This window comes from Spirosoma oryzicola (assembly GCF_021233055.1).
Taxonomy (GTDB): Bacteria; Bacteroidota; Bacteroidia; order Cytophagales; family Spirosomataceae; genus Spirosoma; species Spirosoma oryzicola.
Genome location: NZ_CP089538.1, coordinates 2,012,988 through 2,057,500 on the forward strand (window position 1 = coordinate 2,012,988; position 44,513 = coordinate 2,057,500).

Here is a 44,513-nt window from a genome sequence, read left to right on the forward strand (position 1 = left end):
AGCAGAACGGCGTTCAGCCAGTTCGAGCAAATCCAGGGATTCCAGTTGTTCGGTGCTCGTCCGTTGGCCGTTTTCGTCATCCAGCCGTGGGGCTTGGTCATCAGCGGGTCAAAAATGCGGTACCTGGTTTCGGTGGAGATGCGCTTTCGGATTTGCGGAGAAACAGCGTCCAGCTTATCACCCAGATAATAATCGACCCAGGCCAGATAGGTGGCGGTTTCGGCGGCAAACAGATCAACGAAGGGTTTCGATACGTCCATCAGCCCCGCGTACTCCTTCGACTTGGGCAAATGGGCGGGAACGCCCCAAAAGGACTCCTCGCAGATGGACCACACGCCGTCGATAATCGGATCAACAAACCGTCCTTTGTTTTCGTAGATTTCAGCGAGCAGGAGCGTACCCAGCACCTCACGTTTTTCAAAGCTTACGGCCTGAAACTGATCCCGGTCGCCAGTCCGTTCGATCAGCAGCGATTTGGTCGCCGGAATGTACGGCCATTGGTAGTTGAGGTACGATTCAGCTTTTTTGAGATACGCCTGCATCATTTTCTGATCGGCCCTGGCCCATCCAGCCCGGTCGTCGCGTTTGGGAAACGGTGTCCACTGCGCTTGTGGAACCAAGACTTTTTTTAGCTCACTGGACGAAAACTTTCCGCTTAGCAGGTCCTGCGTTTGGGCCGCTATGGAAAAGAAGAGTAAAGAAGCTGTTACCAGCATCAGGAATTTTTTCATGGATCGGGTTTAGTTGAGGTAGAGGGTACAAAGGTTCCTAACGAGCAATGACCAGCCTGAAAGAGGCAATCGTTTCGGTGCGGGTGGCTTTCGGGAAAAGAGAATAGTCATCCTTTTTTACTTATAAAAGCGCTGATTATCAATGGTTACGATCAGCGAAATAACCCGGTGCGGTAGGCTTTGCGAGTAAAAGTAGGGTTCGCACTGCTTCGACTTGTTGAAATCAAAGGTCAGGCCAATGCAACGGTGGAGGATACTGGTTATCATTACCATAAGTCAGTTTTTTAGGACAGTTGCCTTCTGTCAATCCATGGAACGGAGCCCGGTTCTATCGACCTTGCAGCCGTATAATCTGGCCGAAGCGCGTTGGGCGATGCAGCAGGAGCCCGTTACCGTTACGACCCAAACCTCAGCCCGGAGCGCGGGAAACCAGCATGACTTCTTTTCGGAAGGCGACTACTGGTGGCCCGACTCGGCTAATCCGCAGGGGCCATACATCCAGCGGGACGGCCTGACCAATCCAGACAATTTTGTTGCTCACCGGCAGGCTATGATCCGCTTTAGTCGGATCGTGGGTGCTCTCGCATCGGCCTACGTAATCACTCGTGACGAAACCTACGTCCGGCAGGCGTTTCGCCATCTTAACGCATGGTTTGTCAACCCGGCAACGCGAATGAATCCATCGTTGCTGTACGCGCAGGCGATCAAAGGACGGGCAACCGGGCGCGGTATCGGTATAATTGACACCATCCACCTGATGGAAGTCGCACAGGGCGTTCGGGTGATGGCAAAGGCAAAAAGCGCTGACAAGCGATCAGTGGCCGCTATTCGTCGCTGGTTTGCCGATTACCTGACCTGGCTGACAACGCATCCGTATGGCAAAGACGAGATGAACGCCAAAAACAATCACGGCACCTGTTGGGTGATGCAGGTAGCGGCCTTTGCCCGGCTGACCAATAACGACACGCTACTGGCCTTCTGCCGAAACCGGTACAAAACCGTTTTATTACCCGAGCAGATGGCCGCTGACGGAAGCTTCCCGCAGGAACTGCGCCGAACCAAGCCATACGGTTATTCGCTGTTTAACCTGGATGCGATGACAACCATCTGTCAGATTCTGTCCATTCCCTCCGACAACCTGTGGCACTACCAGACACCCGATGGGCGCACAATCCGGCGGGGTATTGATTACCTGTATCCGTTTGTGGCAAACAAACCATCCTGGCCGCTAAAGCCCGACGTCATGTACTGGGAAAACTGGCCCGTGGCTCCGCCTTTTCTCGTGTTTGGGTTCAATGCGTTCGGGCAAAACGATTGGCTGCAAACCTGGAAAAAACTCGACCATGCGCCACACGTAGACGAGGTACTGCGTAATCTGCCCATTCGTAATCCGCTTATCTGGCTGGAATAAAGCGCGTACCGAGTAGTCTTTTCTACCGAGAGTTATCGCAAACTCTCAACGTCGATTTCCTTGGCATTTCGGGTGAGCAGGTGAATGATTGTCCAGGCGATCAGGTATGTGAAGGCGCAAATGGTAAACAGCAGGTTGTAGCCCCCCGTCAGATTTCCGGCGGTTTTGTACTCATCGAGCAGACTACCAATCAGCATGGGGAAAAGAATACCGCCCAACGCGCCCGCTGTACCGGCAATACCGACAATCGAACTAACGGCCTGTTTCGGAAAGAGATCCGACGCGAGCGTAAATACGTTGGTTGCCCACGCCTGATGGACCGCCACCGCCACGCTCAGTAACCCTACGGCTACCCAAACATCGGTAACGAACTGAGCCAGCATAATTGAAATTTCGATGAGGGCAAACGCAAAGAGTACGGTCTTTCTGGCTTTTAGCGTCGGCCACCCGTTCTTGATCAATTGAGAGGATAGGTAGCCCCCGCCGATGCTACCTAAGGTCGTAGCTGTGTAAATAAGCATGAGTTCGACGCTCGGCTTTTTTAGATCCAGATTGAACGTGGACGAAAAATAGGAGGGAAGCCAGAACAGGAAAAACCAGTAAATCGGATCGATCAATCCTTTGCCAGTGATCACCGCCCAGGTTTGCGGAAAGGTAAACAGCTTGAACCATTTGATGGGCCGTTTCGTGGCATCATCGTTGTCCGTTGCTTCCTGATCACTGACGATATACTGGTATTCCTCCGACGTTAAGCGAGGTTGCCGGGTCGGAATGTCGTAAAAAATGAGCCAGGCGATTAGCCAGACGAAGCCCAGCGCCCCGGTGATCCAGAATACATTTTGCCAACCATACTGCGTCAAAATCCAGGGGACGACCAGTACGGCGACGACAACGCCAATGCTGGTGCCCGCGTTGAACAAGCCCGTTGCCAGCGCCCGTTCTTTTTTCGGAAACCATTCGGCCACAGTCTTGACGGCTGCCGGGTAGTTGCCCGCTTCGCCGATTCCTAGGCCAACCCGCGCCATGCTGAACCCAAACACCGACCGGGCGACAGCATGTAACATGCCGGCTATGCTCCACAGGACGATGGTAACGGAATACCCGACCTTCGTTCCTACTTTATCAATGATCCAGCCGAACAGCAATAAGCCAACGGCATAGGCCGCCGTGAACGCCATAACAATCCGGGAAAAATTGGTTTCGCTCCAATTAAATTCCTTTTCTAACGTGGGCTTCAACAAACCAATAATTTGCCGGTCTAAATAATTAATAGTAGTTGCGGTGAATAACAGGAATACAATAAACCATCGGTAGTTTTTTACTTTAAATGTTGACATAAACAACAAAAGTTAACGTAAATAATAGGTATTTTTTGTCATCCCGACGCAGGAGGGATGACAAAAAATACGGCCCCAAATAGATCACTTATTGATTGATTATCAATAAGTAAAATTCATTGTTCACGTAAAGTTAGGGCTGCGTAAGGGAGTGGGACCGCAATGGAAAACGCACGTATTATTTTTGAACAGAATCCTGAAGGATAGCCGCAAACTTTTGAAAATGGGCTTTTAATCCTGGCCAGTCTTTTTTCTGTATAAGCGCTTTATCGAACAGGTGTCCGCCAACGCCTAAGCCGTCTGATCCAGCCTTGTAATAGGCGGCCATATTGTCTAAATTGATACCACCGGTTGGCGCTAACTTCACCTGATCCAAAGGCGCTTTTACGTCTTTGATGTAATCGGGTCCCAGCGACGTTGCCGGATAAACTTTAACCATCGAAGCGCCCAACGACCAGGCCGTATAAATTTCGGATGGGGTAAAGGCACCGGGGAAAATGGGAATGCCCTGCTTCACACTGGACTTGATTACTTTCTTGCTAATGATCGGTGTGACAACGAATTGCGCCCCGGCTTCCAGCGCTTTATCCAGATCGTCTTTGGTGCAGACCGTACCCGCGCCGATGTTTAAACCCGCATTCTCGTTTTCGACCGCGTACCGGATGATTTCCTCCGCGTCGGCGGTGTTCATGGTTATTTCGATCGTTGTCAGCCCGGCCTCCCGGTAAATGGGAAGAATGTGCTTGATCGTGTCAAACGATAAGCCTCGTATGATACCAATGAGTGGCGCTCTGGAAAATAGCTCCCACGAAAAAGGAGTTTGATTCAACGTAATCATTTGTTTACGGGTAATAGCTGGCCCTGAATTACTTTAACTTGTCCAGCGATAGTGGCTTTATCATTTAAATCGGGGGGGACGGTAATGGTCCGCTCGGATAAATTCAGTTCTTCCATCGCCAGTTTATACAGCTCATACAGATTGGTGCCGCTGCATAAGATCAATGGCCAATCCTTTTTGTCAATCAGCGATTTTAATTCAGCGCCGATAAGCAGGCCGCTTAAATAAAGTGTGTTTTGTTTTTTGGTTAATAAGTCGAACAATTGATTGGTGCGTACGCGAAATAAACTTGTTAAGGTCGATGTCGCCATTGCCTCTTTGAGGCCAAGTTTAAAACCGTCTAATTCATCCGTGGAGAGCGTAATTAAATTGGCCGGTTCCACGGAATCCTTTAAAATACTGTAGTGCGACATGAGATTGAAGACTTCCCCTGTCATGAAGGTCTGGAAATCGGTAACCTGCTGATTCTGGATGTAGATGTGCTTGGAATGCGTACCGGGAACGATGAGAATCGCATCGTCAATCCGGGTACGCGCGGTTTCGAGCAGAGCCAGAACGCCAATTAGCTGCGTTTCTTCTCCCCGCATGACATCGTGGGTGGTTCGAACCCCGGAAATCAGCGTGATGTCGTGCGGAAAGCCGTCCTGCGCATCGATTCGCCGGACGCTGGCCTGACTACCATCGACCGGAAACGGTAACGTAGCGTACGGAACTTCATCCATACCGATGGACGAAGAGGCCATGCCGGAAATGACGATTGAGATCGTGTCTAGATTGATACCGACTTTTTCGGACAGGTTATCAATTTGTCGTTTCAAATGCTGTCGGAAGAAGTGTTCACGGGATATGCCACTCGTTTCGCCATGATTCTTCCAGGCATTAAACGTGCTGGCAACACCTTCTGACGATGTTACCTCGCCGACAAGGTCAAGGTTGGGTGTGTTTATCAGTCGCAACCGGAAAGACGACGTTCCCCAATCGCAACCTAACAGATAGTTTCTCATAAATGCTTTGTTTTAGTGCTTTTACGGCAACGCGAACGCCACGTAAGAACCGCCCGGTTTCAAGCCGTAGCGGGTGCCCCCAGCCGCAATGACGATGTACTGCTTACCATCGGCCATATACGTTATGGGTGTGGCAAAACCACCCGCTGGTAATTTGTACTCCCACACGATTTTTCCGGTTTTCTTGTCAAAAGCGCGCAGTTTCTCGTCGTAGGTAGCGGCAATAAATACCAGGCCACCAGCCGTTACAATGGGTCCGCCGTGATTTTCGGTGCCCGTTGGTGGAACTCCTTTTTTCGTTAATTCTGGATATTCGCCCAGGGGTACCTGCCAGAGGTAGTTACCGGTGTTCAGGTCAATGGCGTTCAGCGTTCCCCAGGGTGGTTTGATGGCGGGGTAGTTATCCTGATCCCGAAACTGAGTGTTGCCATTGTTCAGATAAGGCGGAATGTATGGAAACGAAGCGCCTTCGGGAACGGGTGTCGTTACAACGGAACTGTGCTGATCCGCAGGCCCGTTGCTTGGCTTCACATCCAGCTTCAGTAAGTAGCTTACGAGTGCTTCACGATCTTCCTTCGACAAATGACCGAACGATGGCATCCGCCCGCGACCGGTTACCAGGATGGCTTCGATCTGCTCTTTGGACAGCCGCTTGCCCACTTCCGTCAGGTCAGGATAGGCTTGCGCGGTTTGATTGGCCTCGCTTCCTTTCCCACCCGTGCCATGACAGACCGCACAGTTTGCCGCAAACAGGGTACCGCCCTTAGTCAACGCTGCACCATTTGTTTGCGCCCGCAGATCCCGCATTTTCAGCCACCAGAGCATGGTGTTGGCATTCTGGTAGAGAATACCGTCCGGATCGGCAGCATTGCCACCCCACTCGGCTCCTCCACCAAAACCGTAGTAAAGGCTACCTTCCAGGCTAGGCGGCATGTATTTGCTACCGTGCCGACTATTCTTGTAGCGGTCCAGCACGTACGCGTGGGCTTCGGGGGTTCGGGTGGTAATTTCGGCTTCGGTCAATTCCTGCCGGACAAACGGGGCCGGTTTGGTCGGCACGGGTTGGGTAGGCCAGGGGTGTTCGCCGGGAAGAGCGGGCGAAGTCGGAACGGCGACCTCCTTGACGGGGAAAAGCGGTTTGCCCGTATCCCGATCAAAAACAAATACATAACCGTCTTTCGTGGCTTGCGCTACAGCATCGATTATCCGGCCGTTGTGCTTAACGGTGATGAGGTTTGGCGGGCACGGTAGATCACGGTCCCACAGATCGTGGTGTACGGTCTGAAAATGCCAGACGCGCTTGCCGGTCTCGGCGTTGAGGGCAATCACGCAGTTGGCAAACAAATTCTGACCCGTCCGCGCTCCGCCGTAAAAGTCAACCGATGGTGAGCCCGTGCCCGCGTAAACGATGCCCCGTTTTTCGTCGATGACCATACCAGCCCAGCAGTTGGCACCACCCAGTTTTTTGTACGAATCTTTGGACCACGTTTCGTAGCCGTATTCGCCGGGCAGGGGAATGGTATGAAAAACCCACGCCAGCTTGCCGGTCCGGACGTTGAACGCGCGGATGTAACCCGGAGGGGCATCACCTCCTTCCGAAACGGCTGAACCCGTGATCAACAGATCTTTGTAGATGACACCGGGCGTCGTAACCCGAATCGAGAAGTTGGCCGCGTCGTAGCCGAGCGTTTCTTTATCACCCAATCCTTCGTGCAAATCAACTACCCCGTTGTTGCCAAAATCGTCGATTAGTTTGCCGGTGGTGGCATTGACGGCGTACAGAAAAGCCCCCACAGAGTATAAAATGCGCTTATTCTGAGCGTCGGTCTGGCTACTATCTTCCCAGTAGACAACGCCCCGTACCGGGTGGAAGCGCGGCTTTTTTTCGGGATCGGCAAATGGATCAAATTGCCAGAGTTGTTTGCCCGTAGCGGCTTCAACGGCAAAGAGTTTCATGCGCGGAGTCGTTCCGTACAGAACGCCTTTGATCACGATAGGCTGGCACTGAATGTCCATACCCCGCTGGTTTGGATTCTTATTGTCGCCGGTTTCGTAGGTCCACGCCAGACGCAGGTTCTTTACGTTTTGCGTATTGATCTGGTTTAAGGGCGAATACCGATTACCAGCGCTGTTACCGCCGTAGGTAGGCCAGTCGTTGCCGGTTTTACGCGGATCTTCGACCGGGTTTTCCTGGTACAAAGGCAGGGAGCCTCCCAGGATCGATAGGCCGAACAAAAGTTTAAACGCAAAATTCATGGGTTGGTTGAGTCGGTTAAAAAAGGAAATGGATCAACGAGGAATCGTTATAACGAGGAATCGTTATTTGGCTTTCTCGTAAAATTCGTACGTGATCGTCCACGTTACTTCCTGACCAGGAGCCGCTTCCAGACGGATGTAAGGCTCTGGACAGGAAGTGGTTGCGCAGGCCCAGTAGACCAACTTTTCTAGAGGCTGATCGCCCGTAATACGCACGCCCGCGCCGATTTTTTTATTTTCGATACGGATGTCGTAATCCTTAGCGGTAGACGACAAACCTTGCAAACCCGCGCTGAAAACGGTTTCTTTTTTCTCGAAATCGCGCGAATAGACGAGCCGGTTGCCCTGCGTCTGAATAAGATCGCCAAACCCTTTACCGTCCGCTTTGACCGTAAACGGAAGTTCTACTTCAATGCCGGGGCCAGTGGGTTGCTTGTCGATGACAAAAAAATTGTGATTGTACACGCTCGTCCTGATGGGTTGCTTCCCTGTGTTTTTCAGACGGTGTTCCAGAATGAGTTCAGGTTTCCCTTTCGTCAACCGGACCGTCTTGAGGTAGTGGTACCCATAGCCCGTAGCGGGATCGGTCAAATCGTGCGTAAAATCAACGTGATCGCTGTACCGGTCGACTTGCCGCTTGCCCGGATTGGCTATGTCGTAATAGCGAGCGAAGGTGTAGGGCTTATCGTCGGGTTTTCGCAATGCGCCAACGCCTATTTTGACGAAGGTATCACCCGCTTTGGCGTCGGTATAATTGAGCGGAGTAAATTCTTCGACGGGGCCGTTGATCGCGTCATGCAGCTTGGGATCGTAATTGTCAAACCACTGATCGACGAAATTATGGCCTTTGTAAGTAAGGTTTTTGAACGCTCCCGACCAGTCGAAACGGGTTCCCCGGTAATAGCCCTGCTGTTCATCGGGTAGATACAGCGTGGTCTGAATGAGTCCGTTCGACAATTCTGTTTGAGGCCATTCTGCCGGGGGCGTGGTGCTACACAGCCCAAGAGCGCCGACTGCTGCGATGAGTATTTTTTTCAAGGTCGTATGCGTTTGTTGGACGTGTTTGCAGAGTATTCCTAATGATGTCAACTGGTGGCGTCAGTTTCTCAAAACTGACGCCACTTCGGAAAAGCGTATTAATTCAGGTTCGGATTGATTGACGTATCCGAGTAAGGCAATGGGAACCAATAATTTGCCTTTGTGATCGCCTTGATTGGTTGCAGATCGTCGGCGCTCTTGTTGGCATTGGCCGCTTCGACGCGCTCGAGTCGGACAAGGTCAAACCAGCGGGTCCGCTCACAGGCAAACTCCCAGGCACGTTCCTGTACCACCTCGTCGGCAAATTGGGTGGCCGTCAGCCCATCAGCTGTTGACAGTGCTTTGGTACCCGTCGCCCGACCCCGTAGTCGAACTTGGTTAAGAGCATCATACGCAGCCTGGTCGGGACCACTTGTACTACGGGCTTTGGCTTCTGCGTAAATCGTTAGCACGTGCGGGTAACGCATCATAACCGACGGCAGCGAAATGCTGGACGTAACGACATTGCCTTTGATGTACCATTTCTGGTAGTACGGGTGCTTCGTCAGGCTCTGCTGCCAGGGGATTTTAGTCGAGCCAAGACCGAACTCGGTGCGGAAGGTAGCCGACTTGCGAGGACCTTCGGGAAAGTCGCGGAAGAAATTCAGTTCGGCAAACATATCGTCCCAGCCACCTTCTTCGCCGGGCATGGTTGTGTTCCCGTACGTAGCATTGGCCGTACCGCTACCGCCCGTGAAACCGCTGATCTGGAATACCGATTCGGGAATGCTGGCCACCGCAGGGTCGTTTGCAAAAACCTCCGCAAAAGTCGGCATCAGCTGAAAGCCGTAGGTTGCCCGGTTGTCGATCACTTCTTTGGCTTTAGCCGCTGCCAGATCGTATTTGTCGGTCTGTTTCAAAGGCCAGCCCGCCATTGTCAGGTACACGTCCGCGAGAAACGCCTTCGCCGAACCGACGTTTGGGCGACCCGGATCGCGTCGGGTGTTAGGCAGCAGGGTTTCCGCTTTCTTCAGATCCTCAACGATAAGCGCGTATACCTCCGCTGGCGTCGATTTTTTTACCGTCAGGAGATCGGCGGAGTATTCGCCCACCGTGATGAGCGGAATGTTGCCGTAAAACCGGGTGAGCCAGTAGTAGGAAAAGCCCCGGATGAAGTACGCTTCGCCTGCAATAATGTCGATCGTTGCTTTCGTACCGCTTGTTTTCTGGTAATTGTTGATCACGTTGTTTGCCCCCTGGATGGCTTTGTAACAGCCATTGTACACAGCGCCCGACCGCTGGTTCGTGGTCGATACGGTGAATTGATCGAACTCCCGCCAGTCGGCTTTGTTGCTGGCCGGGTGCGTCGTCACGTCGTCGCTGCCGAGGGTAGCCGCATTGGCCGAGGGGTGAATAAAACCGTAGCCCCACTGGTTGGCCAAACCCCGGTACGAGCCGGTCAGGGCCGATTCCAGACCGTCCTGCGTGGCGAGTACGTTGCCGCCGTACAGCAGACCGGTTGTATCTTCTTCTAAATAACTTTTACAGCCTGCGGTGAGCATAGCCGCCAGTGAAAATATAAGTAACTTTTTCATGAATGTCAAAACGGATTAGAAGCCCAGGTTTACGCCAAGTGTATAGGTTTTCGAGTTTGGATAAGAACCGTAGTCAATACCGATAGCCGTATCGGTGTTTGACCCCACGCGGGCGGATTCTGGATCTGGACCTTTGTATTTGGTAATGGTCAGCAGGTTCGTTGCGCTGAAGAATACCCGAAGGTTGGCTTTATTCTGGATGAAGCCCGTTGGTACTGTATACGAAAGACTTACGTTTTTCAGCCGAACAAAGCTGCCGTTTTCCAGGAACCGGCTCGACTGCGTAAAGGGCTGGTAGGTTCTGGTGAATGCCGGAATATCGGACGTTTCGTTACCGGGGCGGTAGTAATCCCGGATCTCGGACAGAATGAACTGCCGGGCGTCGCCCGAACCTGATAAGGCAGCCGCCCGCGTGTAGTTGAGCTTATCGACGCCAAACACGCCGTTGAAAAATACGTTCAGCGTTAAGCCTTTATACGTAAAGGTGTTGTTCCAGCCACCCGTTGCTTTCGGAAACGCCCGACCAATGATCTGAAAATCGTCGGTCGTAATGGCGTTGTCGCCGTTGAGGTCCTGGTAACGGGGATCGCCCGGTACGCGCCCGAACTGAGCGGCCAGATCAGCCTCGTTTGGTTTGAAGGTTCCCAGGTATTTCAAGCCCCAGTACGATCCCAGTGGCTCACCCGGCATCAGCATAAACTCGTTGGTGGATGACATACCGCCCCCAACACCCGTACCTTGACCAAGACGAGGCAGACCGCCCAAGCTAATCACTTTGTTTTGCAGTGTCGACAGGTTCAGGTTCGTTTCCCAGCGGAATCCGGCTTTGTCGATAGGCGTACCACCGATGGAGAATTCGAACCCGGTGTTTTCAACTTCGCCGACGTTCCGGGCCTGAGTACCACCACCCGCATAGCTTGGAATCGCTACGTTGAGCAGAAGATCCGTTGTGTTTTTATTGAAGTAATCGGCTTCGATCCGCAGACGGCCATTCAGGAATTCCATTTCCAGACCCACATCGACCTGCTTGGTGGTTTCCCACTTCAGGTCGGGGTTGCCGGGGTTGCCCAAAATTACCCCTGCCGTGGCCGCCGAGTTGTTGAACGCAACCGAGGTTGTACCGTAGGTCGACAGCGTTGCGTACGGGTTGATCGCCTGGCTACCTGTCATACCCCAGCTTCCGCGCAGTTTCAGGTTGCTGAACACGTTGAGGTTTTTGATGAAATCTTCTTCCGATAACCGCCAGCCCAGTGCCAAGGATGGAAACACGCTATACCGATTAGCTTCACCAAATTTCGATGAGCCGTCCCGACGAACCGCTGCGGTGACCAGGTATTTATCTTTAAAACCGTAGTTGATGCGGCCCAGTAGCGACAACAGCGTCCATTTCGAATAACCCGACGATACCGTAGCCGCTGTGTTGCCGCCGATGTTGTCGTAGCCTAGCTGAGGAAACCGCAGTCCAGAAGCACTCGCCGTGAAGTTTTGATCCGTAAACTGCTGCGTTTCCAACACCGCAACTGCATTGATCGAATGATCACCAACTTTAAGGTCATAGTTTAAGCTATTGGTGTTTTGCAGCGTTACCTGTTCGGACGAATAGCGGCTTGCCGTCGGCACGTTATTCGAGAGCCGCTTGCCGTTCAGGTTCAGGTTCTGCGCGTTCAGGTAGTTAACGGCATACTGTAAATCAAGCGACAACCCTTTAATGGGTAGTTTGTAGTTCAATCCACCGTTGATGTTCAACCCCGTCCGGTTCTGATCAACTGACTGATCGTACAGGTAATCTAATGGGTTCCTGTACACAGAACCGATGGGGTCCGTGAACGTAGGCTGACCGTCTGAACCGTAGGCGGGGGTTGTGGGTGCCCAGGCCAGTGCCTGCACGATGGCTCCACCGTCGAGGGTGTTGTGGTTCTGCGAGCGCGTACCCCACAGATTTAGCCGGAGCGATAGCTTATCGTTGATTTGTGTATTGATGTTCGTACGGAGAATGTACCGCTTGAAACCGCTGTTATTAACGATCCCGTTCTGATTTAGGTAGTTGCCCGAGATCAAGAAGGTCGTTTTTTCGCTACCACCCGACAGCGTGATCTGGTGCTGCTGGCCGCTTCCCTGCCGAAAAACCAGACTCTGCCAGTCAGTACCGCCGTTTTGTTTGAACTGAGCGATTTGGTCTGATGTAAACGGAAGATTCGAACCGGTAGCCGTGGCGCGGGCATTCACGATTTCGGCAAATTCACCGGCGGGTAGCACGTCGTACCGTTTAATGTTTTCCGAGATGCTGAACTGTCCTTCGTAATTGACTTTTAGCCCGCGCGCGCCCTTTTTAGTCGTGATGATTACCACGCCATTTGCCCCCCGGCTACCGTAAATCGAGGTCGAAGCCGCATCTTTCAGAATCTGAAGGGTTTCGATATCGTTCGGGTTAACGAAGTTGAAATTGGCACCCACATACCCATCGACAACGTACAGCGGGTCGTTATTGCCCAGTACGGAGTTTGCACCCCGGATACGGATACGCGCGTCGCCACCAGGAGCCCCGTTGGTCTGGGTTACCTGCACGCCCGCAGCCCGTCCCTGCAAAACCTGATCCAGACGGGTAACCGGTTGCTGGGCGAATTCTTTGGTCGAGATGGCCGTCAATGCGCCCGTTACGTCGGTTTTACGCTGCGTACCGTACCCGACAACTACGACTTCGTTCAGCGTTTTCTGATCCTCCGCCATCTGGACGTTGACGACCGAGCGGCCATTCACCGGTACGGTTTGGCTGACATACCCGATGTTGGAAAACACCAGCGACGTTGTACCTGCCGCATTAAGCGAGAAGTTACCCGACGCATCGGTAGATGTTCCCGTAGTCGTTCCGCTCACCTGAACGTTAACGCCAGGAAGTCCCTGGTTATCGGGACCGGTCACTTTACCGGTCACTCTGGTACCCTGAGCGAACGCATAACCTTCGCAGAGAAGTAGCAGTACAATGAAAAACTTTACAGTTCTTTTCATAATAAGGGTTTGAATAGAAATAATAAGTGTATGGAGTTTAAGGGATGAATAGGTAATGCTTGGGTACTTGTCTTGATGGTTTCGGCATTGCCGCCCGCGCGGTGGTGTCGGTTTCTCAAAACCGACCCTTGGCGTCAGCAATTTGTGTCGGTTTTGAGAAACCGACACCACCACGCCGATCACCAGTCTACGACGGAGCCGTCGAGGGCGTTGTATGTTTCCGGGTTTCGCCAGTCGTGACCGATTTTATCTTTTAGTTGCGCTTCGTCTAGCTCGATGCCTAAGCCCGGCCCTTTGGGAATGAGTACGGTGCCATCTTTTTGTAGCTTGAACGGATTTTTGATATAGCCTTCTCCCAGCGAGACCTGCTCCTGTACCAAAAAATTAGGCACACTAGCCGCCAGGTGAAGACCTACGGCCAACGATATAGGCCCCATTGGGTTGTGGGGTGCAATCGGTACGTAATAGGCTTCGGCCATCCCTGCAATGATGCGTCCTTCGGTGATGCCCCCGGCATGGCATAAGTCGGGCTGAACGATGCTGACGGCTCGTTTTTCCAGTAATTCGCGGAAGCCCCATTTCGTAAAAATGCGTTCGCCAGCGGCAATGGGAAGGTGCGTACCCCGCGCAATGTCGGCCAGTACGTCAACGTTCTGCGCCTGAACGGGCTCTTCGACAAACATCGGATTGAAAGGCTCCAACTCCTTGATCAGTAGCTTGGACGTTTGGGGCGGAATGCTACCGTGGAAGTCGATGGCAATGTCCATATCGTCACCGCCTGCCTGGCGTAGAGACGCGAAATTATCGACCGCGTATTTGACGAATCGAGGGTTCTCGACAATGTTGGCGGGATTCTTTTTGGCTACGCCGGTTTTGATAACGGTGTAGCCTTCTTCTTTCCGTTTTTTCATGTCTTCGGGCGTACTCGCCCGACCGTATACCCGCACGCGGTCTCGGGTCGGACCGCCGAGCAACTCATACACCGGCACGTTGAGAAGTTTGCCTTTTATATCCCAAAGGGCATGATCAATACCGCTCAGGGCGCTGGTCAGGATGGGACCACCCCGGTAGAAAGCGTGCCGGTAAATCGCCTGCCAATGATGAACAACCTGCCGGGGATCTTTTCCGATCAAATACGGTTCGACCTCCTTGATGGCCGTTTGAATCGTGAGTGCCCGACCTTCGAGCAATGGTTCGCCGAGACCCACAACGCCAACGTCGGTATGAATTTTAAGGAAAATCCAGCGGGGTTTGACCAGGAAGGTTTCGAGCTTTGTGATCTTGACTTTGCTGTAATCGGCAAAATGATCAGGACTGGATGCGTACGATGTTTGCGGTAGTACCATCGTGCTCATACCCGCAACACCCAGCACTGACTGAATAGCGGACCGACGAGACATACCGGCTTGTTTCCGTGGCGATTTCATCTTAGGTAAGGGCGTAAGTCAATGTACGATAGATAAGTAAGGGTAACGGTATTGCTTCGGAGGTGGGTGTTGTGGTGTCTGCGGGGTCACCCGTTTGGTTTACTAGGCCCCGCAGACACCATAACACTAGAGATTTTTAAGGTCGGATGATGGTACCGTCCATCCGGCGTACCTGCCAGTTGGATTTGGTTGTGATCGGATACTTCGCGGCTTCTTTCTCGTTAATATCCACGCCCAGGCCCGGAACCTCATTGACCGACATATATCCTTTGTTCATGGTCGGACAGCCGCTAAACACGGCCTGTGTTTTCTCCGAGAAAGCCACCGCTTCCTGAATACCGAAGTTCCAGACGGCCAGATCGATGTGCGCATGAGCCGCGTGGCCTACCGGCGAAACGTCGCCCGGACCGTGCCAGGCCGTCCGAATGTTGAACCACTCACCCAGCCGGGCTACCTTCATGGCGGGCGTAATACCTCCAATCTGCGATACGTGAATCCGGATGTAATCGAACCACTGGTTGACCATTGGCTCTTTGAACTCGTTGATGTTGTTAAACAACTCACCCATCGCAATAGGTACCGACGTAACCTGCCGCAACTGGGCGAACCACTTCATATTTTCGGGGGAGAACGGGTCTTCGATAAAGAACGGACGGTAGTCTTCAACCTGCTTGATCATGTTGATGGCTTCCATCGGCTGCACCCGCTCATGAACGTCGTGGAGCAGTTCGATTTCTTCGCCACACTGTTTCCGAACCATTTCAAACATCTTGGGAACCGACTTTAAGTAACCCAGTACGTTCATGTACGCATCGCCTTCGTAGCCAAAGCCAGCGTTTTTGAAATCGGGTTTGTCGACGTTGCTCCCCACGCCACCATAGCCGCCCTGCTGAATACGGATGTATTTGAAGCCTTGCTCCATGAACTTCTTCACGCTGTCGGCGGTGGCTTCGGGCGTGGTGCCGCCCGCGTGGGTGTAGCAGGGAATGGCGAAGCGAACTTTACCGCCCAGGAGTTGATAAACTGGCATCCCCGCCCGTTTGCCTTTGATATCCCACAACGCCTGATCGAGTCCACTCAAGGCATTGTTCAGTACGGGTCCGTTGCGCCAGTAAGAACTAACATAAGCCGACTGCCACATATCCTCGATGTTATCAACGTCTTTACCAACGCAGAACTCGTTGAGGTAGGTGTTGATCGCTACCACGACCGCAGCCGCGCGCTGGGTAAAGGTGGCGCAACCCAGGCCGTACAGACCCGGCTCGGTGGTTTCGACCTTGACGACGATCAGGTTCGAACCCTGCGGAGCCGTGGCAATGGCTTTGACACTTTTGATCTTAACAGGTGTCGTGCCGATGGCATACCCCGGTGTAGTTCTTTGCTCGCGGGCTTGGGCAGCCGATGGGCCGCCAAAGAGGCCTAGTAAACCAGCAGAAGAGCCGAAGCCCAGCATTTTTAAGGTGTCACGACGGCTTTGATCCGATTGATTCATGAGAGAATTTGGGAAAAAGAGTTATTGGTAATGGTTTCAATTATTGGAATGACAGGATGAACAGGGCCGGGTCCGCCAAAAATTACGGTGGGGAACTCTATGGGCCATTTTTGAACAGAAGTACATAGCGAACCAGGTATCCTGTTCATCCTGTCAATGGTATTCAGTCGTTATTTTTTGTCCCACCAAACGCGGGTGTCCAGCGTATTTGGGCCCTGCCGAGCGATGGCTTCGTTGAGGCTTCCCGAGTTGACGACGATTTCACTGTCGGGGTAGGGCATACGGCGGATAAAGTCACCTTTTACTTCGGAGCCAGGGTATGGGTTTTTCTGCAACGTGGGATAACCACTGCGCCGGAAATTAGCGAAGGCTTCGTTGCCGTCCAGAAAACTGGCTACCCAATACTGCGTGTTGATCTGGTCTAATGCCTTACTGGCATCCAGTGGATGAGCGTCCAGGTAAGCTTTAATGGCCGCTTCCGAAATTGCTGAGTTACTGCCGTACTGGGCCATCTGTTCCAGAGCGGCCCGGATACCCGTTGTGTAGTAATCGGCGGCTGAACCAGTAACCCAGCCCCGCACGGCTGCCTCCGCCAACAAAAGCTGCGTTTGTGCGTACGTAACGTGAAATTCGGGGGCATCCAGCTTTAAGACTGTGTTCAGGTTGACCTGCGAATAGTCCCACAGACTGGCTACTCCGTTCTGGCTGAACGTAGATGCAATCGAGACATCGTTATAGCCCATTGGCATCCCAATCTGAAGCTTCGGATCAGACGAGGCCCGATCATTGACCTGCTCCTGACCGCCTTTCGCGCCTACGTACCGAACGGCAAAAATGGGTAGTCGGGGGTCGTTGTTTTGTTTCAGGTAATTGACGAAGGGCGCAGCGAGGTAGAAGTTCGTTTTTTCGCGGGCGGCTAAATGGTTGGCAATATAGTTGTTGTAAATAGCCGTATGGCGTAATACCGAATTGTCGGCATTGGATTGGAACAAGCCACCCGCTACGGCTTTTTTAACGTAGCTTTGAGCCATTGTCGGATCAACTTTTGTCAGGCGCATGCCCGCCCGCAGCATAAGCGAATAGCCGAGCTTTTTCCATTTGGCTACGTCTCCACCGTAAAGAATGTCGGTCGTAACGGCGGTTTGCGTACTGGTTAAGGCTGCCGATGCTTCGTCCAGCTCTTTCAGGATATCCTTGTAAATCTCCTGTTGCGGATCGTATTTGGGCGTGATAGTCTCCGTCGTGTAGCCCTGACCCGCCTGGAAATACGGAACATCGCCGTAGGTGTCGGTTAGAACCAAAAAGGTGTAGGCTCGCCAGATACGGGCCGCGTTGTAGGTGTTGCTCTGCAACGGATCGCTTTTCGTCTGATCCAGTACGGCCACCAGTTGCTTGACGACATTGCGGTAAAAATTGGTCCAGACCAAAGGCGTATTGCCGCTGTTCACCTGATCGTAATTAGCGCCCGACAGCGAACTGCCGTAGGGCGTAATGATCTGCTGCACGATCCCGAAGTTATAGGTCAGCATGCCCAGTGTGCCAAAGCCATCCAGGTAGTTGGTATTGATAATCGCTTTGTTAAGAATCAACGAAGGAGCCAGATATGTTGGGTCCACCTTGTTGGTGTTGATCTCGTCAAAGCCCTGATCGCAGCCGGTAAGCAAGCTCAGCGAAAGCAGTAGGGTAAGGGTATGTTTGAGGTTCGTTTTCATAATTTTAGGATGAGTAACGTGGACATCTGGTCCACCTTTTCTACACGACCAAGCGGACCAGAAGTCCACATTACATTAGAACCGAACATTTAGGTTGAAACCGATGCTGCGGGTTGGTGGAAGACCCGGCCAGAAATCCAGCCCGACGGAGTTGTCCGACGAAACCAGGGCTTCTTCGGGGTCCATATTTTCGGTCCATTTCTTCAGGATCAGCACGTTATTGGCTACCGCGTTTAGCCGCAACCCTTTGATGAACAGGCTTTGGGGTAATAGCTTCGTGAAATCGTAGCCTAACGTAATCTGGCGTAGTTTCCAGAACCCGGCGTTGAACACGAAATCTTCGTTGATGCCCAGCGGATTAAGCGATTCATAAAAAGGCTGTACAGCCGCTCTGGTCTGGTTGATTTCTCCGTTCGGGTTAACGCCGTCGCCAATCACGTAACCGACATCCCGACCGGGTAGCGTCCGTTTTGACAGGCCGTGCCGCATGTAGTTGATATTCCGTCCTGCAATCATCTTATTGCCAAGCTTGAAGTCGATCAGGAAAGAAAGCGATAAGCCCTGGTACGTGAAGGTGTTGGTGATCCCGCCGAAATAGCTGGGCAGAGCGTTTCCTACGTTTGCCAGGGTGTTGTTCCGGATCGGCAGTCCGCTGTTCGCGTCAAACACCTTACGACCCTGCGCATCCCGTAGATAGGTAAACGTGTAGAGCTGCCCGATGGGCTTGCCCACAACCTGGTTCAGCGTCCGGCCTCCTCCGCTGCTTACCGTGATGACGGTATCGTTGGGCGACAAGCCTAAGCGAAGAACTTTCGAGGTATTGTACGAGACGTTAGCGCTCACGTCCCACCGGAAAGCCGGTCTGACAACGGGCGAAAAGGTCAGCAGCATCTCAAGCCCCTGGTTCATACTCCGGCCCACGTTGATCAGCTTGCTGGTGTACGAGGACGCATCCGAAATTTGAGCCGCCAGAATCTGGTCGTTCGTCGTTTTGTGATAATAGGTGAAATCAAAGCCTATCTTGCTGTCAAACAACTTCAATTCCAGACCAACTTCGGCTTCCTGAATACGCAGTGGCCGCAGATTTTTATTGGGAACGACCGACGCGTTGATGCCGCCTACGGGCACCAGCTGACCCGATGGATTCGGAAACGAATTGTTATCGACCTGATAATAAAGTGCGTTGGAATACGGATCTACGTTGTCGGAACCCACTTCCGCGTAAGCCGCCCGCAGTTTTCCGAACGATACCCAGGTCGGAAGTTTTTCAAATGCCTGTGAGAACACAAAGCTACCCGTAACAGACGGGTACAAGATGCTTCGATTCGATGGGGCCAGCGTGGAGAACCAGTCGTTGCGGGCCGTCATGTTCAGGAACAAATAATCCCGGTACGAAAGGGTAGCTGCTCCAAACAGGGAGTTGATTTTTTTCTCGGCCAGCACGTAGATCGGATTCTTAACCCGGCCATTGGCTACGGTGTACAGGCCCGGTGTGACAAAATCCTGTACGGTTACGCTGTTGTAGTCGTTGCGGGCGTAGCGTGCGTTGCCCCCCAGGGTTACGTCCAAGCCAAATTTTCCGAATGTTCGGTTGCCGCCGAGAATGAAATCAATGTTGCGTTCGGTATTCTGACGTACATCCTGCGTGTAAGAACCGTTTACGAAGCCAATGGGTGCTTTGGCAATAGGGGCGTAGCCGTTCGGAATGTTGTAATCCTGATTACGGGTGTAGGAATCCTGGGCAATCCGGCCTTGCAGATACAACCAGTCGGTGAACTGGTATTTGAGTGCGATGTTGCCGAAGATCCGATCCCGGTTTATGTTCTCGAAACGGCGGCTCATCGAATAGTATGGGTTGTTTCGCACCAGAAAGCGGGAGAACGTAAATTCATCGCCGTTGGCGAGGGTCTGGTTTTCGCGTAGGGCTTCGAAAGGCATCGAGTTGGCGAGTGTGAAAACAACCGTCGATACCGAGAAGTCCTGCGCGTTCAGTTGGGGGGGGTTGATGTTGTTTTCTTTTGAGTAGTTGATATTTCCAGAGGCTGTCAATTTAGGGTTGATGTTCTGACTGAAACCCAGGTTGATCACTTTGCGGTTGAAGGTATTATTCTCCAGAATGCCCCGGTTGTCGGTGTTGCCGAACGAAAGACTAAAGCCACCGTTCTGTCCGTTATTGGCGACTGTTACGGTGTTGGTGAAGTTGGTGCCCACGCGGTAGAACTTCTTGACCCGATTAAAAACGGGTTCGTACGGCCAAGTTTCGTTGTCGAACAAAATCTGGGTCATACCCGGCTGAAACTTCTCGCCGAAGCTCCACACACCCGAGGATGGACTCGGTGATGTTGGGCGTTTACCACCTTCGCCTTGCCCGTATTCGTACTGAAAATCGGTGAAGTCTAGGGGCGTGTCCGTGGTAAAATTGGCGTTGTAGGTGACGCCGAACCCTTTTCCTATACCCCGGCTTTTGGTCGTGATCATGACCACACCGTCCTTCGCGCGGGAACCGTACAAAGCAGCCGCCGTAGCTCCTTTCAACACGGTCATGGTTTCAATATCGTCGGGGTTGATACTGCTCAATCCGTCGCCCCCGTCGGAATTGTTGGCGGCCCGTGAGCCGTAATCGCCACCGAGCGAGTAATTGGAGTTGTCGATAGGAACTCCGTTCACGACAATCAGCGGGTTGTTCTGACCGCTGAATGACGACTGACCGCGAATCCGGATCTTGGCCGTTCCGGCAGGTCCTGTTCCCATCGAGGTAATATTTACGCCCGCCATTTTTCCTTGTAAACCGCTCACAAAATTGGGCGTCCGGTTGGTCGATATTTGATCGGCGTTGACGGTAGCGGTAGCGTAACCAAGTGTCTTAGATTCTCTCTTGATGCCGAGTGCTGTAACGATTACTTCATCAATTGCTTTTGCGTCCTCGGCCAGCTGAACATTAACGATTGAGCGGTTATTGACCGGAACCGTCTGGCTTACGTAGCTTATGTACGAAAAGACAAGCGAGGCATTTGCCGGAGCATTGATCGAATAATTTCCCGAAGCATCCGTAGTCGTTCCAACGGAAGTTCCGCCCACCACTACGTTTACGCCAGGAAGTCCCTGGTTGTCGGGTCCCGCTCCCGTTACTTTACCCGTCACGCGGCCCGTTTGTGCAAAAGCGAGGCAGCTGCACAGGACCGGGTAGAGAAGGGTAATGATTAGTGTTTTTTTCATGAGAGGAATTGGTTAAAGGTTTAGGAAAATCACTAACGCTTACTACATATAATGCTTCTATTTATTTGTATAGTTATATTTTTATTGAGGCTGAAAATAAGCTTCCAATCGGCCTGCGAAGTCGTAGGGCGTGTATCTGTTTGCTGACTCTTTCTTTGTGTCGCTTTTTAGATGGCTTAGCGGAGTATTTTACCGAAATACTAAACGGTTGACTCGATATTGATAATCCTGAAAACGCGTATAGGCGTGAAGTTAGGCTACCAGTTATGAATGGCTCCGTCGGGGCTTTTCAGAATCGGATGCGGGAATTGCGTCTTGGCGGTAACCTCCATAACGAACGTTGCTTTCTTGGGATCAAACTTGACACCCAGGCCCGGCTCCGGATTGAGATAAAGCTTCCCGTTCTTAAAATTCACGAAATCCTCGTTGAAGTAAGCAGGTCGTTCCGGTTCGCCACCACCCAGTTCCATCAGGCAACGCATCGGACTGCTGGACCCCAATACGTGTAACAACGTGGCTGTCGCCAGCGGCCCCGTAAAGTGCGGTATCATGCCCACATAATGCGTTTCGCACATGGAAGCTAGCTTTTTGAATTCAGAGATTCCCCCGGTATTGGGCAGCGTGAAGCGCGTGTAATCAATCAGATGCTGTTCGATAAAGGTGTTACTTTCCCAGCGGTCGCCAAATTGTTCGCCAACGGCAATCGGTACGGTAGTCATCTGCCGAACGGTTTTGTACACGTCCGGATTTTCGGAGCGGACGATATCTTCGACAAAGTAAGGTTCCAGATTTTCGAGGGCTTTACAAATTTTTACGCCTTCGGTCGTGTCGAAGCGGGTGTGCAGATCGATGGCCCACTTGCCGCCACCGCCTACGGCTGCATCAATGCGCTTACAGAATTCAATGGTTTTCTTGGCGTTGTCGTAGAAGTCAAAAGCGGTATCACCGTTGCCGCCGGTTGGGCCAATCCGGTAGGCGCGCAAACCCGCTTCGATGCAATCTCGGGCGCGTTCTTCTTCCGTTTTTGCTTTCGAAGCCCGGAAGCCAGTGGCATAACACTCAACGTATTCCCGCGTGGCACCGCCCAGCAGTTCGTAGACCGGTACGCCAAGCGCTTTGCCTTTAATGTCCCACAAGGCCATTTCGAGCGCTCCCAGTGCATGAAGCTTTTCCCGACCTGGGGGGTAAAACATGCCCCGGTACACATTCTGCCAGATATGTTCAATGCGAAATGGATCTTCGCCGATAATCATTTGCGCGCACTGCTCGATCATATCCTTCGAGCCACCTTCTCCGATGCCGACGATACCGCCATCTGTTTGAATCTCAACGATACCACGCGCCTGATTGAAAAGCGGTTTATTATAACCCGGTGCGCTGTAATAGCGAATCTTGGTGATTTTTAATTTCGGTGCGGCCTCCACGACACTTGCTGGTAAACCTGCCCACACGGCGGCTGCGCTGGCTAAGGATGATTTGAGGAAAGTTCTACGTTGCATAAGAGGATTTAGGAACTATCAGGTTTTCGCTTAATCGTTTAAGCTATTAGGCAAATTTAAATCAGCACGACCGATTTTACTTTTGACGAGGCTCTTTCGACCAATTCTGCTTTCATGAGTACCTGCGAGGGTTCAGTGGATTCATGTCTTAGTTTTTTGACCAGTACCTCAACGGCTTTTTTTCCCAGCAACACGATAGGCTGCTTTAAATAGGTAATTGGGCAATGGTACAGTTCAAATACTTCTGCCTGTCCAAAGCTGACAATTGCCAGATCGGTTGGCACCTGTAAACGTAACGTATTAATGTATTTTAACCCATTGATTGCCAGGCTATACGTTGCGAAAAGGATGGCGTCAACGGGTTGTTTTCCTGACAACATCTGATCAATAGCCGCTTGTACACCAGCCTCGATGGCGCTCATTCGAACTTCCTGTAACCAGGACTTTTGGACGGTCCGGTTGTGATCGTTAAGTGCGTCGCTGTAGCCTCTAATACGTTCCCGCATATGAAACATCTGCGAGTCGTAAGCAATCATGCCGATGTGCTGGTATCCACTCCGAATCAAATGAGAACCTGCGTCATACGATGCCTGGTAATGATCGGTAGAAACAAAGTCAGTCTGCATATCCGGAAAATACCGGTCCAGCAAAACAAACGGTATGTGTCTATCGGTTAGGTATTGAATTTGCTCCTCGGTGTCTTCTGCCGAAACAATAATAAAGCCATCGACTTGTCTGTTGATCAGTACGTCCAATAAATCGCGCGACTTATCAGCGTTTTCGTCCGAGCTACCAATAATAACCGTGTATCCGTTTCGCTTGGCTTCATCCTCCACCACGCGGGCTATGTTTGCAAAAAAAGGGTTCGAGATATCCGCTATAATCAAACCAATGGTATGGGTTTTTCCGCTGCGTAAACTCTTGGCAAGATGATTCGGCTGGTAATTCAGATCAGCCGCGATCTGTCTTATTTTTTGCGCAATTTCCTGGCCAACCCGACTTTCCTTTTCCTTACCATTCAGAACATAGGACACTAGAGCGGTAGAAACACCAGCTTTCACGGCTATGTCCTTTAACGAAGTTTTTTTAGTACTCATCGATGTTTATTGACGATCAAATCTATGCTTAATCCTTTAAACAACAAAGCGTTCATGTGAAATTTTTTACTATTTTTTTAATAAATAGCATTTTTAAAATTAAGCAAAGATTGTCCATTTCGAGGGATAAGCGCTGGTAGAAGTAGCTTACTGTAGTTTATTGTATGCTTAATACGAACGCTGCTTTATAAACAGCAATGCCGTATCGCAGCGATACGGCATTGCTGTTTTTTTCAATACGTTTGTTGGATCGACGTTATTTCAGCACTTTCTCCAGGCACTTGACCGTAATCAGATAAGTAGGTTTGACGCCCAGCGTACCCAGGCTGCCGGACGCTAATGTTGCACCAGTAAGCAGCGGGTTGTCAGAGGCATAATACGCGTAACGAACTTTGACGTTTGTCGAAACGCTATCCCGAATTTTCGACTGTGCCTGAATCGCTTTCTGGTAGTGAGCACCTTCCATTTCAAGGCCAATTGCTTTCCACGACGAATTTTTGAAATAACTGAGTACGTTCTTATTCTGTAGCGACGTGCCCAGTACCGTAATCATCGCTCCTTCGTACACCGGTATGCCGTGTCCTTCGAAATCTTCTTTGCAGAAATCATTGTCTAACGGATAATTATCGGCGGTTCCCTCAAAAATGTGCGCCGTTGGAATCATCAGATCGCCTTTCTCGCCCGTCAGAATGCCCGCTTTGCCAATGATCGAAATCGACGCGACGTTCATGGGAAACGTTTCGTCTCCGCGCTCGAATGGTTTTAGCAACTCGTCCATAGTCTCAAAGGCCTGTTCGCCAAACGCATAATCCATGATCAGCAACAAAGGCTGATTGGCTTTGATGAGTTCCGGATCGTGCGTAATCTCTGGCGAGAGAGTCGCTGTGTCCACCTGGGCCGTGTCGATCAACTGAACCAATAGGCTGGTTCCGGCAACGTCTTCCAGCACATGCATTCCGTGTTCATTAGCGTAGCTGATAACCTGCTTTCGTAGGTCACGGTGTGCTGGCTGGCTTAACTTCAGCGCAAGGTCGTAGAGGTTGTCCCAGCTTGTGGCTTCGGCCAGCGCACCGGGTGCGTACAGGCAGTTCATCACACTGTGCGGATTGGCACTAATAATGTGAATGGGCCGCTCCTGAAGGTTGTGCTCCCAGATGTACTGCTTGATGTGCGTAGCCCAGCGTTCGCCGTAGAGGTGCTGACCGATCCGCTCGCGGAGCATGGGCGTAAAATTGATCTCCCGAGTTGTGTTCGATTCTTTGCTTTCCTTCACCGATACGCTTCCCAGGGCGTAGACGATCTGAAACAAACCGCTGTTCGTTCCTGCATTTTCGGCAAACCGCTGGTAAGCACGCTGGGTGTCTTCGAAGGTGCGGCCCAGAATAGAGCTAAGGTACATCAGCGCCAGCTCGCGTTCGTCGTCCGATACGGTGCCCCCCGATTGGATGATGGCTTCCAGCTTTTCCCATTCGCGGGTTTTGCTGCCGCGCTCCTGAAAGGCGTTGCGCCGAATTTTGTCGGCCTCCATGAACATAAACGTCAGGTGCGTCAGGATATCGTAGATTTCGCTTCGGCCATTGGTTACTTCAATAACCATTTGTTCGCTGTCGATGCGGTAACAGTTGCGTCGACGTTTGGCGGGAACCAGCACCGGGAAGTGCGAGTGTTCGAAGCCTTCCCGCGAAGCCAGCGAGATGATTCGGCAGGATTCTATGCCTTTCGGGAGTCGATCCATTACGTACACCAGACCGTCTAGTTCAACCCGTTGCTGATCGCCAACCAGGCCGTAAATTTCGGGTTGAAGCGTTAGCAGCGCCCGACGAATTTCTTCACCCGATACGCCCGATGGCTTGTAAAAACCCCGGTTGAACAAATGGCGCATCGTAATGTATAATCGTTCAATAGCGACGCGCGATTCCTGAGCGCGAGTGAGTGGGGGAGAAGGAAGAAGATCCATGAATAATCGACTGTAAGGTATAAAGACTTGTTGGGTTACCTGCGTTCATTGATTGACACCATTAACAGGATTGACAAGATTTAAGTTGATGAATAAACCGTTCCTGATAAATTTGATACTATGACTTTATTATTCATTCGGCAACGAGCCGCAAGAAGTAAGCCTGGTGAGGATCAGGTTCTAAAATGAAATTAGCTTATTGTACGTTAAACGAAAGCAGCGCAGCGAGGGCCAAGTAAGCCCGACGAGTGGATAAGCTTCTTGAACAAAAGCGCCTGAAAATCGTCCACGCTACTGGAAAAATAGTCATTTTCGCGTATTAGAATCGCTTTTATGGACCCTTCGCAGCGCCCTGCCAACACATTCAGGACTTCGCCTTCTCCGCAACCCCGCCCTAAAGTTGGGCATTCTTCCGCGCAACGCTTGCAGAAGGGTGGGCGTTGGCAACAGGCGCGTCATTTCATTCGTGAGCGCCCTTTGCTGGAACGCATCTACTGGTTCAGCATTAAAGCGTTTCTGTGGTTATTTTTTGGTTCGCTGGGATACGTGGTTGTTCTCAAGTATGTGCCCGTATGGGTAACACCGTTAGTGGTATCACGATGGATAGACACCATTGGAACGGACGAGAGTAGCCATGTTTACAAGAAGTGGCGGTCGTACGATGAGATCAGCAAGGAAGCTGCTCTGGCGGTCGTTGCTTCCGAAGACCAGGCCTTTCCAATCCACTGGGGTTTTGATTTCGACGAGATTCAGGATGCCATCAAAGAAAACAAAACCCGTGAACGCCCGCGCGGAGCCAGCACGATCTCGCAGCAGGTTGCCAAAAACGTGTTTTTGTGGAATGGCCGCAGCTACATTCGAAAAGGGTTAGAGGTTTATTTCACGGCTGTTATTGAGTTGATCTGGGGCAAAAAACGCATTCTGGAAGTGTATCTGAACGTGGCAGAAACGGGTCCGATGACGTTTGGTGTCGAAGCGGCCTCCGAGCGGTTTTACGGTCACTCAGCCGCTACGCTTTCACGGAATGAAGCCGCCCGCATTGCCGCCGTACTGCCCAATCCGCGTCAGTTTTCCATTAAAAATCCGTCGAGCTATATTCAACGGCGAACGCGACAGATCACCCGTCAGATGCGTTACCTGGGCGGTCAGAAATACATCAGAAATTTGTAAGTTAAGCAAATCACTTTACCGGTAGAGTGATTTGCGATCAACCTGGAATGGTAGGGGTCCCTGCCGACTTAGCTTCATTTGCGCGAGTGTCGCACCCGAGCGGGCGCATTGCTCGGGCGTATGGCCGTCCACGAAAGCGGTCAGGAAACCAGCCCAGTAGGCATCCCCGGCACCCGTAACGTCGACCACATCTACTTTTTTGCCTGGTATTACAGCCTGCTGAGCACCACCATCATACGACACGATACTGCCGTTAGCGCCCAGGGTAAAGCAAATGATTTTTGCGCCCATTTTGTGAAAATCGCTCAGAATGCGTTCGGTCGATTGCTTTTCTCCGTACAGTCGTTCGGCATCGTCTTCGCTGAGCTTCACCAGAGCACCCGCCGAACAGTAGTCGGCCAGTACCCGCCACGCTTGTTCACGGTCGGGCCAGATCGTTGGCGCGTAATTGGCATCGATCGTAACCTGACAACCGGCAGCTTGCGCGCGCTTGGCCGCATCGCAAATGGCATCCTGCGCGGGCTGGCGGCTCAACGCAAAACAGGTGGTGTGAAACAACGTTGTCTGGGCCAGAAGCGAGTCCGGTAGCTGATCCGTTTGAATCTGGCAATCGGCGTGGCGGTAGGCAACAAAGTCGGGTGTACCCGCCGTTCGTGAAACCAGTACAATACTCGTTGGCTCCTGCGCATGCTTTGTGACAAATTGCGTGTCAACACCTACTTCGGCAGTCTCTCGCGTAAGGTACCGGCCAATGTTGTCATCGCCAACGCAGGCAACAAGCGCTGTTTTGTTACCCATTCGAGCCATGTTTGCCGCCATATTGGCCGGGCTACCACCCTGATACCGCCGGAAGTCCAGTGCATCGAGCAGACTGGATGAAACATGATGTCCAATAAAGTCAGCAAGCAGTTCGCCAACGGCGATGAGGGTGTAAGGGCGGGAAGATGTCGTCATAAAAAAGGTATTCCGATCAGCCGTTTTGCTGCTTTTGGCGCTTGGCTGATCGGAATGGCAAATGTAAAACAGATTCGTAATTAATTACCGCCTGGATTGACCGGGAAAGCGGCTTCTTCGCTGCGTCTTGTTTCTTTAACCAGAAAACAGGAACCGGCTGCCAATAACAAACACACGCCCGCCAAGGCCAGTGCATTACGAGGGTCGTTGTTGAGGTAAGGGTAAATAAACTGAATCGTCAGGTTGTTAATGATTTGCGGTACGACAATAAAGCCGTTAAAGATACCCATGTACACGCCCATCCGCTCGGCGGGAACCGAACTTGACAACAATACATACGGCATCGACAGAATAGAGCCCCAGGCGAAACCAACGAGCGTCATACCGATCAAAAAAACGTATTTATCGTTCGAAAGTAACATCGACAGAAAACCGAAACCGCCGATGGTCAGAAATAAGGCATGGGTAGCTCGCCGACCCACTACATTAGCGATGGCAGGCAGAAAAAACGAAATACTGAAGCACCCTACGTTAAACATGGCAAAACACAGGTTTCCCCACTCGGTACCTTCTTGAAAGCCGGGTGATTGGGCGGTAGGGGCATTGAACGCATGACGCGCTACGGCCAACGTGAGAAACTGCCACATCAGCGGAAGGGCAAACCAGGTAAAGAATTTAACCCACCAGAGTTGTCGCATGGTAACGGGCATTTCTTTCAGGGCGGCAAAAATCTCGTTGAAAGCCCCGCTAATGCCGCTACCCTCATGCTTCATGCGCTCAAACTCGGCCATGTCGTCGGGGGGATACTCGTCCGTTGTGTAGATCGTCCAGATAACAGCCAGAATCACGGCGGCACCACCGATATAAAACGGGTATTTAATGCTATTCGGAATAACGCCCGTTGCGACAGCCGCTGCTGAGGTAATGCCGAGCAGGCGAAAAATAGTTGGCATCAGGTTGGCCAGCGTTTGACCGAAGCCAACGAAGAAGCTTTGCATGGCAAAACCTAACCCGCGTTGCTTGTCGTTGAGCTTGTCACCGATAAAAGCCCGGAACGGTTCCTGCGTAATGTTGAGTCCTGTATCGAGAATCCACATCAGGCTTGCCGCCATCCAGAGCGCCGACGAGTTGGGCATAAGAAAAAGCGCCAGGCTGGTCACAATCGCTCCGATGAGGAAAAAAGGTTTTCGGCGGCCCCAGCGGGGCGACCACGTTCGGTCACTTATGGAGCCAATGATGGGTTGAACAATCAGACCTGTTACCGGCCCCGCCAGCCATAGAATGGGAATGTTAGCTTCGTCGGCGTTCAGATATCGAAAGATGGGACTCATGTTGGCCTGTTGAAGGCCAAAGCCATATTGGATTCCGAAGAAACCAAAACTCATGTTCCAGATTTGCCAGAAGCTCAGATTTGGCTTAGTCCCAACGCTCGATTTCTGCGTTTTTTCAGTCTGCATGTACCGTTTAAATAGATTAGTAGCCGTAGATTTATAGAATACAGCAATAATACATAGACGGTTGCAGGATACACAGAAAAATTTGTGTTATTTTTCTGAAAAGCCGTAATTTTAAGCATGATTCCGAATTGTCGGCTGTCCGTTGCTTTGGTGCTTACGGCCTTATTTCTTTCGTTTCAAGCGTGGGCAGCATCCTCGGCAGATTCGTCGCGTTCGGTCCTGATCCGCTCGGTTGTTCTCAACGGAAATTACCGCACTCGCGACCGTATTATTTTGCGTGAGATGACATTACATCCGGGCGATACCGTTCGGCTAGCTGACCTCGCCGGACGCGTAGCCTGGGATCAGCGAAACATCAACAACACGAATCTGTTTGTAACCGTCGATGTCTCCACGGTGCAGGTAACTCCGGACGATTCTACGCAACTGGGGCTTCTCGATCTGACCGTTAACCTGAAAGAGCGGTGGTATCTGATTGCTTACCCCGTATTTGATATAGCCGACAGAAACCTGAACGAATGGTGGTACGACCGGGGACGGGATCTGCGACGGGTTATCTACGGCGGACGGCTCAGCTATCGAAATGTGACGGGAAACAACGACGTGCTTCAGGTCGCCATTGAACGGGGTTTCTTACAGCGCACGGTGGTCTCGTATTCCCGACCGTACATCGACAAGGCGCAGCGGATCGGACTGCGGGCGGATCTGGCTTACATGACCAACAAAGAAATTCCGTATCGAACGTTGGCCGACAAATGGGTATACATTAAAGATGAACAGGTGTTGCGTGAGCGGGCTTACGCGGGCTTGGTTCTGACGCATCGGCGCGGGCTTTACCACTATCACGTGCTGGATACGCGCTATACCCGCCTTACAATTGCGGACACAATCGCGAAGCTGAACCCCGATTATTTTCTGGATGGACGTACTCATCAGCAATACCTGTCGATGAGCTACAATTACCGCTACGATCAGCGGGACAATGTATCGTTTCCACTGCGGGGAAAAGTGATTACCGCTGGTATCGGTGTATCGGGAATACTGCCTAGTGATAATTTCCGGTTTCTCGAACTGTCGTCCTCCATGACGCGCTACTGGCCGTTGGGCGGGCGTTTCTACGCGGCTGGCAGTATTCGCGGGCGCGCCACCTGGCCGACACGGCAGCCTTACTTTAATCTACGCGGCTTAGGAAGTTCCAGCGAAATGGTACGTGGGTATGAGCTGTACGTAATCGATGGTCAGCGATCCGTGATCTGGCGTAATAGTTTGCGCTATCAGCTTTTCAATACAGTCAAACAACTCAACTGGCTGCACATTCGCCAGTTCAATACGATTCCGATTGCGGCTTACATCACGGCTTTCGGCGATGCCGGTTACGTGAGTAGTACCGTCGCTGAACAGTATCAGAGTAAACTGGCCAACCGCTTGTTGTTAGGAACGGGACTTAGCCTCGATATCGTAACGTATTACAATTTCGTCATGCGATTTAGTGGGTCAGTTAACCGGCAGGGAAAGGCAGGCTTCTTCTTTAACCTTGCTCAGGAGTTTTGAGCGTTCCGCTCCACTCATCAATTCCCCTGCACAATTTGGTCTTGCGGTAACCAATCATCCAAATCCGGAGCGCTACGATTGCTTCGCGTTCTACATTTGATGCGTCAATTCGACCTAACCTTCTCTACGCCAGTGTAGACGCATCCGCATTTTCCTTACTCGTTCAACGTCAACCGCTTCTTCGACAAGTCGGAACGAGCTTATTCATCCGCTTACCCGTTCATTCTTAATCCGTTTAACAATCGTTCATCTATGGAATTTTTATCGCTCATGTCCGCATGGAGCTGGGTAATCCTGCTCGTCCTGGCGGTGGTACTGTACAAACTGGTACTCCGCTTTTTGTTCGGGATGGTTATTGTTCCCGAAGACCGTATTGGTCTGATTACCAAAAAATACGTTTTAGTCGGTCAGGATCGTGGCTTGCCCGACGGTCGGATCATTGCGACGAAAGGCGAAGCGGGTTATCAGGCGCAAACGCTGGCACCGGGTCTGTACTGGTGGCTATGGCCCTGGCAGTACGGTGTTACGATGCAGCCGTTTACGGTCGTTCCCGAAGGAAAAATCGGCTTGGTGTTGTCGAACGACGGTGCTGAACTACCGACGGGTAACATTCTGGCCCGACGGGTGGACTGCGATAACTTTCAGGACACCGAACGTTTTCTCAATGGAAATGGTCAGAAAGGGCGGCAAACGGCAATGCTGACGCCTGGAACGTACCGGATCAATACTTTTGCGTTTACCATTACCATCGCCGACATGACCGTTATCAAAGAAAACATGGTCGGTATCATTACTACACTTGACGGCGCACCCCTGCAACCGGGCCAGATCGCGGGTAAGACGGTCGAAGGACACAACAACTTCCAGGATGTAGATTCATTCCTGAAAAACGGCGGCAACCGAGGGCTTCAGCCGCAGGTGGTGCTGGCCGGATCGTACTACATAAATCCGTGGGCCGTTCAAATCGAAGAGATTCCCATGACCGAAGTACCGATTGGTCATGTCGGTGTGGTGATTTCGTACATCGGCGAGGATGGCGAGGACCTGACGGGCGAATCCTTTAAACACGGTAACATCGTTCGACGCGGGTTTCGGGGTGTTTGGATGGAACCGCTGGGACCGGGTAAGTATCCCGTTAATACCTACACGATGAAAGTAGAGGGTGTGCCAACCACAAACCTGGTGCTGAACTGGGCCAATGCCCGCACAGAATCGCACGATCTCGACCGCAATCTCTCAACGATTACGGTACGTTCCAAAGACGGCTTCCCGTTTAACCTCGACGTAGCACAGATCATCCATATTCCATCGGCAGAAGCGCCCAAAGTGATCGCTCGCTTTGGTAGCATGAACAACCTCGTATCACAGGTGCTGGAACCGACAATCGGTAACTATTTCCGAAACTCGGCCCAGGATTCGGACGTAATCGCTTTCCTGAGCACGCGGAAGGAACGGCAGGAGGCCGCCCGCGAACACATCCGGGCCGTGTTGGAAGTCTACAACGTAAACGCGGTTGATACGCTAATCGGTGATATTGTACCGCCCGATAGCTTGATGAAAACGCTGACCGACCGGAAGATTGCGCAGGAAGAAGAAAAAACGTACGAAACGCAGCGAATGGCGCAGGAAAAACGCCAGGGTATGGAGCGCGAAACGGCGTTGGCCGATATTCAGCGGGAGGTTGTCAAAGCGCAGCAAAGCGTTGAAATTGCTCAACGTACTGCCGATGCTGCCGTAAAAAAATCGGAAGGGGAAGCGCGTAGCCTGAAACTACAGGTTGGTGCGGAAGCCGAAGCGACCAAAATCCGGGCCGAGGCCAACGCGGAAGCCCGTCGTCGTCAGTCGGCAGCGGATGCTGAAGCGACCAAACTCACCGCCGACGCAGAAGCCGAACGGATTGCCAAAACGGGTACAGCCGAAGCCGAAAAAATTCTGGCCATCGGTCGCTCAACGGCTGAAGCGTACGAATTACAGGTTAAGGCCATGGGCGAGGAGAACTTTACCCGTTTTAAAATTACGGAAGAGATTGGTAAAGGAAATATCCGGGTTATCCCCGACATTGTCATCAACGGAGGGAGCGGCACCGATGGTTCGCTCAATGGATTGATGGGCTTGAAACTGCTGGAACAGATTGAAGAACGAAAAAGTGGTCGATCAACGAAAATCGTTGATGTCCTGAAACCCGTGGAAAGTAAGCCTGGTAAAAACGAATAAGCCATAAAAACAGAAACCCCGCGTCTGATACAAACGCGGGGTTTTAAAGGATAAACAGGTAAGCCTTTACGAAACGCTCACCGACTCGGGCGACTTTACAGGCTCATCGAGGTTAACCATTTCCATACGGGGTGTAAAGAAGTGCATGATCAACCAGGCGAGTAGATAAGCACTGCCGCAAATGATAAAGATCAAATTATACCCACCGTTGAGGTTACCCGCTTCTTTATACGTATCCAACAACCAGCCGACGAGTAATGGAAAAAAGATGCCGCCGACGGACCCTGCCATACCGCCGATCCCGATTACGGAGCTAAGCGCTTTTTTAGGAAATACATCGGATGCGGTGGTGTAAATGTTGGCGCTCCAAGCCTGGTGAGCGGCTGCCGCCAAGCTAATGAGGGCTACAGCCTGCCAAATGTCGGTAGCATACCGAGCGGCCATGATGGGTACTACAGCCACGGCGAACAAGAACATGGCCGTTTTGCGCGCCTTGAACACAGTCCATCCACGCCGAATCAGGTAGGATGAAAGATAACCACCCCCAATACTACCAATCGTTGTCGCGGTGTAGACGATCACCAGCGGTAGGCTTGGTTTTTTAAGGTCCAGGTTGAACGTAGTGGAAAAATAGGAGGGAAGCCAGAACAGGAAAAACCACCAGATGGGATCGGTGAGCATTTTACCGAACACGAACGCCCATGTTTGCCGAATACCAAACAACTTAGCCCATTGAACAGGTTTGGCATTTTCTGATTCTATTTCGTTATCGCTATGGATATACGCCAGTTCTGCCTGCGATACGCGTTTTTGCCGGGCAGGAACTTCATAGTAAATCAGCCAGAAGACTAACCAGATAAACCCGATAGCTCCCGTGATAATAAACGCTTCTTCCCAACCGTAAACGCCCAAAATCCACGGAACCATCACGGGCGCAACGACGGCACCAATATTAGCGCCGGAGTTAAAAATACCCGTAGCAAATGCCCGTTCTTTTTTCGGAAACCATTCCGCTACGGCTTTAATAGCTGCCGGAAAGTTACCCGATTCACCTAAACCAAGTGCCGCCCGTGCTACGCCAAACCCAAACGTGCTGGTAGCTACGGCATGAGCGATAGCGGCTAAACTCCAGGCTATCAACGAAATGGTGTAACCCAGCTTGGTACCGATCCGGTCGATGATCCGCCCGAAAAGTAGTAGGCCGATGGCATAAGCCGCAGCAAAGGCCATAACAATTCGACTGTAGTCCGTTTCGGTCCAGCTAAATTCGCTTTCAAGCGTAGGTTTGAGCAAACCGATCACCTGCCGGTCGAGGTAGTTGATTGTGGTAGCAAAAAACAGTAGCGTTACTACTGTCCAGCGAAAATTTCCGGGCTTATTTTCCATTAGGTGTATTGAGTGGATGGAGTGATGAAGACGATTATCGTGGCTAAATTAAATGAAGTATAGAGTCAACATACTCTTGTATTAATGGTATACAAAGCGAGCGCAGGTACGATCCTACTTTTGCTTTCTAGATTTCTTGTTTGTTCGCCACGGCAAAAATAAAATCCAGTACACCCAGGTAGAAGTATGTTTCTGCTCACTGTCAGCGTGGTATCCGAGTATCCTTTCAACGGCTCAAACTGTCTTAAGAGGTATTAAAAGAGGCTTGGAAGTTAGCTGATCCAGCCAACTTAATCAGCCAAAACGAATAAGTAGACAGGTTACTCATTACCTTTAGCTTCTCATTCACAGCCCCGTTTTTAGCTGGATAGTAGTAACTGTTATGGACAAAACTAGACCACGGCAGGCGTCTGCTCCCAAGGCCTCGTTGCTTGGGCTGCTCAGGCCCTACTCCCGAATGGTCATTTTACTGATTCTGTTTGCCTTGATCAGTAACGGCATCAATCTGCTTCTGCCCATGATCATTTCGCACGGAATCGATGACTATGCCGCCGGACATTTCGTGTTGAAAAGAACAGTGATTCAGTTTCTGCTGGCGGCTCTGTTTATTTTCGTTTTTACCTACCTGCAAAGTATCGTCCAGACCTACGCTTCTGAACAGGTAGCCAGAGACTTGCGGACGCAACTGGCCGATAAATTATCGCGCCAACGGTTTGCCTACATTCAGGAGACTAACCCGTCGCGGTTGCTGACAAATCTGACATCTGACGTTGATTCTGTCAAAACGTTTGTTTCGCAAGCAGTGGTATCCATCGTGTCGTCGCTGTGCATTATTGTCGGGGCTAGTATACTGCTGGTCAATATAAACTGGAAGCTGGGGCTTACTGTCATGGCCATTATCCCCATCGTGGGCGTCACGTTCTACATTCTGATGAGCAAAGTCAGAACGCTGTTCGTGCGAAGTCGAGGGGTAGTGGATTGGCTGAATAAGGTTATCAATGAAAGCATTCTCGGCGCAGCCCTGATTCGGGTACTCAATGCCCAGCAGCTTGAATACGAAAAGTTTCTGGCGGCTAATACCGATGCGAAAGATATTGGGTTGGCTATTCTGCGGCTCTTTGCCGCGCTGATACCGATTATTTCGTTCACGGCCAATATGGCGGCTTTGAGCATTTTGGTCATGGGTGGGCACTTTGTTATTACCGGGAGCATGACGCTCGGCGATTTTGCTGCTTTCAATGGCTACCTGGCCCTGCTTATTTTCCCAATCATTGTCATTGGTTTTATGAGTAACGTCATTGCCCAGGCGTCGGCCTCGTATGAGCGGGTCAGCCAGGTATTGCAGGCACCCGAAACGGCTAAGACCGGAACCATCGATCTGCCTTTACAGGGCACGATTACCGTTCGAAACGTATCCGTTTATTACGATGGGAAACTGGCGCTTAAGGATGTGTCTTTTTCGGTGAAGGCAGGGAGCCGAACCGCTATTGTAGGACCCACAGCGGCTGGAAAAAGCCAATTGCTGTATCTCCTGACCGGACTGATCGACTCCCAGGAAGGAAGCGTTGCGTACGACGAGTTATCCATTGATCAGTACAGCGAAGACGCGTTTCATCGGCAGGTTGGGTTCGTGTTTCAGGATAGTATCATCTTTAACATGAGCCTTCGGGAAAATATTGCTTTTAGTGATAGCGTAACCGATGAGTCGGTACAAAAAGCAATCGACACGGCGGAGCTACGCGGCTTCATCGACTCGCTGCCCGAAGCATTACAGACCGTTGTATCGGAACGGGGAAGCACCCTGTCGGGTGGTCAGAAACAGCGGATCATGCTGGCCCGCGCACTAGCACTCAATCCTAAAGTACTGCTGCTGGACGACTTTACGGCTCGGGTTGATGCGAATACGGAACAGAAAATCGTGCAGAATATCCAACGCAATTATCCGGATCTAACGCTGGTATCGGTCACCCAGAAGATTACGTCTGCCGAACAGTATGAGCAAATCATTTTACTCATGGAGGGCGAGATCGTTGCCAGAGGCACGCACCCCGAATTGATGAACAGTAGTCCCGAGTACGTTCAAATTTACCAGTCGCAACGCAGTACGAGCCAGTATGAATTACGATCTTAACCAGTTTGTCGGGCAAAAAGAAGAGAAAAACGCTACCTACAAAGCACTTCGAAAACTGCTGGCGCTGATCAATGATGAGCACCGAACGCTGGCTTTTGCCTTTGCGGCTATTCTCATTAATTCGGCATTGCTGCTGCTTGGTCCTATCCTTATTGGACGAACCATCGATCAATACATCCAGCACAAGCAATTCGATGGCGTGTTGAGGAATGCCGGTATTTTGCTGGTAATCTACCTGATTGCCTTCGCGACCGGGTACACGCAGACACGGTTGATGGGTGGGGTGGGCCAGCGAACCTTGTTCAAACTTCGCAATGCGGTCTTCAATAAACTACAGGAGTTACCCGTCGCTTTTTTCAATCAAAACAAAGCGGGCGATCTTATTTCGAGAGTCAACAACGACACCGATAAACTAAACTTGTTTTTCTCGCAGGCGCTGATGCAGTTTATTAGCAGCATCTTTATGATGACGGGTGCGGGACTCTTTTTGCTGTTTATCAACCTGCCGCTCGGTGCTGCCGCTTTATCGCCCGCTTTGCTGCTTTGGTTTTTTACCCAGGCTACCTCAGCCTGGGTGAAGCGTAAAAATGCGCTTAATCTGAAAAGCGTAGGTGATATGAGCGCCGAGATTCAGGAAAGCCTGAATAATTTCAAAGTCATTATTGCGTTCAACCGACGCGACTATTTCCGGAAACGGTTCGAGAAAGCCAACCAGCAGAATTACAAAACGGCTATCGGCGCTGGTCTGGCCAACAACGTTTATCTGCCGATTTACGGACTCTCGGCTCAACTGGGGCAGTTGATCGTTCTTTCGTTCGGTATTTATTTGATCGCAACGGATCGTTTTACCGTCGGCCTGCTGATTAGTTTTCTCAGCTATGTGACCAACTTCTATAATCCCTTGCGACAACTGGCAACGTTATGGACGAGCTTTCAGGTGGCGCTGGCCGGATGGGATCGAATTTCTCATCTGTTGGCGTTACAAACGAATCTGACAACCATTGAACAACCATTGGCAACACCGGATAGCGCGTTGCTATCGTTCAGGCACGTGTCGTTTGCTTATCCAACTGGCCGGGAAGTACTGCATGATATAAACTTTGAGCTGGAGAAGGGCAAAACGTACGCTCTGGTTGGCCCTACCGGGGGTGGTAAAACAACCACCGCTTCGTTGATGGCCCGCTTGTACGACCCAACCAGTGGTATTATACTACTTGGCGGAAAAGATATTCGGGCGTACAGTCCAGCAGAGCGAGCACAAAAAATCGGGTTTATTCTCCAGGAGCCTTTCTTGTTTACCGGTACCGTCCGCGACAACATCCTATACGGTAACTCGCAATATCAGCAGTATACCAACGAGCAACTAACTGATGTTATTCACGCGGCTAATTTGCAGGAATTGCTGAAGCGATTTGATGAGGGGCTAGACACGACCGTCCAGACAAGTGGTGACGCGATCAGTCTAGGGCAAAAGCAGCTAATTGCTTTCATGCGTGCCGTGTTACGCAATCCAGATCTGTTGATTCTTGACGAAGCTACCGCGAATATCGACACGGTTACTGAAAAATTGCTGGATGAAATTCTACAGAATCTGCCCGCAAAAACAACGCTTATCATTATCGCCCACCGCCTGAATACCATCGAGCGGGCCGACGATATCTATTTTATCAATGCGGGGCAGGTTACAAAAGCCGGTTCGCTTAACGACGCTGTTACCATGCTTCTTCACGGTAAACAGGTGAGCTAAACGAACCGGCGCTAAACCGTTAGACCGTTACTTGTTCCTCAGCGGTTTCCTTTACTTCAAGACGCTTTTTCTCTTCCGCAATGGCTACTGGACTACCAAACATGTAGAACATCTTCTTGCGGAATCCACGTGCCTGTTTGACATCGTTGATCATATCCGCTACTTCGTGGAAGTTGATAAACAAAGGATTCGCTTTGTTGGGAATGTTGGTGGTGATACCGTAAATAACAGGCTCTACTTCTGGTTCGAAAGTGCCGAACATCCGGTCCCAGAAAATAAAGGTCGCACCGTAGTTTTTGTCGATGTACTGTTCCTGCGAGCCATGATGAACCCGGTGATTAGAAGGAGTTGCAAAAATGTACTCAACCCAGGATGGCATCCGACGAATGTATTCGGTGTGAACCCAGAACTGGAATAAAACCGCAATCTGATTGGTAACAAAGAAAATAATCGGGTGGAAGCCCATGAACGCTACGGGCAGAAAGAAAATAATCTTTATGTGTTGAATCCAGCTAAGTCGGTACGAAACAGTCAGGTTATAATGCTCGCCGGAGTGGTGAACTACGTGTGTTGCCCACCAGAAGCGTTGCTCGTGCGAAACCCGGTGCGCCCAGTAGCTAAAGAAATCGTAGATGATATAACAGGGAATCAGCGTCCACCACTGAAACTCCATACGCCAGGGTAGTGCATTGTAGATCCAGACGCACAAGTACAGCAGGGCTAATTTAATCGCAGCGGATACTACCAGATTACCGAGGCCGACCAAAACAGAACCGATTGTTTCTTTTTTATCGTAAAAATCGTGCTCTTGATAATAAGCAACGACCATTTCTATGACTGTGAAAAATAGCATTACCGGCACTGCCCATAAGATAATGTTGGGAATACTTTTCTCGACACTATTAATGCTTTCCAAAGAAATTTTATCGGCACCAAACAAAGAAAATGGCATAACGAAAACTGTTTGTGATCAATACAATAACTCTATTAGCAACCTAATCTATATGTTTACGTTCATTAATCGGGGTTTAAGCTTAGAAAAGTTTAAAATAAAGATTTAAAAATTCTATTGATGGCTATTTAAAGAGCAAACGGTACTAGCTCGACAGTACTGACCGCTTTACTAATCGACTAACTTTGTCCGATTAATCGCTCAAGCATGAATAGATCTTTCCTTATTGTAGCTGCCCTTGTAATGGGCTTGTGTTTCCAAGCTTGCAACGCCCGAAAAACAACCGACGAACAAGGCACTAATTCGACTACCGCTACCGCTTCATCGGCTGAACCAGCGGCTGATGTATCGGTTACGGGCCGACTGGCCGATCTTGGTCTTACTTCGGATAGCCACTGGCGGGGTATCAACCTCGGTGATGCGTTCAGCAACGTAAAAAGTACCGAAAAAGGAGAACCCTTTGAAAGTGATGAGAACCACATCGGTTACACAGTCGAATTCAAAAATCTGGAATCGGCTGATATGCTGTATTACCAGAAAAATCAGAACGTATCGGCGATCAACGTTGATTTGTTTCTAAATAACCAGCAGTCGGTTGATGGGTATAAAAAAGAACTCGAACCTTATTTTACCGCTCGGTATGGTACGGCTAAAGCTGTCAATGGATCATCGGTCTGGACAGGGCCTAAAGGCGAAACGATTACATTGAAAGACGTATCGAAAGGTAAAGACTTTGGTTTGAAAATCAGGATTGCGCAGGATGAAGGCGCGATCACCGCTTCGACGAAGTAAATAGGTAATAAACGCTAAGAGCCCCGGCCAGTTGGTCGGGGCTCTTAGCGTTTAAAAGGCTTTGGTGCTAGACGGTATGCATCCAGCCAAATGTATCGTCAACCTTGCCGGTGCGCAGATCGGCCAGGTAATTTCTAACGCGAACGGCGAATGATTCTTCGGGTGCAAATTCGGGCAGCATATGGTCTTTGCCATTGTAGCCGATCAGTGAGTAAGGCGACGAACCAACCGCTGTTCCAGCACCGAACGCTTCGGTCAACCGCCCGGATTCGATCCCGCTAATCACTTCTTCGATGGATACAAGCCGTTCTTCAACCGTGATCCCCCAACTGCGGGCAATCTGTAGAATCGAATCGCGGGTAACACCTTGCAAAATTGAATCCGAGGTTGCGGGAGTCACCAGTTTTCCGTCGATCATGAACATGATGTTCATCGTGCCTGATTCCTCGATGTATTTGTGCTCGCGCGCGTCCGTCCAGATCAACTGATCGTAACCTTGTTGTTGAGCCAGCAACGTTGGATACATCGAACCGGCATAGTTTCCTGCGCATTTTGCGTAGCCCACGCCACCTGGAGCCGAGCGGATGTACTCCGTTTCAACTTTTAGCTTTGGTGGGTTTGAATAATAAGCGCCAACCGGGCAGGTAAAAATGCAGAAACGGTACGTTTTTGACGGAGCCACACCCAGATATGTATCGGTCGCAAACATATAAGGCCGGATGTACAGCGAACTGTCAGGGGCGGTTGGAACCCAGTCGGCGTCCACGCGCAGCAGCGCTTCCAGACCGCCCATAAAAACCTCTTCGGGCAGGGTGGCCATGCACATCCGCTTGGCCGACTCGTTCATGCGTTCAAAGTTCTTGTAAGGACGGAACATCATTACCTCACCCGATTCACTTTTGAATGCTTTCATGCCTTCAAAAATAGACTGACCGTAATGAAGTGACGATAGAGCCGGACTTAGCGTAAAGTTGTCAAACGGCACGATCATTTGATTCTGCCACTGACCGTCAATAAAGTCGGCCACGAACATGTGATCCGAGAAATGTTTTCCGAAAGGCAGATGGTTAAAATCTACCTCCTGAATCCGGGAGCGCTCCGCTTTCCGCAATTCAATTTGCAAGACGTCCGTCGTCATAATCAGGCTATTAGTTAACGAGTCAGGTGTTTATTACCCACCTGAGGCAAAGCTAAATAATTAGATTGAGTAAATTTAGTTGTCAAAACAACTTTTTTTTCGTGGTTAGGATCTGCATTTTTTCGTGTGCCAAGTAGGGCTCGATGGCTACGTTCTGGGCTTCCAGCTGACCTCTTCTACATCCAGTTCATAAGACATTTTGCGGCAAAGCACAAACAGGTAATCAGACAAGCGGTTTAGGTATTGTATTACCAAATTATCTATCAAAAACTCTTCGTTTAGCCTAATCACCATTCGTTCGGCCCGGCGGCAAACGGTACGAGCCAGGTGGCAAAAGGATACGGACTCGTGACCACCGGGCAAAACGAACGATCGAAGTTCCGGTAGATCAATATCCATCGTATCCATCGCCTGTTCCAATAAGAAAACGTCGTTTGCTACAATAGACGGAACCGGGCGTTTGGGCGCTTTCTCCGGATCCGTAGCGAGTTCAGCGCCAATGGTAAACAACCGGTCCTGAATTTCTTTCAAAAACTCTTTTCGTTGCGAATTTATTGGCTGATCGCGTACTAAACCGATCCAGGCGTTTAATTCATCGACGGTACCGTATGCATCGATGCGCAAGTCGGCTTTGCTGACTCGACGCCCCCCAATTAGAGCGGTCTGGCCTGTATCGCCTGCTCTTGTATAAATCTTCATACTATTTCTAAACCAAAATGGGTATCAAACGGCTAAGCTAACGGAATTACACCATTCGGGCCGTACCTTTGTACCCTGATTTCAGTAGTCAGCATTAAAACTAAATTGTTAGATTGAGTTGAGAGTAACGGTTGCCGTTTTGGTAGTACGCATTCTCGCTTGTTCATCGCACCGGCGATCCGGTCAATTCAATGAAAACAGGTACTTTTTTCGTTCGAACGTGGCGTATTTTGTCCGTTCTCGGTTTTTTGTTCGCACTATTCAATAGTTATATCTCGTATCCAGGTGATGTTGCCGTTCGCTTCAATGAACTTGGTCAACCCATCCAGACCATCGATCGTGAAGTTATTTTTTACGTCGCCGTCGCTATTTTTCTGATCAACAATACGCTGATCAAACTTGTGTCGCGCTTATTTCTTCGCGTTCCTACCGCCAACCTTCCGATTCCAAATCTGGCGGTCTGGTCTTCACATCGTTCCCAACTAAACGAAGTTTTTACCAATTGGTTTAATGCCTTGATGGCAGCTATCAACACGGTTGCTGCATTAGGGTTGATCGTTTTGTCACTGCTCAACCGTTCCGATCGGAGTATGCAAGCCATTGATTACGCTTGGTTATTACCGCTCATCACGGCTATTCTGATTGTTGTGCTGGTAGCGTTGCCTGCTCGGTTATTTATGAAACCTAGCGCCGATGACTGAGACAAACGAATTATCGCTGAGGCAATTTCAATACGACTTGCCCGACGAACGCATTGCCCGTTTCCCGCTGCCTCAGCGTGACGCTTCGAAGTTACTCGTCTATCGCGGAGGACAGATCCATCACGAGCATTTTGGTAATTTGCCCAGTTGGCTTCCCAAAAACAGCTTTTTAGTCTTTAATAATACGAAAGTCATTCCGGCGCGGCTGCACTTTACGAAAACGACGGGAGCTGTTATCGAGCTTTTCCTGCTGAATCCGTTTGCCAAAGAGCAGGATGCGGGGCTGCAACCAATCAGTGTGGCTATGGAAGCAACGGGCGAAGCGGTCTGGCAGGGAATGATTGGCAATCGAAAACGTTGGAAGTCTACGGAAACGCTCGAAACAACGCTTTCGACACCAACGGGTGATGTGTTACTTACCGCAAGCTGGTACGATTATGAACAATCGGCGGTTCGACTGCAATGGCAACCGGCAGAAAACACCTTTGCGCAGATCATTCAATACGCGGGCGAAATACCCTTGCCCCCCTATCTCAAGCGCAACGCGACTGCCGCCGACCGGGAAACGTACCAAACCGTCTATTCAAAGCAGGAGGGAGCCGTAGCTGCACCTACCGCCGGATTGCATTTTACGCCCGCTGTATTCAACGAGCTGGCTCAGCGTGGCTTCGAACATGATTACCTGACGCTGCACGTTGGAGCCGGAACTTTTCAGCCTATCAAAACGGAGAACGTCCGGGAGCATCACATGCATACCGAACAAGTCGTTTATACGGGAGCTAACCTACGCAATTTGCTGGATCATCTCGATACGATTATTGCCGTGGGAACAACGTCAATGCGAGCGCTGGAAAGTTTGTATTGGATGGGTGTAAAGCTACTGCGCAATGACCCGGACCCGCTTCGACTTGATCAGCACTACGCTTACCAATTGACCCTTGACGAGCAACCGCCGGCTGAGCAAGCTATTCAGGCCCTTCTGCGCCATTTAGTCGATGCAGAGCAAGAGTCGATTGTAGCGCACACGGGCATTTATATAACGCCTGGTTATCGGTTTAAACTCTGCAAAGGGATTATTACGAATTTCCATCAACCTGGCTCAACGCTGATTTTATTGATTGCGGCCTTGATCGGCGAGGATTGGAAACGTGTCTACGAAGAAGCGCTCGGAAACGATTATCGTTTTTTGAGTTACGGTGACTCGTCGCTGCTTCTGCCGTAAACTACTAACTTTGCGACCTTTCGAGAGTGCCGGTACGAATAGATCGCGCACTCACTTACCTATTTGCTATTTCATCAGTCTACGTATGAATTTTATAGAAGAACTCCGTTGGCGGGGCATGTTGCACGACATGACACCCGGTACCGAAGAACAGCTGCAAAAAGAAATGATAGCGGGCTACATCGGTTTTGATCCGACCGCTGCATCGCTTCACATCGGTAATTTGGCAACCATCATGTTGCTGGTACATTTACAGCGCGCCGGTCATAAACCCTTCGCACTGGTAGGGGGCGCTACGGGCATGATTGGTGATCCATCGGGACGTTCCACGGAGCGAGATTACTTATCGGAAGAAACCTTGCGGCACAATCAGGAAGGCATTCGGGCGCAACTAACGCGTTTCCTGAGTTTTGATTCAGGCGAAAATGCTGCCGAGATGGTCAATAATTATGACTGGTTCAAAGGAATCACCTTCCTTGATTTCTTGCGCGAAGCAGGGCAGCATATAACAGTCAATTATATGGTAGCAAAAGATTCTGTAAAAAAGCGACTGGAAACGGGCCTGTCATTTATGGAATTCTCGTACCAGCTTTTGCAGGGATACGACTTCTATTGGTTATACAAGAACAAAGGGGTTCGCCTACAGATGGGAGGGTCTGACCAGTGGGGTAATATCACAACGGGGACTGAACTGATCCGGCGCAAAGAAGGCAGGGAAGAATACCAGGCGTTTGCTCTAACAACGCCATTGATCACAAAATCCGACGGAACCAAGTTTGGTAAGTCGGCGGGTGGAAATATCTG

At 50.8% G+C, this 44,513-nt stretch carries 32 protein-coding genes (2 of these 32 cut by a window edge); 10 read left to right on the forward strand and 22 right to left on the reverse strand.

Features of this window, described 5'->3' with window-relative positions; genetic code table 11:
- Positions 1 to 731, reverse strand: partial view of a heparinase II/III domain-containing protein gene (locus tag LQ777_RS08160; protein WP_232562027.1) — the 5' portion only. 1,225 nt of this gene lie to the left of the window's left edge; only the first 731 of its 1,956 coding nucleotides appear in the window; it begins with the start codon at positions 729 to 731; the stop codon falls past the left edge of the window.
- Between the two features lie 117 nt (positions 732 to 848).
- A complete protein-coding gene (locus LQ777_RS08165; protein WP_232562028.1) occupies positions 849 to 998 on the reverse strand; it encodes a hypothetical protein in 150 nt (49 codons plus the stop codon).
- Between the two features lie 43 nt (positions 999 to 1,041).
- Between LQ777_RS08165 and LQ777_RS08170 the strand changes: the two genes are divergently transcribed.
- Entirely contained in the window at positions 1,042 to 2,142 is a 1,101-nt protein-coding gene (locus LQ777_RS08170; RefSeq protein ID WP_232562029.1) for an alginate lyase family protein, read from the forward strand.
- Positions 2,143 to 2,174: 32 nt separating this feature from the next.
- On the opposite strand, the gene LQ777_RS08175 is transcribed toward LQ777_RS08170, so the two are convergent.
- From LQ777_RS08175 to LQ777_RS08240, 14 genes are all read right to left on the reverse strand, one after another.
- The gene (locus tag LQ777_RS08175; protein WP_232562030.1) at positions 2,175 to 3,479 is read right to left on the reverse strand and encodes an MFS transporter; all 1,305 of its coding nucleotides are present in this window, start codon (positions 3,477 to 3,479) and stop codon (positions 2,175 to 2,177) included.
- A 178-nt stretch (positions 3,480 to 3,657) separates the two neighbouring features.
- Complete coding sequence (locus tag LQ777_RS08180) at positions 3,658 to 4,317, reverse strand: bifunctional 4-hydroxy-2-oxoglutarate aldolase/2-dehydro-3-deoxy-phosphogluconate aldolase (RefSeq protein ID WP_425276928.1); 660 nt, start codon at positions 4,315 to 4,317, stop codon at positions 3,658 to 3,660.
- Complete coding sequence (locus tag LQ777_RS08185) at positions 4,314 to 5,321, reverse strand: 2-dehydro-3-deoxygalactonokinase (protein WP_232562031.1); 1,008 nt, start codon at positions 5,319 to 5,321, stop codon at positions 4,314 to 4,316. Before LQ777_RS08185 ends, LQ777_RS08180 begins: the two co-directional genes overlap by 4 nt.
- A 21-nt stretch (positions 5,322 to 5,342) precedes the next feature.
- A complete protein-coding gene (locus tag LQ777_RS08190; RefSeq protein WP_232562032.1) occupies positions 5,343 to 7,577 on the reverse strand; it encodes an outer membrane protein assembly factor BamB family protein in 2,235 nt (744 codons plus the stop codon).
- A gap of 63 nt (positions 7,578 to 7,640) precedes the next feature.
- Complete coding sequence (locus LQ777_RS08195) at positions 7,641 to 8,615, reverse strand: hypothetical protein (RefSeq protein ID WP_232562033.1); 975 nt, start codon at positions 8,613 to 8,615, stop codon at positions 7,641 to 7,643.
- A gap of 98 nt (positions 8,616 to 8,713) precedes the next feature.
- On the reverse strand, positions 8,714 to 10,189 hold the full coding sequence (locus tag LQ777_RS08200) for a RagB/SusD family nutrient uptake outer membrane protein (RefSeq protein ID WP_232562034.1): 1,476 nt from the start codon (positions 10,187 to 10,189) through the stop codon (positions 8,714 to 8,716).
- A 15-nt stretch (positions 10,190 to 10,204) separates the two neighbouring features.
- Entirely contained in the window at positions 10,205 to 13,195 is a 2,991-nt protein-coding gene (locus LQ777_RS08205) for a SusC/RagA family TonB-linked outer membrane protein (protein ID WP_232562035.1), read from the reverse strand.
- 179 nt (positions 13,196 to 13,374) lie between these two features.
- Entirely contained in the window at positions 13,375 to 14,622 is a 1,248-nt protein-coding gene (dgoD, locus tag LQ777_RS08210) for a galactonate dehydratase (protein ID WP_232562036.1), read from the reverse strand.
- 136 nt (positions 14,623 to 14,758) lie between these two features.
- A complete protein-coding gene (locus tag LQ777_RS08215; protein ID WP_232562037.1) occupies positions 14,759 to 16,114 on the reverse strand; it encodes an enolase C-terminal domain-like protein in 1,356 nt (451 codons plus the stop codon).
- 170 nt (positions 16,115 to 16,284) lie between these two features.
- Positions 16,285 to 17,826 (reverse strand): SusD/RagB family nutrient-binding outer membrane lipoprotein, encoded by a 1,542-nt coding sequence (locus LQ777_RS08220; RefSeq protein WP_232562038.1) that lies wholly within the window; start codon positions 17,824 to 17,826, stop codon positions 16,285 to 16,287.
- Between the two features lie 75 nt (positions 17,827 to 17,901).
- On the reverse strand, positions 17,902 to 21,042 hold the full coding sequence (locus tag LQ777_RS08225; RefSeq protein ID WP_232562039.1) for a SusC/RagA family TonB-linked outer membrane protein: 3,141 nt from the start codon (positions 21,040 to 21,042) through the stop codon (positions 17,902 to 17,904).
- 257 nt (positions 21,043 to 21,299) lie between these two features.
- A complete protein-coding gene (locus tag LQ777_RS08230) occupies positions 21,300 to 22,541 on the reverse strand; it encodes a mandelate racemase/muconate lactonizing enzyme family protein (protein WP_232562040.1) in 1,242 nt (413 codons plus the stop codon).
- Between the two features lie 56 nt (positions 22,542 to 22,597).
- Complete coding sequence (locus tag LQ777_RS08235; RefSeq protein WP_232562041.1) at positions 22,598 to 23,638, reverse strand: LacI family DNA-binding transcriptional regulator; 1,041 nt, start codon at positions 23,636 to 23,638, stop codon at positions 22,598 to 22,600.
- A 256-nt stretch (positions 23,639 to 23,894) separates the two neighbouring features.
- Positions 23,895 to 25,595 (reverse strand): DUF6909 family protein, encoded by a 1,701-nt coding sequence (locus LQ777_RS08240; RefSeq protein ID WP_232562042.1) that lies wholly within the window; start codon positions 25,593 to 25,595, stop codon positions 23,895 to 23,897.
- A gap of 333 nt (positions 25,596 to 25,928) precedes the next feature.
- Between LQ777_RS08240 and mtgA the strand changes: the two genes are divergently transcribed.
- Positions 25,929 to 26,765 (forward strand): monofunctional biosynthetic peptidoglycan transglycosylase, encoded by an 837-nt coding sequence (mtgA, locus tag LQ777_RS08245; protein WP_232562043.1) that lies wholly within the window; start codon positions 25,929 to 25,931, stop codon positions 26,763 to 26,765.
- A 15-nt stretch (positions 26,766 to 26,780) separates the two neighbouring features.
- Here the strand turns inward: mtgA and LQ777_RS08250 are convergent, their stop codons facing one another.
- Both LQ777_RS08250 and LQ777_RS08255 read right to left on the reverse strand, forming a co-directional pair.
- Complete coding sequence (locus tag LQ777_RS08250; RefSeq protein ID WP_232562044.1) at positions 26,781 to 27,719, reverse strand: carbohydrate kinase family protein; 939 nt, start codon at positions 27,717 to 27,719, stop codon at positions 26,781 to 26,783.
- 80 nt (positions 27,720 to 27,799) lie between these two features.
- Positions 27,800 to 29,176 carry an MFS transporter gene (locus LQ777_RS08255; RefSeq protein ID WP_232562045.1) on the reverse strand — a complete coding sequence of 459 codons (1,377 nt, stop codon included), beginning with the start codon at positions 29,174 to 29,176 and terminating at the stop codon, positions 27,800 to 27,802.
- Positions 29,177 to 29,293: 117 nt separating this feature from the next.
- On the opposite strand from LQ777_RS08255, the gene LQ777_RS08260 reads away from it, so the two are divergent.
- Complete coding sequence (locus LQ777_RS08260) at positions 29,294 to 30,727, forward strand: BamA/TamA family outer membrane protein (protein ID WP_232562046.1); 1,434 nt, start codon at positions 29,294 to 29,296, stop codon at positions 30,725 to 30,727.
- 252 nt (positions 30,728 to 30,979) lie between these two features.
- Positions 30,980 to 32,941, forward strand: coding sequence for an SPFH domain-containing protein (locus LQ777_RS08265; RefSeq protein WP_232562047.1), 1,962 nt, complete (start codon positions 30,980 to 30,982; stop codon positions 32,939 to 32,941).
- A 66-nt stretch (positions 32,942 to 33,007) separates the two neighbouring features.
- Here LQ777_RS08265 and LQ777_RS08270 read toward each other — a convergent pair whose 3' ends face one another.
- Positions 33,008 to 34,327, reverse strand: coding sequence for an MFS transporter (locus LQ777_RS08270; protein WP_232562048.1), 1,320 nt, complete (start codon positions 34,325 to 34,327; stop codon positions 33,008 to 33,010).
- Positions 34,328 to 34,709: 382 nt separating this feature from the next.
- Here LQ777_RS08270 and LQ777_RS08275 point away from each other — a divergent pair, with 382 nt between their 5' ends.
- Positions 34,710 to 36,458, forward strand: coding sequence for an ABC transporter ATP-binding protein (locus LQ777_RS08275; RefSeq protein WP_232562049.1), 1,749 nt, complete (start codon positions 34,710 to 34,712; stop codon positions 36,456 to 36,458).
- Complete coding sequence (locus LQ777_RS08280; RefSeq protein ID WP_232562050.1) at positions 36,442 to 38,205, forward strand: ABC transporter ATP-binding protein; 1,764 nt, start codon at positions 36,442 to 36,444, stop codon at positions 38,203 to 38,205. Before LQ777_RS08275 ends, LQ777_RS08280 begins: the two co-directional genes overlap by 17 nt.
- Before the next feature lie 19 nt (positions 38,206 to 38,224).
- On the opposite strand, the gene LQ777_RS08285 is transcribed toward LQ777_RS08280, so the two are convergent.
- On the reverse strand, positions 38,225 to 39,157 hold the full coding sequence (locus LQ777_RS08285; protein WP_232562051.1) for a sterol desaturase family protein: 933 nt from the start codon (positions 39,155 to 39,157) through the stop codon (positions 38,225 to 38,227).
- Positions 39,158 to 39,364: 207 nt separating this feature from the next.
- Between LQ777_RS08285 and LQ777_RS08290 the strand changes: the two genes are divergently transcribed.
- On the forward strand, positions 39,365 to 39,949 hold the full coding sequence (locus tag LQ777_RS08290; RefSeq protein WP_232562052.1) for a hypothetical protein: 585 nt from the start codon (positions 39,365 to 39,367) through the stop codon (positions 39,947 to 39,949).
- A gap of 67 nt (positions 39,950 to 40,016) precedes the next feature.
- Here LQ777_RS08290 and LQ777_RS08295 read toward each other — a convergent pair whose 3' ends face one another.
- Together LQ777_RS08295 and LQ777_RS08300 are read right to left on the reverse strand one after the other, a co-directional pair.
- A complete protein-coding gene (locus tag LQ777_RS08295; RefSeq protein ID WP_232562053.1) occupies positions 40,017 to 41,087 on the reverse strand; it encodes a branched-chain amino acid aminotransferase in 1,071 nt (356 codons plus the stop codon).
- Positions 41,088 to 41,234: 147 nt separating this feature from the next.
- On the reverse strand, positions 41,235 to 41,786 hold the full coding sequence (locus tag LQ777_RS08300; protein WP_232562054.1) for a cob(I)yrinic acid a,c-diamide adenosyltransferase: 552 nt from the start codon (positions 41,784 to 41,786) through the stop codon (positions 41,235 to 41,237).
- Between the two features lie 191 nt (positions 41,787 to 41,977).
- Here LQ777_RS08300 and LQ777_RS08305 point away from each other — a divergent pair, with 191 nt between their 5' ends.
- From LQ777_RS08305 to tyrS, 3 genes are all read left to right on the forward strand, one after another.
- The gene (locus LQ777_RS08305; protein ID WP_232562055.1) at positions 41,978 to 42,487 is read left to right on the forward strand and encodes a hypothetical protein; all 510 of its coding nucleotides are present in this window, start codon (positions 41,978 to 41,980) and stop codon (positions 42,485 to 42,487) included.
- Positions 42,480 to 43,709: an S-adenosylmethionine:tRNA ribosyltransferase-isomerase gene (locus LQ777_RS08310; RefSeq protein ID WP_232562056.1), complete on the forward strand. Its 1,230-nt coding sequence runs from the start codon at positions 42,480 to 42,482 to the stop codon at positions 43,707 to 43,709. The genes LQ777_RS08305 and LQ777_RS08310 overlap by 8 nt, the downstream gene beginning before the upstream one ends.
- A gap of 85 nt (positions 43,710 to 43,794) precedes the next feature.
- Positions 43,795 to 44,513, forward strand: partial view of a tyrosine--tRNA ligase gene (tyrS, locus tag LQ777_RS08315; RefSeq protein WP_232562057.1) — the 5' portion only. Its footprint extends 568 nt past the window's final position; only the first 719 of its 1,287 coding nucleotides appear in the window; its start codon is at positions 43,795 to 43,797; the stop codon falls past the right edge of the window.

Excerpts from the sequence above, each read along its gene's own strand:
- LQ777_RS08290 (WP_232562052.1), top strand. The coding sequence starts at position 39,365 with ATGAATAGATCTTTCCTTATTGTAGCTGCCCTTGTAATGGGCTTGTGT.
- LQ777_RS08170 (WP_232562029.1), top strand. The coding sequence starts at position 1,042 with ATGGAACGGAGCCCGGTTCTATCGACCTTGCAGCCGTATAATCTGGCC.
- LQ777_RS08310 (WP_232562056.1), top strand. The coding sequence starts at position 42,480 with ATGACTGAGACAAACGAATTATCGCTGAGGCAATTTCAATACGACTTG.
- LQ777_RS08180 (WP_425276928.1), bottom strand. The coding sequence starts at position 4,317 with ATGATTACGTTGAATCAAACTCCTTTTTCGTGGGAGCTATTTTCCAGA.
- LQ777_RS08205 (WP_232562035.1), bottom strand. The coding sequence starts at position 13,195 with ATGAAAAGAACTGTAAAGTTTTTCATTGTACTGCTACTTCTCTGCGAA.
- LQ777_RS08165 (WP_232562028.1), bottom strand. The coding sequence starts at position 998 with ATGATAACCAGTATCCTCCACCGTTGCATTGGCCTGACCTTTGATTTC.
- LQ777_RS08270 (WP_232562048.1), bottom strand. The coding sequence starts at position 34,327 with ATGGAAAATAAGCCCGGAAATTTTCGCTGGACAGTAGTAACGCTACTG.
- LQ777_RS08280 (WP_232562050.1), top strand. The coding sequence starts at position 36,442 with ATGAATTACGATCTTAACCAGTTTGTCGGGCAAAAAGAAGAGAAAAAC.
- LQ777_RS08185 (WP_232562031.1), bottom strand. The coding sequence starts at position 5,321 with ATGAGAAACTATCTGTTAGGTTGCGATTGGGGAACGTCGTCTTTCCGG.
- LQ777_RS08225 (WP_232562039.1), bottom strand. The coding sequence starts at position 21,042 with ATGAAAAAAACACTAATCATTACCCTTCTCTACCCGGTCCTGTGCAGC.
- LQ777_RS08275 (WP_232562049.1), top strand. The coding sequence starts at position 34,710 with ATGGACAAAACTAGACCACGGCAGGCGTCTGCTCCCAAGGCCTCGTTG.
- LQ777_RS08260 (WP_232562046.1), top strand. The coding sequence starts at position 29,294 with ATGATTCCGAATTGTCGGCTGTCCGTTGCTTTGGTGCTTACGGCCTTA.
- LQ777_RS08285 (WP_232562051.1), bottom strand. The coding sequence starts at position 39,157 with ATGCCATTTTCTTTGTTTGGTGCCGATAAAATTTCTTTGGAAAGCATT.
- LQ777_RS08255 (WP_232562045.1), bottom strand. The coding sequence starts at position 29,176 with ATGCAGACTGAAAAAACGCAGAAATCGAGCGTTGGGACTAAGCCAAAT.
- LQ777_RS08265 (WP_232562047.1), top strand. The coding sequence starts at position 30,980 with ATGGAATTTTTATCGCTCATGTCCGCATGGAGCTGGGTAATCCTGCTC.
- LQ777_RS08175 (WP_232562030.1), bottom strand. The coding sequence starts at position 3,479 with ATGTCAACATTTAAAGTAAAAAACTACCGATGGTTTATTGTATTCCTG.
- LQ777_RS08200 (WP_232562034.1), bottom strand. The coding sequence starts at position 10,189 with ATGAAAAAGTTACTTATATTTTCACTGGCGGCTATGCTCACCGCAGGC.
- LQ777_RS08250 (WP_232562044.1), bottom strand. The coding sequence starts at position 27,719 with ATGACGACATCTTCCCGCCCTTACACCCTCATCGCCGTTGGCGAACTG.
- LQ777_RS08235 (WP_232562041.1), bottom strand. The coding sequence starts at position 23,638 with ATGAGTACTAAAAAAACTTCGTTAAAGGACATAGCCGTGAAAGCTGGT.
- mtgA (WP_232562043.1), top strand. The coding sequence starts at position 25,929 with ATGGACCCTTCGCAGCGCCCTGCCAACACATTCAGGACTTCGCCTTCT.
- dgoD (WP_232562036.1), bottom strand. The coding sequence starts at position 14,622 with ATGAAATCGCCACGGAAACAAGCCGGTATGTCTCGTCGGTCCGCTATT.
- LQ777_RS08190 (WP_232562032.1), bottom strand. The coding sequence starts at position 7,577 with ATGAATTTTGCGTTTAAACTTTTGTTCGGCCTATCGATCCTGGGAGGC.
- LQ777_RS08215 (WP_232562037.1), bottom strand. The coding sequence starts at position 16,114 with ATGAATCAATCGGATCAAAGCCGTCGTGACACCTTAAAAATGCTGGGC.
- LQ777_RS08230 (WP_232562040.1), bottom strand. The coding sequence starts at position 22,541 with ATGCAACGTAGAACTTTCCTCAAATCATCCTTAGCCAGCGCAGCCGCC.
- LQ777_RS08220 (WP_232562038.1), bottom strand. The coding sequence starts at position 17,826 with ATGAAAACGAACCTCAAACATACCCTTACCCTACTGCTTTCGCTGAGC.
- LQ777_RS08295 (WP_232562053.1), bottom strand. The coding sequence starts at position 41,087 with ATGACGACGGACGTCTTGCAAATTGAATTGCGGAAAGCGGAGCGCTCC.
- LQ777_RS08240 (WP_232562042.1), bottom strand. The coding sequence starts at position 25,595 with ATGGATCTTCTTCCTTCTCCCCCACTCACTCGCGCTCAGGAATCGCGC.
- LQ777_RS08300 (WP_232562054.1), bottom strand. The coding sequence starts at position 41,786 with ATGAAGATTTATACAAGAGCAGGCGATACAGGCCAGACCGCTCTAATT.
- LQ777_RS08305 (WP_232562055.1), top strand. The coding sequence starts at position 41,978 with ATGAAAACAGGTACTTTTTTCGTTCGAACGTGGCGTATTTTGTCCGTT.